The sequence below is a fragment of the Nostoc sp. FACHB-892 genome (assembly GCF_014698795.1).
GTDB lineage: Bacteria > Cyanobacteriota > Cyanobacteriia > Cyanobacteriales > Nostocaceae > Nostoc.
Genome location: NZ_JACJTR010000034.1, coordinates 1 through 57671 on the forward strand (window position 1 = coordinate 1; position 57671 = coordinate 57671).

The 57671-nt window shown below is 39.8% G+C and carries 41 protein-coding genes and 4 pseudogenes (1 of these 45 running past the window's edge); 38 read left to right on the forward strand and 7 right to left on the reverse strand.

What is annotated here, in order from left to right; all coding sequences use genetic code 11:
- Nucleotides 1-394 precede the first annotated feature (394 nt).
- Nucleotides 395-1609, reverse strand: a complete 1215-nt coding sequence (locus H6G96_RS29700; RefSeq protein WP_190916277.1) for a GAF domain-containing protein — start codon at nt 1607-1609, stop codon at nt 395-397.
- Between the two features lie 632 nt (nt 1610-2241).
- Here H6G96_RS29700 and H6G96_RS29705 point away from each other — a divergent pair.
- From H6G96_RS29705 to H6G96_RS29760, 12 genes are all read left to right on the forward strand, one after another.
- On the forward strand, nt 2242-3456 hold the full coding sequence (locus tag H6G96_RS29705) for a glycosyltransferase (RefSeq protein ID WP_190916279.1): 1215 nt from the start codon (nt 2242-2244) through the stop codon (nt 3454-3456).
- A 140-nt stretch (nt 3457-3596) separates the two neighbouring features.
- Nucleotides 3597-4784: a glycosyltransferase family 4 protein gene (locus tag H6G96_RS29710; RefSeq protein ID WP_190916376.1), complete on the forward strand. Its 1188-nt coding sequence runs from the start codon at nt 3597-3599 to the stop codon at nt 4782-4784.
- A 320-nt stretch (nt 4785-5104) separates the two neighbouring features.
- On the forward strand, nt 5105-6577 hold the full coding sequence (locus tag H6G96_RS29715; protein ID WP_190916281.1) for a hypothetical protein: 1473 nt from the start codon (nt 5105-5107) through the stop codon (nt 6575-6577).
- A 73-nt stretch (nt 6578-6650) separates the two neighbouring features.
- Nucleotides 6651-7898, forward strand: coding sequence for an O-antigen ligase family protein (locus H6G96_RS29720; protein WP_190916284.1), 1248 nt, complete (start codon nt 6651-6653; stop codon nt 7896-7898).
- A 190-nt stretch (nt 7899-8088) separates the two neighbouring features.
- Nucleotides 8089-9258, forward strand: coding sequence for an acyltransferase (locus tag H6G96_RS29725; RefSeq protein WP_190916286.1), 1170 nt, complete (start codon nt 8089-8091; stop codon nt 9256-9258).
- A 48-nt stretch (nt 9259-9306) separates the two neighbouring features.
- Nucleotides 9307-10278 carry a glycosyltransferase family 2 protein gene (locus tag H6G96_RS29730; protein WP_190916288.1) on the forward strand — a complete coding sequence of 324 codons (972 nt, stop codon included), beginning with the start codon at nt 9307-9309 and terminating at the stop codon, nt 10276-10278.
- Between the two features lie 42 nt (nt 10279-10320).
- Nucleotides 10321-11292: a glycosyltransferase family A protein gene (locus H6G96_RS29735; protein ID WP_190916290.1), complete on the forward strand. Its 972-nt coding sequence runs from the start codon at nt 10321-10323 to the stop codon at nt 11290-11292.
- A 48-nt stretch (nt 11293-11340) separates the two neighbouring features.
- The gene (locus tag H6G96_RS29740) at nt 11341-12315 is read left to right on the forward strand and encodes a glycosyltransferase family 2 protein (protein ID WP_190916292.1); all 975 of its coding nucleotides are present in this window, start codon (nt 11341-11343) and stop codon (nt 12313-12315) included.
- A gap of 43 nt (nt 12316-12358) precedes the next feature.
- Nucleotides 12359-13624 carry a lipopolysaccharide biosynthesis protein gene (locus H6G96_RS29745; protein ID WP_347242293.1) on the forward strand — a complete coding sequence of 422 codons (1266 nt, stop codon included), beginning with the start codon at nt 12359-12361 and terminating at the stop codon, nt 13622-13624.
- A gap of 51 nt (nt 13625-13675) precedes the next feature.
- Nucleotides 13676-14848, forward strand: coding sequence for a glycosyltransferase (locus H6G96_RS29750; RefSeq protein ID WP_190916294.1), 1173 nt, complete (start codon nt 13676-13678; stop codon nt 14846-14848).
- A 296-nt stretch (nt 14849-15144) separates the two neighbouring features.
- Nucleotides 15145-15930 (forward strand): hypothetical protein, encoded by a 786-nt coding sequence (locus H6G96_RS29755; RefSeq protein ID WP_190916296.1) that lies wholly within the window; start codon nt 15145-15147, stop codon nt 15928-15930.
- A 576-nt stretch (nt 15931-16506) separates the two neighbouring features.
- Nucleotides 16507-17160: a hypothetical protein gene (locus H6G96_RS29760; RefSeq protein WP_190916298.1), complete on the forward strand. Its 654-nt coding sequence runs from the start codon at nt 16507-16509 to the stop codon at nt 17158-17160.
- Between the two features lie 80 nt (nt 17161-17240).
- Here the strand turns inward: H6G96_RS29760 and H6G96_RS41645 are convergent.
- Nucleotides 17241-17417, reverse strand: a pseudogene (locus H6G96_RS41645) (acireductone dioxygenase); the annotation flags it as partial.
- Between H6G96_RS41645 and H6G96_RS29765 the strand changes: the two are divergent.
- The 14 genes from H6G96_RS29765 (at nt 17342) to H6G96_RS29820 (ending at nt 35616) form a co-directional block, all read left to right on the forward strand.
- Nucleotides 17342-17599, forward strand: coding sequence for a hypothetical protein (locus H6G96_RS29765; RefSeq protein ID WP_190916300.1), 258 nt, complete (start codon nt 17342-17344; stop codon nt 17597-17599). The pseudogene H6G96_RS41645 and the gene H6G96_RS29765 sit on opposite strands and share 76 nt — an antisense overlap.
- Nucleotides 17600-18135: 536 nt before the next feature.
- A complete protein-coding gene (locus H6G96_RS29770) occupies nt 18136-18555 on the forward strand; it encodes a hypothetical protein (protein WP_190916302.1) in 420 nt (139 codons plus the stop codon).
- Nucleotides 18556-18669: 114 nt separating this feature from the next.
- Entirely contained in the window at nt 18670-18816 is a 147-nt protein-coding gene (locus tag H6G96_RS41650; protein WP_242063440.1) for a hypothetical protein, read from the forward strand.
- A gap of 92 nt (nt 18817-18908) precedes the next feature.
- Nucleotides 18909-19079, forward strand: a complete 171-nt coding sequence (locus H6G96_RS41655) for a hypothetical protein (protein WP_242063441.1) — start codon at nt 18909-18911, stop codon at nt 19077-19079.
- A gap of 115 nt (nt 19080-19194) precedes the next feature.
- Nucleotides 19195-19704 carry a helix-turn-helix domain-containing protein gene (locus tag H6G96_RS29780; RefSeq protein ID WP_190916304.1) on the forward strand — a complete coding sequence of 170 codons (510 nt, stop codon included), beginning with the start codon at nt 19195-19197 and terminating at the stop codon, nt 19702-19704.
- A 229-nt stretch (nt 19705-19933) separates the two neighbouring features.
- Nucleotides 19934-20254 carry a transposase gene (locus H6G96_RS29785; RefSeq protein ID WP_206757680.1) on the forward strand — a complete coding sequence of 107 codons (321 nt, stop codon included), beginning with the start codon at nt 19934-19936 and terminating at the stop codon, nt 20252-20254.
- Nucleotides 20255-20304: 50 nt separating this feature from the next.
- Complete coding sequence (locus H6G96_RS29790; RefSeq protein ID WP_190916308.1) at nt 20305-21024, forward strand: hypothetical protein; 720 nt, start codon at nt 20305-20307, stop codon at nt 21022-21024.
- A gap of 78 nt (nt 21025-21102) precedes the next feature.
- The gene (locus tag H6G96_RS42505; RefSeq protein ID WP_277932971.1) at nt 21103-21231 is read left to right on the forward strand and encodes a hypothetical protein; all 129 of its coding nucleotides are present in this window, start codon (nt 21103-21105) and stop codon (nt 21229-21231) included.
- Between the two features lie 299 nt (nt 21232-21530).
- A complete protein-coding gene (locus H6G96_RS29795; RefSeq protein ID WP_190916310.1) occupies nt 21531-22085 on the forward strand; it encodes a RidA family protein in 555 nt (184 codons plus the stop codon).
- Between the two features lie 513 nt (nt 22086-22598).
- Entirely contained in the window at nt 22599-28004 is a 5406-nt protein-coding gene (locus tag H6G96_RS29800) for an AAA family ATPase (protein ID WP_190916312.1), read from the forward strand.
- 744 nt (nt 28005-28748) lie between these two features.
- Complete coding sequence (locus tag H6G96_RS29805) at nt 28749-29219, forward strand: N-glycosidase (protein WP_190916314.1); 471 nt, start codon at nt 28749-28751, stop codon at nt 29217-29219.
- Nucleotides 29220-29923: 704 nt separating this feature from the next.
- Nucleotides 29924-32662 (forward strand): GAF domain-containing protein, encoded by a 2739-nt coding sequence (locus tag H6G96_RS29810; RefSeq protein ID WP_190916316.1) that lies wholly within the window; start codon nt 29924-29926, stop codon nt 32660-32662.
- Nucleotides 32663-33120: 458 nt separating this feature from the next.
- A complete protein-coding gene (locus tag H6G96_RS29815; protein ID WP_190916318.1) occupies nt 33121-34221 on the forward strand; it encodes a hypothetical protein in 1101 nt (366 codons plus the stop codon).
- Nucleotides 34222-34845: 624 nt separating this feature from the next.
- Nucleotides 34846-35616, forward strand: coding sequence for a hypothetical protein (locus H6G96_RS29820; RefSeq protein ID WP_190916320.1), 771 nt, complete (start codon nt 34846-34848; stop codon nt 35614-35616).
- A 17-nt stretch (nt 35617-35633) separates the two neighbouring features.
- On the opposite strand, the gene H6G96_RS29825 is transcribed toward H6G96_RS29820, so the two are convergent.
- Nucleotides 35634-36488 carry a PhnD/SsuA/transferrin family substrate-binding protein gene (locus H6G96_RS29825; RefSeq protein WP_190916380.1) on the reverse strand — a complete coding sequence of 285 codons (855 nt, stop codon included), beginning with the start codon at nt 36486-36488 and terminating at the stop codon, nt 35634-35636.
- Between the two features lie 184 nt (nt 36489-36672).
- On the opposite strand from H6G96_RS29825, the gene H6G96_RS29830 reads away from it, so the two are divergent.
- Both H6G96_RS29830 and H6G96_RS29835 read left to right on the forward strand, forming a co-directional pair.
- A complete protein-coding gene (locus H6G96_RS29830) occupies nt 36673-37587 on the forward strand; it encodes a DUF3365 domain-containing protein (RefSeq protein WP_190916322.1) in 915 nt (304 codons plus the stop codon).
- 39 nt (nt 37588-37626) lie between these two features.
- Nucleotides 37627-37936, forward strand: a pseudogene (locus H6G96_RS29835) (NAD(P)-dependent oxidoreductase); the annotation flags it as partial.
- Nucleotides 37937-37944: 8 nt separating this feature from the next.
- On the opposite strand, the gene H6G96_RS29840 reads toward H6G96_RS29835, so the two are convergent.
- Entirely contained in the window at nt 37945-39579 is a 1635-nt protein-coding gene (locus H6G96_RS29840; RefSeq protein ID WP_190916324.1) for a mechanosensitive ion channel domain-containing protein, read from the reverse strand.
- A gap of 555 nt (nt 39580-40134) precedes the next feature.
- Between H6G96_RS29840 and H6G96_RS29845 the strand changes: the two genes are divergently transcribed.
- Together H6G96_RS29845 and H6G96_RS29850 are read left to right on the forward strand one after the other, a co-directional pair.
- On the forward strand, nt 40135-40344 hold the full coding sequence (locus H6G96_RS29845) for a hypothetical protein (protein ID WP_190916326.1): 210 nt from the start codon (nt 40135-40137) through the stop codon (nt 40342-40344).
- 210 nt (nt 40345-40554) lie between these two features.
- Nucleotides 40555-40770: pseudogene (locus H6G96_RS29850) on the forward strand (KGG domain-containing protein); the annotation flags it as partial.
- Between the two features lie 589 nt (nt 40771-41359).
- Here the strand turns inward: H6G96_RS29850 and H6G96_RS29855 are convergent.
- Nucleotides 41360-42322: a sugar-binding transcriptional regulator gene (locus H6G96_RS29855; protein WP_190916330.1), complete on the reverse strand. Its 963-nt coding sequence runs from the start codon at nt 42320-42322 to the stop codon at nt 41360-41362.
- Between the two features lie 93 nt (nt 42323-42415).
- Entirely contained in the window at nt 42416-43219 is an 804-nt protein-coding gene (locus H6G96_RS29860) for an SDR family NAD(P)-dependent oxidoreductase (RefSeq protein WP_190916332.1), read from the reverse strand.
- 148 nt (nt 43220-43367) lie between these two features.
- Between H6G96_RS29860 and H6G96_RS29865 the strand changes: the two genes are divergently transcribed.
- The 8 genes and pseudogenes from H6G96_RS29865 to H6G96_RS29900 form a co-directional block, all read left to right on the forward strand.
- On the forward strand, nt 43368-44714 hold the full coding sequence (locus tag H6G96_RS29865) for a sugar ABC transporter substrate-binding protein (RefSeq protein ID WP_190916334.1): 1347 nt from the start codon (nt 43368-43370) through the stop codon (nt 44712-44714).
- A 105-nt stretch (nt 44715-44819) separates the two neighbouring features.
- Nucleotides 44820-45743, forward strand: coding sequence for a sugar ABC transporter permease (locus H6G96_RS29870; protein ID WP_190916336.1), 924 nt, complete (start codon nt 44820-44822; stop codon nt 45741-45743).
- Nucleotide 45744: 1 nt separating this feature from the next.
- Complete coding sequence (locus H6G96_RS29875; RefSeq protein ID WP_190916338.1) at nt 45745-46566, forward strand: carbohydrate ABC transporter permease; 822 nt, start codon at nt 45745-45747, stop codon at nt 46564-46566.
- 179 nt (nt 46567-46745) lie between these two features.
- Nucleotides 46746-47906, forward strand: coding sequence for a sn-glycerol-3-phosphate ABC transporter ATP-binding protein UgpC (ugpC, locus tag H6G96_RS29880; protein WP_190916340.1), 1161 nt, complete (start codon nt 46746-46748; stop codon nt 47904-47906).
- The gene (locus H6G96_RS29885) at nt 47860-49350 is read left to right on the forward strand and encodes a mannitol dehydrogenase family protein (protein WP_190916343.1); all 1491 of its coding nucleotides are present in this window, start codon (nt 47860-47862) and stop codon (nt 49348-49350) included. Before ugpC ends, H6G96_RS29885 begins: the two co-directional genes overlap by 47 nt.
- 20 nt (nt 49351-49370) lie before the next feature.
- Complete coding sequence (locus H6G96_RS29890; protein ID WP_242063442.1) at nt 49371-49871, forward strand: GNAT family N-acetyltransferase; 501 nt, start codon at nt 49371-49373, stop codon at nt 49869-49871.
- 27 nt (nt 49872-49898) lie between these two features.
- A complete protein-coding gene (xylB, locus tag H6G96_RS29895; RefSeq protein WP_190916345.1) occupies nt 49899-51365 on the forward strand; it encodes a xylulokinase in 1467 nt (488 codons plus the stop codon).
- Between the two features lie 221 nt (nt 51366-51586).
- Nucleotides 51587-52051: pseudogene (locus tag H6G96_RS29900) on the forward strand (NAD(P)H-dependent oxidoreductase); the annotation flags it as partial.
- A gap of 31 nt (nt 52052-52082) precedes the next feature.
- Here the strand turns inward: H6G96_RS29900 and H6G96_RS29905 are convergent.
- Nucleotides 52083-57671, reverse strand: the 3' portion of a protein-coding gene (locus H6G96_RS29905) for an AAA family ATPase (RefSeq protein WP_190916347.1). 414 nt of this gene lie beyond the right edge of the window; 5589 of the gene's 6003 nt are visible here — the last part of the coding sequence; the start codon falls outside the window, past its right edge; it ends in the stop codon at nt 52083-52085.

Genomic DNA, 57671 nt, shown 5'->3' on the forward strand with positions numbered 1-57671 from the left:
CCAGACCAATTAACCGCTTTGCTTTTTTAGGATTTTGTTCAATATGATTCAGTATGTCGCTCATGTTTCTGTGTCAAAAAAGCTATTTGATGTTCTTTTACCACAGAATGTTACTATTTTGGAGATGGCTAAAGTAAATTTACATCTTTACATAAAAAATCACAAAAAGAAATGATATATTTAAATCACTCAGTATTGAAGCCAAATTCTTATATTTAGTGATAAGAGCTAAAAAAAATAATGTAGCTTTATTGCTTAAACTTTTAGGAGGTACAGATTAATACGGAGAATTGCAATATATGACTACAATTCTCAAAATTAAATATTGGCGAATGTGTGCTATACGTCAAAGCTGTTTAAACTCATTTTCTACATCTCCTCTCGCTTTAGGTATCTAGCTTTTTAATGAGGCAACAGGTAGGGTAAACCAAAATGTAGTACCCTCATCGGCGGTACTTTCCACATTGATAGTGCCTTTATGAGCCTCCACAATTTGAAGGCATAAGTAGAGACCTAGTTTATCTATGTTATTTCGACCACGTCCTTGAATAAAGCTATTAAAAAGGCTTTCCTTGTCTAAAGGAGCAATCCCCAAGCTATTGTATCGCACTGATATTTTTACTTTCTCAACTCCAAAAACTGCTACCTCAAGGGTAATTTCCTGGTCTGAATTATTTATTTTTAGAGCATGTTCAAGTAATGTTTGCACAACTCGTTGAATTTCAAGAGCATCACCATGTACAATCGGCAGCGAAGAAGCAATTTTGTATCTAATTGCAGACTTTTGTTTCTGAGTACCATTGCTGCGGATAATAGTTTCGAGAAAAATGTTTTTCCAACTAATAATTTCGTACTTCAAGCTTTTAGAAACTTCGGTTTTGTAGCGAGATACATTTAACAAAACTTCGACAAACTTCAATAGGTCTTCGTTAGCTTGGCGGCAATCTTCTAGCACATCTCTCCAAGTGTTGCTCACAGAACCAAAAGCTCCGCCTAACATAGCATATAGAGTACCACGAGTGGCTAGCAGAGGAGTACGTAAATCGTGGGAAAGTGCAGAAATTAGGTATTTAATCTGTTTATGTTCATCACTAGTTATACGTTGTAGCTTGTATAAATTACGCTTTAATTCCATTTGAGTCATGACTTGACGGCTCAACGTTTGCAACGCTTCGAGTTGTTCTAAGTTCAGTTGTCGTGGTACATAGTCTATTACACAGAGTGTTCCTAAAGCATATCCTTCCGGTGTTATCAACGGCGCACCAGCATAAAACCGAATATAGGGGTCAGAAGTTACTAATGGGTTGCTAGCAAAACGCGGATCAAGTAGTGTATCTGGAATAATCAAAGTTTCATGGGGCTGCAAAATTGCCTGGGCACAGAATGCCAGATCACGGGAGGTTGATTCAGTGTCTAATCCGACTTTCGATTTGAACCACTGACGAGACTCATCAATTAAGCTAATTAAAGCTATGGGAGTACCACAAATTTGTGCTGCTAAACGAGTGAGATCATCGAAGTCAGCTTCAGAAATAGTGTCTAAAATTTGATATTGGCGCAGGGCTTGGAGCCTAAGATTTTCATTGTTAGTTAATATAATTTCATTCATTAGAAAAATGTGAAGCATGATGATCTGCTTATATAAAGATAAATCCTAAGATTTCTTTTGTCATCTTTCTATCGCCATAAATCTGCTATTTTCATTATATTGGTAAGTAGCGATTCTGTACGGGGTAGATATTATAAATCAGGATGATAAATTAGCTACAGCTAAGTGGATAGCTGAGTGGATAATTTTATTTAACTCTAGAGGATGCTGTCTACATCAATACAATCTTGACCATTAGACAGTTTTGTGATTGCTGTTTAAGAAGGAAACTTTATTTAGTTCGTTCTTAGACAGATATATGCCTCAGTATTATCTCTTAGTTTTTTCAGAAATCAAATATGTAGGATTCCTATAGTAAAAATATTTACTCTTAAAAAATAAGTATTATTGATATATGCAAGTATAATATCCAAGCGGATAACTTGGTGGATAACTATATATTTGCCGAGAACGGTATCTATAGATAGTATTACTCTTTGAGCTTTCAGAGGATGCTATAGGAGTAAAGATACTTAACTACTTAGTAAAGCGCTCAGTATGTTGGACGTGAAAATACAAGCTTAATTAGCAAAAATTTTTACATAGGAAAAGCTACAAGAACATTGGCGAGGTATACTGAGATTATATAAGTCATGCATAAACCTGTTTTAACTATTTTTTACCAGTTTAACCCTTGGCACTCCACCATTGGAGGAATACAAACACTTATCAATACATTTATTAAATACGCTCCCAGTGAATTTGAGGTGCGACTAGTAGGGACAGGAAGCGATCGCACTCAAAGAGTCGGGAAGTGGCAAGAAGCAGAATTAGCAGGTAGAGAAATTAGTTTTTTCCCGCTATTTACCTTGGAAAATGATAACTTTAGAAGTTTGATCCCGACAACCCTCAAGTATGCGGCTGCACTTGCCGGTCGTAGCTTTGCCTCGGACTTTATGCACTTTCATCGACTGGAACCAAGTTTAGCAGCCCTGAATTGGCAGGGAGAAAAAACCTTGTTTATTCATAACGATATTCAAACGCAGATTAAGGCTGCTGGTGATAAAAATGCGATTTTGTGGCGCAGATTTCCCGCAGCATATTTTGCTCTAGAAAGCTTGCTAGTTCGCCAATTTAGCCAGGTTTTCTCATGTAATACAGATTCGGCACAATTGTATAGACAGCGTTATCCCAGCATGGGAGATCGTGTTAAATACATCAAAAATTCATTTGATAACGAGATTTTCTACCCCTTAAGTCAAGCGGAACGGGAAGCACAAAGGCATGAACTAGCAAAAAGGCTGGGTTTGAGCGAGGAAACACGTTTTATCCTCTTCGCTGGTCGGTTACATCCCCAAAAAGATCCGATTTTGTTATTACGTGCGATCGCGGCTTTAAATGAACCGCATATTCACCTACTGATAGCCGGTGATGGAGAATTGGCAGCAGATATACGTACAGAAATCGCTCAGTTAGGATTGTCTAATCGGGTAACAATGCTGGGAGCAGTTCCAATACAGGAACTAGCGCGGTTGCATCGTATCAGTAATGTCTTTGTCCTTAGCAGTGCCTACGAAGGTCTACCTTTAGTAGTTCTAGAGGCACTCGCCAGTGGAACACCAGTAGTTACCACTAGGTGTGGTGAAACTCCAAAGTTACTAGCGCCTGACAATGGAGTTGTTTGTGAGGTGCGATCGCCAGAGTGTTTAGCAGATTCTTTGCGGCAAATAATTCTACATCCAGAAAATTACCCAAGTACGTCCTGTGTGCGAGCAGCACAGCCTTATGCTGCTCGTACTGTTATGAGGGATGTTTACAGTGACATGTTTACTCGCTGGGAGAAGCGAACTTTATCAATTGCTAGCTAATTATCAACTTGCGGTTAAATCCGCTACGAGGATGCTGTTGTTGAAGAGAACCAATAATAGGTAATTTAGCTCTACAAAACAAGCACCCGTACATCTTCATCATTGCTTTTTACAACTTTTTTTGAGCATAACTTTTGACTATGAAAATTGCTGTGATTGGTGCAAAAGGTCTACCTCCCAAGCAGGGTGGAATTGAGCATTATTGTGCGGAAGTTTATCCCCGTATGGTTGCACAAGGCCACTCTGTAGATTTATTCGCTCGCTCTTCCTACACTCGTATTTCATGGCTTGAAAGTTATGAATTTCAGGGCGTTCGAGTTATATCTGTGCCCAGCCTGGATTTTAGAGGGATAGATGCTTTTGTCACCTCAGCACTGGCAGCGATCGCTGCCAGTGGCAAAAGCTATGATATTGTTCATTTCCATGCTCTGGGACCATCTCTATTTACTTGTTTACCAAGAATTAGCAATGCAAAAATTGTAGTTACCTGTCAGGGATTAGACTGGCAACGTGCAAAGTGGGGCAATTTTTCTACTCGCTTAATTCTCACAGGGGAGAAGGCGGCAGTACGTTTTGCCCACGGAATGATTGTGGTATCAGAAGCACTACAGAAGTACTTTTGGCAGACTTATGGTAAAGAGACAGTTTACATCCCCAATGCCCCCGCCAGCTACGGTGAATCAGACCCAAACTTTACCTACGGTAAGCAACTAGGTCTTCAGCAAGGGCGCTATGTTGTGTATTTAGGTAGATTGGTACCGGAAAAGCGTCCCGACTTGCTCGTTGATGCCTTTTCAGCCCTGAAACCAGCTGGATGGAAACTTGTTCTGGCTGGAGGTGTTAGTGATACTAAATCTTTTACCTCAAACCTATTAGAAAAGGTTGCAAATAATCGAGATATTGTATTTGCCGGTGAACTCCGAGGAACTCGTCTTTGGGAGATTGTTCGAGGAGCGGGGTTATTTGTCCTTCCTTCTGATTTAGAAGGGCTACCTCTAGCGATGTTAGAGGCAATGCAGGAAGGTATACCAGTTTTAGCAAGCGACATTCCACCCCACCAGCAATTGATTAATGGGGGACGGGGAATGCTTTTTGAATGTGGAAATTTAGACTCTTGTATTAATTCCTTAGACTGGGCAATTCATCACCCCCAACAATTAGCAGCAATGGCTAAAAATGCACAAAAGTATGTGCAGATAAATTACAATTGGGATCGAATTACTGCTGACAACTTAAAACTATATGCAACACTTATGAACTCGTCTGAGCCAGTAAGTATATCCGAGGCTACAAAGTCCAGGTTTGCTGGAATTGTCAGTAAAAAGTAGATACTGTTTTTCAATTTTATTTAAATGCAAAAATTTTAAACTGCTAGGAAGTAGCTCCAATTTCCACGTACTTATAAAAAATGTGGTTTTTAGCAGTATATGATTCTGGTTAGTAAATATTTTTGCATTTAATTTTCAAACTTTATATATGTTAAACCAAAAAAGATGTATAATTTGTAAATACGAATGATGTAAGTTAAAAATACCTCTTGTATTATAAATATTCCAAGGCTTAATTCGCACTAAACCTAAAATACATTCAATCTTTGGACGAAAGCATCCTACTTAATTTTGCCATATATAATTATAGGAATTAACAAATGCCAGAGTTGACAGAAAGCTCTAATTATTCTGCTAAATCAATTAGTGCTACAAAGGGCGGGAAACTGTATTTAGGGCTATGGATATTAAGTAATCTATTCATCTGGAGTACTGCTTTATTTTATTTGGCAGTAAGGCCTACCACTTACGCCAGTGAGTGGTCAATCAACCTACCTGCTTTATTGCCTGGGACAAATGTCATCTTACCCAACATTGCTCAAGCTTCTTCAGCAATTGATTCTCCTTATAGGAGTTTTGCAGATCCTAGAGAAAACTACAAATTCTTAGCTCTAAGTGACGAGGTTATCAAAGCAGCGGCTAATCAAGTTAAGTTACCGATAAATAAGTTTGGTAAGCCTACAATTAAGATTTTAGATAATACCACCTTGATGAAGTTTGAGATTAAAGGCAATACCCCTCAAGAAACTCAAGCAAAAGCGTTTGCCTTTCACAGAGCTTTGACAGCACAATTAGAACAACTCAGAAAGCAAGAAACTGCTCAACAAGACAGTAACTTAGAAGCGGCTCTAAGAGCGGATAAGCGAAAATTACAAATAGCTAAACAACGTCTTAATGAATACAAAGCTCGTTCGTTATTAAATTCCAGCGAACAACTACGGGATATCAGCGTTAATATTGAAAACTTGCGCCAGCAAAGAGCTCAAACCTTAGCCCAACATAAGGAAATAACTGCAACACTAAAGCAACTTTCCGTTAACTTAGGTTTATCTCCACAAGAAGCTGCTGATGTTTTAGTTCTGCAATCAGATCCACTATTTCAGCAGTACTTATCTAATTACAGCCAAGCTAGCGCTGATTTAGTGAATTTGAGCGCTAAATTTACGCCGGATAACCCCATAATCATTACCAAAACTCAGGCAAGGGATGCAGCTCAAACATCACTTTTTCAATATGCTCGAGACCTTATTGGAAGAGCCGTATCTGTCTCTACCCTAAAACAACTGATCACAAATGGAGGAGTTTTATCCAACACATCTTCACAAAGAGCTAGCCTATTTGAAAAGTTGATTTCATTTAATACACAAGAGCAAGGTATTAAAGCTCAGGCACAAGAGCTAGGCCAACAAATTACGCAACTAGAATCCAGGCTGAAAATTTTGTCACAGCAGGAAACAAGGCTAGGAAATCTGGAACGTGATGCCAACATTGCAGAAGCTATTTTTTCATCAAATGTAACCAAACTTAGCCTTAATAAACCTAATTTTTCGGTTTCTTATCCACAAATTTCTATAGTAACGAATCCTAGCTTACCAACAGAACCAAGTGGGCCTAAGAAGCTATTTGTGCTAGCAGGCACGACTATATCTTCTTTGTTCTTAACGACAGGTATAGCATCTTTGTGGCTTCGGGAGCGTAAACTTCGACAAGCAAAAGAAACTACCTGGAGAGCATCTGCTAACTCTCGCTCTCCCTCTATAGAAAGTCTTAATTCCTTTTCACCTAAAAAATAATATCCAACTTATGTACATACATCTCTCTTTATGAATTTTTATTTATTTAAGATTTAGTACTTAAAAACTTAGTATGAGCGGTATTTACCTTAAGCCACAGAATCTTCCAGAAAAGCTGATTTGGTATTACATTATTGGTACTTACCCAATTTACTTTTTAGGAGCGCAATTTGTTGTAGCACCCTTATTAGGGTCTTTCTTGATATTCTACTTGCTACTTAAATGGTGGAATCAAACTGAAGAGACTTCTATCTCTGAAAAAATTACCATCTCCCTATCAGTTTGGGTGTGGGTTATTGCAGTTTTAGTAATAGAGTTTGCTCTTATTGTCGCTCATATAAATTTTAATTTAGGTACATTTACGCTTATAAAATCCTCATTGCTCTGGTACAGAACATGGGGACTCTTTGCACTTTTTCCTCTAGTTGGTCATCTCAATATTCGACCGCAATTAATATATCGAGCAGTTTGTATTCTTTGCTTACAAAGTTTAATTGTTGTTTTAATTGGTACTATAGCTGAGTTTATAGGCATTCCCAACATAGTTTATATTTCTCCTCTCAAAGCTTCAGGCGGAATGCCCATACAATATGAAACACAAATTTTTCATGGCATACAGAGCAGATTAAAATTATTCGCAGTTTGGCCGACTTTCCTAGCCTTATTAGGCAATATATATTTTTGCATGGCTATGCGGGAAAAAGACAAGAAATGGCAATTTGTTGGAATGTTTAGCTCTGTTTTTATGATTGTTGTTTCGCAATCTAGAACGGCTACAGTAGGCTTGCCAATTGTTCTTGTAGCCGTATGGTTCCTGACAAATTGTTGGCGTCCTAAAGTACAATTAGCTACAGGGTTATTAGCTTTTCCAATGGGATTATTTGCCCAAGAATTGATTAATCTTATAGAGAGTTTTAGAGAGCAATTTGATAAATTTCGTGCTGGTTCTTCAAAAATAAGAGCTATCATCTATCGTATGACTTTAGAACGTTGGTGGTATGACGCTCCAATATGGGGATTTGGTCTCAGAGATGAGGCACCAGCCATTGTAGTAAACCTACCCCTCGGTACTCACAATACCTGGTTCGGTGCTTTGTATTCTCACGGATTAGTTGGCTGTGTGGTTTTAGCGATCGCTTTTCTCTGGAGTTTTATCCATTTATTAATAAAAGCTCAAACTTCTGATGTCGCTAAAGTTGGATTAAGCATTATTTTGTTTCTCTTTTTAGGTTCATTGGCTGATAATCTAGAAGTTTTTGCTTATTTGCTATGGCCAGGATTAATACTTTTAGGAATTGCATTTAAAGAGAATCCAACTTAATACAAAAAATATATTATTTTAAGCTTAAAGAAAGTTTAACTACAACAATTTGTTAGCTACTAAACCCTAAATTCTAGAATATAAAAATCAAATATTTTATTATGTTTTTTATTTGTAAAGTAATGAATACTGCATTAAAAAATAAACGCTATAAAAAACCAGATTGAGAAATAATAAAAAAGATAAAGATATGAATAAAACCATAAAAATAATCACTAAACCGAGGCTGATTGGTATTGAATTATGTAGAGGTCTTGCAGCTTATGCTGTTGTAGTAATTCACGCTAGTGCGTTAATGGGATATTCTGATATCTCTACAGATAGCTTGACAGTAGCAATTACTGCAATTAGTAGATTTGCTGTGCCGTTTTTCTTAACGGTATCCTTCTATTTTATGACAAGTAAGATATATGCTAATGTCAACAATTTTTATACGAGTTTCAACCTAAAATCAAAATGGCAAAGGTTACTTATTCCCTATCTATGCTGGAGTGGAATTTATCTCTGTTTCCGATTAATCAAAGCTTTAAGTAAACCTGATGGATTAGCTACACTCTTCCAAGACCCAGTTGCGATATTTTTCTTAGGAGGTGCATCGATCCATCTTTATTTTGTACCGCTTTTGTTTATAGGAAGTTTTCTGATTACAATTCCAAAATATTTAATAGGTAGGAAGGTTAACATAAAAACACTTGTTTTTCTTTTCGTTTCTAGTATGATTGTTTATGAACTAATGATAGTGTCTGGTAATGGTTTCCAATTTGGTTCTAATTGCTTAGACAATCCTAGTTCTTGTTATGTTTCTTTTCAGGCTTTATTAGAATCAGCATTACCAAATGCAAAGGCTAATCAAATACTTAGATTAGTATTGGTTGCATTCTCATGGCTTATACAGTGCTTCCCCTACGTTTTGTTGGCAGTATGTTTAAACCACTCAGTTATTCAAAAGAAGATTAATCTTTTTAATAAAAATCACGTAGTATATTTTTTGCTTTTTAGTATTTTTCTTTCTATTGGGTGGATATTTGATACTTGGAATTTAATCTATTTTCCTCGTTCCTTGTATGAGGTTGGTACAGCATTATGCCTGTTAATTATTAGTATTACTCTTTCCAAAAGCATAAAAGAGAACCGGATAATAGAAAATTTGGGTTCATGCTCTTTTGGTATTTATCTCATGCACTACTTAATTTTAGTGATTTATACAACCGTTATGGATAAGTTAGCGCCTGAATTCCTAAAAATATCATCTACCTTTACAATGGTAACACTTGCTACGCTTACCTTTTCAACAAGCTGGATAATAACATCTCTAATTCTACGACAAAAATTGGTATCAAAGCTTTTGTTGGGTAATTGATTTAGCTGTCAAATATTCGTTTTTTTTGCAATTTGGAAATTCAAGATTATGCCAAAAGTTTCTGTAGTTATCCCCGCATACAATGCCATGAGTTATCTTCCCGAAACTATGGCAAATTTACTGAGTCAAACCTTTAATGACTTTGAAGCAATAGTCGTTAATGATGGCAGTTCAGATGAAATAGAACAGTGGATGTCTCAGATAACAGATCCACGAATTAAACTGATTTCACAAGAGAACAAAGGTTTAGCGGGAGCACGAAATATGGGAATCGCTTATGCTCAAGGTGAGTATTTAGCATTTCTGGATGCTGATGACCTTTGGGAACCAACCAAGCTAGAAAAACAAGTGCGTATTCTGGATGAGAATTCAGAAGTTGGTCTTGTATACACTTGGGTTGCTTACATCACTGAGCAGGGTGAATACACAGGTAGAGTCGTTAAATATTATGCAGAGGGCGATGTTTGGCAGGAACTTACTCAAAAAAATATTGTTGAGTGTGGTAGTGTAGCTATGGTTCGTCGCTCCTGCTTTGAGACTGTCGGATTATTTGATTGGAATTTAAGCAGTTTTAATGTTAACGAAGATTGGGATATGTGGCTTCGTATTGCCGTCCGCTATCCTTTCAAACTGCTTAAGGAACCACTAGTTTACTATCGACAACGTTCATCTAGTGCTTCCAAAAATTGGAAAGCAATAGAACAGAGTTTTCGTATAGTTATTGAAAAAACATTTGATTCTGCTCCCCCCGAATTCCTCAATCTGAAACAACGAAGTTATGGCTTGGCTAATTTCTGTTTTGCCTGGAAAGCTCTGCAAAGTGGCGACAAAGATGTCAAAAAAGCAATACACTTTCGTCAGCAAGCTCTTGCATATTATCCTAGGCTACGCTTTTCCAAAGAATATATTCGCCTCAGCGTAGCAATTACTTTGATGCAATGGTTTGGTCTTGAGTCTTATGAAAAATTCTTAGCCATGTTTCACACTTGGCGTCGGCGGTTAGTACCTATTAGACGGTAAAGCTTATCACATCAAAAATTAAAAAATTTAACAGGTGAATTTATGCCTAAGATTTCTGTTGTTATTCCAGCATACAATGCAGAACCAACTATTAAGAAAACAATTGAATCAGTTCAAAAACAAAGTTTTTCAGATTTTGAAGTGATCATTATCAATGATGGTTCTATAGATAGAACTCTAGAGATAATTCATAGTATTGATGACTCGCGATTAAGGATTTTTTCTTATCAAAATGGTGGGCTTTCTGTAGCACGTAATCGGGGAATCTCTCATGCGACTGGAGAGTTTATTGCATTTTTGGATGCTGACGATCTCTGGACATCAGATAAGCTGGAATTACAACTTGCAGTTTTAGAGCAACATCCAGAAGTAGGGATAGCCTATAGCTGGACTTATTTCATGAATGAAAAAGAAAATTGTTTGTTCCCTGGTAGTCCTTTATTTTATGAAGGTAATGTTTATAGAGATTTATTAATTAAGAACTTTCTATCTCACGGTTCAAACCCTTTAATTCGTAAAGAAGTAATTGAGTCAGTCGGAGAATTTGATACCCAATTATCACATTTTGCTGACTGGGATTATTGGTTAAGAATTGCATCTAAGTGGTCTTTCGCGGTTGTACCTAAGTACCAAATCTATTACTTTCAATCTTCTAGAACAATGTCATCTAAAGCGGATGGAATCAAAGAAGCTGGCTACTTCATGATTGAAAAGGCATTTCGCTCGGCTCCTAAGGAATTACAATCTCTTAAAAAGATTAGTTATAGTAAACTACTTTTGTACTGTACTGACCTGTATTTTCAGCACAGCACCGATATTAATGGTATACGCCAAGGTAGGGATAACCTTTTGAATGCAATTCGTTTACATCCACAGTCGTTACTTAGTAAAGATACTCAAAAGTTAGTAGTTAGATTTATATTTATACGGCTATTCCCTACTCAGATTGCTAGTTATCTGCTTCAGGTTTTCAGAAAATTCCGTAAAATACCTCAATATCAGGTTCAACGATAAGAGCGAATTTTTCTTATCCATAAAGCTATCAATGATATAACCTAAATCATGCCTAAAATTTCAGTTATTATTCCAGCTTATAATGCTGAAAAAACTATTAAGGAAACAATTGAGTCAGTTCAACAGCAAACATTCACAGATTTTGAGTTGATAGTTATTAATGATGGTTCCCAGGATAAAACGTTAGAAATACTACATACTATTAAAGATGAGCGCTTACAAATTTTTTCATATGAAAATGGTGGACTTCCCGAAGCTCGAAATCGTGGTATTAAGCGAGCAAGTGGCGAATTTGTTTCATTTCTAGATGCTGATGATTTATGGACACCCGATAAATTAGAACTACAATTAGTAGCTTTGCAACAAAATCCAGATGCTGGTGTTGCTTATAGCTGGAACTTGTGTATGTTTGAAAAAGAAGGAACCCTATCTTTTGTTAACGCGGCTTCTCCTCCTTTTGAAGGCAATGTTTACCCGAATTTATTACTGGAAAATTTCGTAGGTAATGGCTCAAATATTTTACTTCGTAGGCAAGTAATCGAGTCAGTTGGAAATTTTGACAGAACACTCAAATCATTTGAAGACTGGGAGTTTTATTTACGAGTAGCCTCCGTCTGGAATTTTGTTCTAATTCCGCAGCGCCAAATCATCTATCGTAAAGTTTCTAGTTCAATGACTTCCAAAGTTAAGGTTATGGAAGAGCAAGGTTTGCGTTTGATTGAAAAAGTTTATCGCTCAGTTCCGCCAGAACTTCAATATCTTAAAAATCAGACGCTTGCCAACTTTTATAGTTTTTGTGCAGACTTGAATTTAAATGTAATATATAATACAAACGATAATAGAGGTTTCCAAGCTCAAAGAAAGTTGTATTTAGCTATTCAACTTTATCCAAAAATTTTACTTAGGAAAAATATTCAAGGATTAATAGTTAAATCAATAATTCGACAAGTAATACCAGCAAGAATTACCACTTATCTTATGCAGTCAATTATAAAAATTGGCTCTAACACTGTTAGTAGGTAAAAGGAGTGAATACGTAATTATTGGAAAAAGTATATTTTTTATAATGATGTCTATTAATAATGTCAAGCAATTATTATCTGGTAAATTTGTACGGAATGCTAGTTGGTTAGGCGGAGCCGAGTTAATTAATCGTATCTTTCGTTTGGGAACAACAGTTACTCTAGCTCGCTTGTTTAGTACTCACGATTATGGCTTAGTAGCAATTATTTATACTGTCTTTGACTTTGCCAGTGTTTTCACTCTCCGAGGTGGTATTGGAGCTAAAATTATCCAAGCGGATGAAGAGGATGTCACCATTATATGTAATACATCTTATTGGCTGAACTGGATTTTATGTGGAGCTATTTTTCTTTTACAGTGTATTGCTGCCTTTCCTATTGCTAATTTCTATAAAGATGATCAGCTTATTTTACCTTTATGTACTGTTGCCTTAGTCTACTTAATGTTTCCCTTTTTTATTGTAAATTCTTCTCTAATTGAAAGAGCTAACCAATTAAAAATAACGGCAATTTGTAATGCGACACAGTCATTAATCAGTAATACAGTAACTGTGGTTTTAGCTTTTTTAGGTATGGGTGTGTGGGCTATAGTCTGGGCTATTATACTATCAACTCCAGTTTGGATAATAATTACTTGGATGCATAATTCTTGGCGACCACCTAAATCATTACATCTAACGCAATGGCGTGAGGTTACTAATTTTGGACAAAATCTACTTGGTGTAGAGTTATTAAATAAGTTAAGGTTTAACCTAGATTACTTAATAGTAGGTAAATTTTTAAGTATTAATGAATTAGGAATATATTATTTTGCCTTTAATGCTGGATTTGGTATTACTTCAAATACAATTTATGCTTTGATATCAGCTTTATTTCCTTATCTTTGTGAAGCTCGTAAAAATCGCCAAGAATTGAAAAATCGGTATTTCAGCAAATTAAAATATATAGGAATAGTTGTAATTAGTACTGTAAGTCTACAATCAGCTTTCGCTCCCTTTTATGTACCCATTATTTTTGGAGAGAAATGGGTACAGGGAATTCCGATATTGATAAATATTTGTTTATCAGTTATTCCGCTTACCTTTAGGTGGACCTGTTCAACTCTTCTTAAATCAATAGGCAAAACCCAATTTATGCTAAAATTTGATATCTGCTATACTGTTGTTTTTGCTCTAGCTTTAATAATATCAGTGCGATGGGGTATTTTTGGAGTTTCCGCCACAGTACTTCTTGTTCACTTATTAATGTCTATCATATTTAATATTTGGGCTTTGAAATCTATATTTAACAAAAATGATGCTTATATTTAACTTGAACCTAGCAAAATTATTAGGTTTAAATTTAGTCCATCAAAAATTTATATGAGTAAAAAAAATAACCAAATATATCCAAAAGGACGATCAAATGCAAACTTTCTAGGTGATAGGCCCCATATTTCTTTTTACATATATCAGCTATGTGGTGGTGGAGCAGAACGAGTTCTTGTGAACTTAATGCAAGATTTTGTTCATCGAGGAATTAAGGTTGATCTAGTACTGAATAGGGTAGCAGGTCCCTATTTATCTGAAGTTCCACCAGAAGTCCGGATTGTGAATCTAGAGGCACTTTTACCATTCCGAGATACTATCCCTAAACTGGTAAGTTACTTGCGAGAGGAACGACCTTTAGTAATGCTCGCTACTGTGCATCCATATGTCGAGGTTGCGTTGTTGGCTAAAGCTTTGGCATTTACCTCAACGCGAGTTTTTGCACGCGAGGACAATACTCTTTCTTTAAATGCGCCCATAGGAACCGATAAATCTCGTTGGTCGCCTTATTTTACCAAGCTATTATATCCTTTTATTGCTGATGGAATTATAGCTATATCACAAGGTGTCGCTAAAGATTTAATGCAAATAACTGGGTTATCCAAGAAACGTATAGAAGTTATCTATAATCCTTCTATAACTCATAATATGTTGCAAAAATCCCAAGCATCTTTAGATCACCCTTGGTTTCAGCCAGGAGAACCTCCAGTAATACTAGGAGTAGGTAGATTAGAGTTACAAAAAGATTTTCCTACCCTGATTAAAGCTTTTGCTTTGGTACGAAAAGCACGCTTATGTCGTTTGGTTATTTTAGGGCAAGGTAATGAGGAAGATAACCTCAGAAATTTGGTTACCGAGTTAGGTCTAGAAAATGATGTAGCGATGCTTGGCTTTGTGGAAAATCCCTATAATTATATGGCTAAAGCATCTGTGTTTGCCTTGTCTTCAGCTTGGGAGGGTTTTGGCAACGTAGTTGCTGAAGCTTTGGCTTTGGGAACACCTATAGTCTCTACTAACTGTCAAAGTGGTCCGGCTGAGATTCTCGATAATGGCAAGTACGGATGGCTAGTACCAGTAGGTGATAGTCAAGCAATGGCGACGGCGATTTTAAGTATTTTTTCTGGTAATTCTAAGCCTGTTAATACAGAATGGTTAGAGCAGTTTATTTTAGAAAATGTTGCTCAAAAATATCTCGATGTTTTAGCTATTTATCATAAGGAAAGATAGTGAGAATAAATAATTTAGAGGGCAATATCTAGGCTAATTTATTCTGTGGAAAACGATATGTCTGAATCTGCAAATTTTATTAGAAGGTTATGCTCAGAGTTTGATTAGGTGGTTTATTAAGACGTGGATAATACTGCTAAAACCAGGAAAGATTGTAAAAAATAATACTCTTTTTTTAAACTCTGGCTACACACAGACTTCCTTAATATAGCATCTTTGCGCCAGATATTCTCATATGTTGCTCTTTAAAAACAATTGGTATATAAAATAACTATTAGCTAGCAAAGATTAGTGATATGCCAGCAAAAAAATTTACCTTCCTGCTCTGCCTCTTTGCCATAGTACTTGGCTGCTGTTTTGCCTACAGAGTAGATCCACAGACTCCAAAACCAATTAATTCAATCGCAACTATCATTGATGATATGCAACCACCTCATGAGGATATGCCACGTGGTGTCCCCAAATCTTACGATTGGGCAACTAAACCTCGTGTAGGTAGCGACAACTGGCAAAAATTCAAAGCAATGACCGCCTGGGGGCAACTATATGAAGCAGCTCAAGGTAATCCTGCAACTAATACCCGCGTTCAAATAAAAAATATCAAGGCTTATTATCTCAGTAAGTCGGACAGTAAATGGTATCTTCTCCAAAGTTCAACAAAAGTTGAAGGGGCTGCTTATAAAGAAGATTTTGCTGGTGATATCAATAAACCCGCAGATATTCGTTATGAATCAGATGGTAGTATTTCGGTCAAAGCTGGTAATGGCTACAACTACCATTTTTGGCCTTCCACCGGCAGAGCCGCAATTAATCCCAATGATGTGCGTGGTATGTTTACTACAGTTCAAGCACGGCTTATAGTTGACAATCCTAAAAAACGTGACGATCGCTCTCAGGCTCGCTATTTGCTTAGTATGGGTGGTGATTACTGGTTAAACTTAACTGCAAAGTGGGACAATTGGACTACAAACGAAGATTTTGGTATTAGTAAATTTAAGTACGTTACAAGGAACTGGCAGGCTTTTAATATGATTACTCTGTCACCAGACCAAATTCGTCGTAACCCACCGCCAATTAAGTAGAAGCAAGTTTAAAAGCTAAATTTGCAGGATAAGTTTCAGTCTATTCTCAGTGAGATGCTACGCGTAGCTTGCTTAAGCAAAAGGGTACGAGGAATTCGCTCATTTAAAATTGAAGACCCCACAGATGAATCTAACGGCTTGAATAATGTTGGCTTGCATTTTTTATTCTCCATAAATAAATTAAGTCGCGGCTCAATACTTTTTTTGGTCATATTTTTCTCTCCCCAAAGTCACAAAAGCGATCGCCCATGAATGGCTAACTTGAAAGCACTGAGTACCAAGCCATTTAATAGTACAAAGGTATTGTAAATTTTATCACATCTGCCATTTGCATAATTACTATTTTAAATTGCTATTTAAAAAGTAGTGTGTTATAAAAATGACTGCAAACTGACAGCATTTAGGCACTATATCTTGATAAATACCGTGTTAATACTTGGATATAATCTTAGGAAAATTAAGTTTTTATTAATTATAGTATGTATATTTACTGCAATAATTACTAGCAGCTTTTCCTACAGAGTAGATTCACAGACACCCAAACCAATCAACTCTATTGAAACCATTATTTATGATATGCAACCACCTCATGAGGGGATACCACATGGAGTTCCTTTATCTTATAATTGGGCTACCGGACCACGTGTAGGTAGTGATGATCCAGGTACTTTTACAGCAATGACAGCATGGGGGCAATTATATGAAACGTCTGAAGGTAATTCTGCAACTAACACTCGTGTGCAGATAAAAAATATTAAGGCTTACTATCTGAGTAAGACAGATAAAAAGTGGCATATTCTGCAAAGTTCTGTGAGAGTTGAAGGTGCTGCCTATAGGGAAGATTACGTAGGGGATATTAATCGACCAGCTAATGTTAGATATGAGTCTGACGGAAGTATCTCTGTCAAAGCAGGTAATGGTTACAACTTCCACTTTTGGCCACCCGGTCGGGCATCTATTAATCCCATTGATGTAATGGGGATGTTTACCACAGTTCAAGCTCGACTTGTAGTAGATAATTTTAACAAACCTGACGATCGCTCTAAAGCTCGCTATGTTCTTAGTGAAGGAGGAGATTACTGGTTCAATTTAACTGCAAAGTGGGATAACTGGACTACTAATCAAGACTTTGGTATTGGTAAATTTAAGTATGTTACAACCAAGTGGCAGGCTTTCAATTTGATTACTTTGCCAGAAGACCAAATTCGTCTCAACCCACCGCCAATGTGACTTTTCACGAGATAATGGACATTGAGTTTAGGGCTATATAAAGTGATAACAATCACACAGGACTACAAGCTCAATGAGCTTTAACGCGGCTTTTGGAGCGAATCACTCACTTGAGTACCTGTATAATTTGGAATCCAACCTTCTGCGATCGCAAAATAGCGTATCCCTTTAAATTTCAACAATGCAGTTGGACTGCACCAATGCTCAACGCCGGCGGGGATATAAAGATAGTCTTGTGCCTGAACTAAAAGCGGGAGCAACGCGAAAAAGTAAGATCATCGTCTTCGAGACAATAGCCCTTTTGAGTGATTCAGTGGCTAATCGAGTCTATTCTCACTCACACTACAGTCTCCCCTTGATGCGGTTGCAAGCCTTGGCATCTGTTCAAAATCGCGGATGCCGTCTACTTAACTACTGGTTGCCAACTGAACGTAAGTAATTTATCTTTCTTCTGTAATTCTTGGTATCTCTGCACCTGAAAATATACCCTCCCAAATTACCGAATTTCTTGCTGCCAGGGATTCTATATCCTAATTTTTATCCTCTGAGATAATTCCGTTGTGTAATCGAGAACGGTGAGTAATTAATTAACGCCGACGCTTCACAAGCATGATGTGGGCGATCGCACTCATACCTAAAAGCCATCCCCCTGATGCTTCAGGTACGCTAGCTTCCAAGGGATTAATGGGTTTAGAAAAATTTTCCAAAACATTCCCAACTTTCCCGTCAAAGCGATCGCTCTTTGAGGAAAAACTTTTTGGTTTACCGTTTTTTAGTTAATGTGTCAGTTTATTTATTGTCTACTCAGTAAATACAACAAGCTTTGGGCTAAAATTACGTTATTAGTATGTGCAATTATCCAAATATCCTTATTTTAGATAATATGGCTATTGTCTAAAATCAGAAATACAAGGATTAGCGAGCGCACCGAAATTTGGTTGTTCACCAATCGTAAGATTTTTAGAGGGTACTACCATGCAAAATATGCTAAAACGCGCATTCCTACCTGGCTTGATGGCTGCTACTTTAGCTGGTACTAGCTTAATCCCGGTTCAACCTGCTTCTGCCGATGACCGAGTTCTTAATAATGCAGCCATTGGAGCCGGGGCAGGTGTATTAAGTGGGGTTTTAACAAATTGTGGTTCGGTATTAGACAATGCTTTTAAAGGTGCTGCTGCTGGTGCTGCTGTTAATGCTGCCAATGGTGCAAGACGCACCGCAGCCAGAAGAAGAAAAGTACGTTTACCTGTTCAAGATATCGCTGTAGGTGCTGGTGCTGGTGTATTGGCAGGTGCAATTTCTGGTGGTTGTAGAACTACGTGGAAAAATGGTGTCAATGGTGCTGCTGCTGGTGCTGCGGTTAATTTATTAGATAGCAGACGCAGAAAAAGATAATCTGTCATTGATCTGACTTTTCACGGGAAGTCCTCAAGCCTCGAAAAAGCGTGGCTTTTAGAAATTGGATAATTTATTTTTTGGAGTTCCCTAAGAAAAAGTTAGGAGCGCCCGATGAAAATTAATCCTTATCTCATGTTCAACGGCAACTGTGAAACAGCATTCAAGTTTTATGAGCAATGTCTGGGCGGCAAAATTGTCATGATGCTCACTCACTCTGATGCACCTTCAGCAGAAATATGTGCCTGCTGGATGGCATGACAAAATCATGCACATCTGCCTCACTTTTGGTGATCGCCTCTTAATAGGGTCTGATAGCCCTGGGGTATTTTGAAACACTCCAGGGCTTCTACGTGGAAATCAGCGTTGACGAACCAGCAAAGGCAGAACGTGTGTTTCATGCCCTGGCAGAAAACGGAAAAGTGAAGATGCCGCTCGAATCAACTTTCTGGTCTGTCCGCTTTGGTATGTTGGTCGATCAATTCGGTATTCCGTGGATGGTCAACTGCGAACAGACGGCTTGATCTGTCATTACCGGAGGTGTTTAGTGCGTAGGTTCTAGTATTATTTTGAGTAATACCAATTTAATATGAAGCTACATATAATGGATGGAAGCAAACTTAATAAATTTGAATACCCATGAGCCGTCCTTTTGAGATTGAAATCGCAGAGAGCGAAGAAGAACTAAAAAAACGTCTGCAAACAGCCAACTTGGGAAACCAGAAAGAAAAACTTATTATGTTGTGGTGGATCAAAAGCGGACAAGTAAAGGAACAGCAAGAAATCGGAAAACGCTTGGCACGAGATACTTCAACAGTCACGAGATGGTTGCAGAAGTACAGAACTGATGGGCTGTCAGGCTTATTAGAAATCAAGAAAGCACCAGGGGCAAAGCGGAAGATCGATGATGCTGCGATCGCAGCACTCCAGGAGGAGTTAAAAACAGGGAAAGGGGTTGCCAGCTATGGTGCAATAGTTGAATGGTTGAAACAAGAACATGGACAAGATATTGAATATGCAACGGTTTATGCGTTGGTTCGATATCGATTAGGGGCAAAATTAAAAGTACCACGTCCTCAAAGCTATAAGCAGGATGAAAAGTTGGTATCTGAGTTTAAAAAAAACTCGGCATTATTCTCAACTGTCTAGAAGAAAATCTAGCACCCGGCAAGTGTGTTCGCTACCTGTGTCAGGATGAAACAAGGGTTGGACTAAAAACTCTCACAGGCAAAGTAATTACAGCTTCAGGTGTTAAACCCACGGTTGAGGTGAAATGGCCGAGGGACAATTTTTGGATTTATGGTGCAATTGAACCATTAACTGGAGACCACAACATTACGAGTATCCGAAATTGAATGGCGAGTGTTTTCAACAGTTTTTGGACTGGCTATCTCAACAATTAGGTGGGGATTACGCGATTTTACAGGTTGACCAAGCACCTGCTCATACAAGTTCAGCGATTTGTTGGCCAGAAAATATTATTCCTCTGTTTCAACCACCTTCAGCCCCAGAACTCAATCCGATTGAAAGACTTTGGCATCTCCTCAAAAAACCACTCAAAAATCAACTTTTCTCTTCTTTACAAGCTTTACGTGATCGCATCCAAGAAATATTCGACCAACTTACATTTGAGGAGGTAATTTCTGTCTCTTCTTATAACTTTATCCTGGAAGCTCTATTCTATGCAGCTTCATATTAAATTGGTATAAGACACTAATTGTGTTTTAACTTAAAAAACAAAGGACTATCATGCTCTGTCAAAAAGTCACATGGTTCATTCCCGTAGCCTTAACTTTGTTTAGTTTTGGAGCGAATGTACAAGAAGTAACCGCACAGAGTACGGAAAATATTTATAACTTTAGTATTACTTACGACGCACTAGCTATCTTTGGTCCAGTTTTTAATGAGGAAAAAAACATTCTAGATGTAGCCGTTTTAGGTGAAAGTATTGGTGATGCCCCTTTCGGATTAACTAACTTTGACAGCAGAACTTATGGGCGTTTTGAGGAACGCGGAACCCAAATATTCAGCACATTTGATGCAGATCCATCTGTATTTGGCGTAGAAGGCAACCTTCGTGGCGATCGCTATTTTGGTGGTTCTAATGAGTTATTTGGAAGAGCAAGCGATAGCGCTGTTATCGATCTGGTTCAACAAACTATTGTCGGTGGTGGCATCATAAATGTTACTGATGGAACTGGTATATTCGAGAATGCTACAGGCTTAATAACTTTTACCCAAGAAGACAGGCTGACTCCAGGTTCAACTGATGGACCCTTAACCTCTAGGGGTATAGCTGTACTAAATTTCTCTATACGGACTCCTCAAAGAGTTCCAGAACCAGCAGCTACAACGATGTTACTTGGCTTGGGTTTTACTGGAGCAGCTTTGTTGCTACATCAATATCGTCATCGGGTTAATAATTTTGAAAGTGAGTTCGACGGGTTGAAAAAAGTGCAAAAAAGCTGAGGCTAAGTAATTAACGAATAAAAACTCGTCCGTGCCGAGATCGCATCTTCTCACGCAAACACTTTGGATATCTGCGGTTTGAGCCAACCTGAATGGCTTCCCAAACAGCATGAACATACCGTACCACCTTCGATGAGGATAAACCTCCGCCCTGCTACCTTGGCTGATTTGGATCTGCTGCAACTTTTTAGAATCGCCAAGATTTAAGCCTTACCTATTCCCTTTAAGAGATTTCCAAATAAAAAAATATACCATCCCTGCGGGAGCTTGCTTCCCCAAAGGGGTACGCTATAGAGGCAGGGAGCAAGGGGAGGGAAAGTCGTAGTGAAGTCCAGAAATGGATAATTTATTTTTTGGAGTTCCCTAAACCAACTAACCCGAATTGAGGTGTTGTAATTGCGTGACCACACTTAAATAATTTTATTTACTAGTGCTTTTTTACTCAAGTTAATAGATAATAAGAGTAAGTATTAGCAAAATAGAGAACTCATATTTAAGGAGCTTTAATGACTAGACGTATTACCAGTGCTGTTAACTCACTAGTGACAAACTTCTCACGACGAAATGCACTTTTGTGGCTTGGAGGTAGCGGAGTAACTACCGCCTTGATGGTGGGAACACAAAAGGAAGTGAGCGCTAAAGACAACAAAGAGTTGAAATTGGTGAACCCACCAACGTTATATGATGCAACCCAAAATGGCTATAGTCATATAGCTGTTGCACCATCAAGGGCGAGAACCGTCTATATTTCTGGTCAATTTGGGTCGGATTTACAAGGGAATCTTGTCTCCGATGACTTTGAACAGCAATTAATACAAGCTTTTAAAAACCTCCGTTTCGCCTTAGCAGCCGTTGGTGCACAACCACAAGATGTAGCAAAAACTACTATTCTTATAGTGGATTACAACCAAAATAAATTGCTCCCGTTAGGACGTGAAATTAGAAATTTTTGGGGATATAAACCACCAGCAAACACTCTTATTCCCGTTCCAAGGCTTGCACTTGACGGTATGTTATTTGAAATTGATGCTTATGCAGTAATTCCAGAAAAACGTGATTGAGGGCTGGTTCAAACATAACCCTCCCCAATGACAGCCGACAAAGTAACAAATTCCTGCTGCCCATCAATAATAAAATAGTCTCTCCAATTTAAGCAGCTAATTGCCTCTAGTTAGACTACGAAACTTAACTAAAAATCCCAGCAGGTATTAGTAGTTCACTCTGATGAACTTGGCTCTTTAAAGGTTAAAGTGGAAAAAGGAAAGCGATTCAAAACCTTTCCCTTTTCCTAATCCTTAGCGCATTTTTGTTACTAGCTTACGCTTTGCAGCTTCTTACTGAGTACCTCAAAGCTTTTGTATGGGGTATTCTATATCTGCATTTGATGACTTAAAAGTTTGTCCCCACTACTGGACTTTAGAAACAAAGTCTGGATAAATTTGGTTGTCACCGAGTTTTATCAAGAACCTGGGAATTCTAAATTTAAAGTTAGCTCATAATATTTAGTGATTAACATTAAATTGCCGTTGCTAATTTGGGAATAATAAGTTTAGAAATAACTCGGATTTAGCAGTATGTTCAGCACTCATATTAGTATTTATGGATATCAGATCATCGAAGAAATCTATAATGGTTCGAGAACTATAGTTTATCGAGGGTATCGAGAAACTGACTTATTACCTGTAGTGATCAAACTGCTGAAAAATCCATATCCCTCCTTCAATGAACTGGTGCAGTTTCGTAATCAGTACACGATTGCCAAAAATCTAAACTCATTGCCGATCATCCAAACCTATAGCCTGGAGGCATATCAAAATAGCTATGCGTTGGTGATGGAAGATTTTGGCGGCATTTCTCTCAAAGATTATTTTGCTTGTAACGATACACGAGATATCAGGTTTTTACAAGAGTTTTTACAAATAGCGATCGCGTTGTGTAATACCTTAGAGATACTCTATAGTCAGCACATCATTCATAAAGACATCAAACCGAGCAATATTTTAATTAATCCTAAAACAAAACAAGTTAAATTAATTGACTTTAGTATTGCATCGCTATTACCAAGGGAAACGCAAACGCTAATCAGTTTCAATGTTTTAGAAGGGACATTAGCTTATATTTCCCCAGAACAAACAGGGAGAATGAATCGGGGGATTGACTACCGGACTGATTTCTATTCAGTTGGGGTAACTTTCTACGAGTTACTCACAGGAGAATTACCTTTTCAATCAAATGACCCAATGGAATTGGTGCATTGTCATATTGCTAAAGCAGCTCCTTTAGTACATGAAATTAACCCACAAATCCCGTCTACGATTTCGGAGATAGTCAGCAAATTGATGGCAAAAAATGCTGAAGATCGCTATCAGAGTGTATTAGGGTTAAAGCATGATTTAGAAGTTTGTTATGCTCAACTGAAGGCAACAGCCAAAATTGAAAATTTTCCAATTGCACAAAGGGATGTGTGCGACAGATTTATTATCCCTGATAAACTTTATGGACGAGAAGCAGAAGTAAAAACCCTACTACAAGCATTTGAAAAAGTTAGCTTGGGTGCAGTTGAAATAACCCTGGTAGCTGGTTTTTCGGGTATCGGTAAAACTGCTGTTGTTAACGAAATCCATAAACCTATTGTTCGTCAACGCGGTTATTTTATCAAAGGCAAATTTGACCAATTTAATCGGAATATTCCTTTTTCTGCATTTGTCCAGGCTTTCCGTAATTTCATGGAGCAATTACTAGCAGAAAGTGATGTACAAATACAAAAATGGAAAAATAAAATTCTTCATGCATTAGGTGAAGATGGACAAGTAATTATTGAAGTCATTCCCGAATTAGAAAGAATTATTGGCAAACAGCTACCTGCACCAGAATTATCAGGTAGCGCAGCACAAAATCGATTTAATTTATTATTTCATAAATTTCTTCAAGTATTTACAACTAAAGACCATCCCTTAGTAATATTCTTAGATGACTTGCAGTGGGTAGATTCGGCTTCATTGAAGCTCATGCAATTATTAATGAATGAAACTAACCAGGGATATTTATTATTAATTGGTGCGTATCGGGACAATGAGGTATTTCCAGCACATCCGTTGATGGTGATGTTGGATGAAATTCGCAAAATAGGTGTAACGGTGAATAGCCTTACCCTGAAACCGCTCAACCAATTACAATTGAATCAACTTGTAGCTGATACGTTAAATTGTACAGAAAATGTGGCTTTATCTCTTTCACAATTGATTTATCGTAAAGCTCAAGGGAATCCATTTTTTGCAACTCAGCTTCTCAAAGCATTACATCAAGATAAACTAATTCAATTCAATTTTTTAGAGGGATGCTGGCAATGTGACATTTCCCAAATAAATCAGCAAACTCTAGCAGACGATGTTGTTGAGTTTATGCTTTTCCAATTACGAAGATTACCAGAATCAACTCAACAACAATTGAAGCTAGCTGCTTGTATTGGGAATCAGTTCGATTTAAAAACATTAGCGATTGTTTCCAAACAATCGGAGTTAGAAACCGCAGATTGTTTGTGGAAGGCTTTGCAAGAAGGGTTGATTTTGCCACAAAGTGAGGTTTATAAGTTTTTTGTTGGTTCAGAAAATCAAACAGCTACTCAAGAACATTCTGAGATGGTTGTATATAAATTTTTACACGATCGCGTCCAGCAAGCTGCCTATTCACTTATTCCAGAAGCACAAAAACAGTCAACACATCTGCAAATTGGTCGATTGTTGTTCCAGAATACACCTCCAGACCAACAAGAGTCAGGAATTTTTGCGATCGTTAACCAATTTAACTACGGACTGAGTTTATTAGAGGAACCTGCCGAACGAGAACATCTATCCCGATTAAATCTGATAGCTGGTTGTAAAGCCAAGAACTCGACTGCTTATGCAACAGCAGTGGAGTATTTAAAAGTTGCGATGCTTCTATTACCGATAAATGCTTGGCAAAACAGCTACGAGTTGACCCTTGCTGTTTACGAATCTGCGGCTGAAGCAGAATATCTCAATACAAACTTTGAGTCATCAAAATCATTAGTAGAGATTATTCTCAAAAACGCTAAATCTCCATTGGAAAAAGTTCGTACCTATGAAATTCAAATCCAATCTTATACGGCGCAAAATAAATTTATTGAAGCAATAGCCACGGGTAGAGAAGCACTTCAATTACTAGATTTGACCTTACCTGAAGACGGTAACACTCAAATGATTTTTGATGAACATGACCAGTTGCAACAAATATTGGTTCATCAGTCAATTCCAGCATTGGCAGATTTGCCAGAAATAACTGATCCCCAAAAATTAGTTGCACTCCGCATTTTATCGGGTTTGTTTGCCCCGGTTTATATAGCTAAACCGATGTTATTGCCGCTCAAGATTTTTACAATGATCAGAATTTGTATCCAGTATGGCAACTCACCACAGGCGGCTGTTGCTTACAGTCTCTATGGATTATTTTTGTGCAGTATTGGTGCAATTGAAGATGGATATAATTTTGGAAAGCTAGCAGTACAACTTTTAGAAAAATTTCAAGCTAAAGAACTTAAAAGTAGAGTTTATCTAACATTTAGTCTTTTTATTAAACACTGGAAAGATTCAATAAAATCCACATTGAATTTATTTTTGGATGGACTGGAAAGTGGATTAGAAACTGGTAATTTAGAATATGTAGGCTATTGTGCCAATTGCTATTGTCAATTTCTTTTTTGGAGCGGAGAAAACCTAGAGAATGCTGTGGTGGAAGCAGATAAATATTGCGACCTCATGCAGCAAATTAAACAAGAGGTATCTCTAGTTTGGGGAAATATCTGGCGGCAGACAGTTCTAAATTTACAAGGAGAAGCGATCAATCCCTGCTGTTTAATTGGTAAGCATTTTCACGAAGTCGAGATGTTACCAACTTTGATTGAAACAAACAATATCAATGGTATTTGTTATGTCTATCTAGCAAAAACGCTATTGGCTTATCTTTTTGGTGAATACGAATCTGCTTGGGAACATTCCCAGAAATTTGAGCAGTATGAGCAGGGAGCAGCAGGCTTATTAATTGTTCCTTTGCGGAATTTCTATCAATCTCTAAATTTGTTAGCTCTTTGTTCTCAGGTAAATGAAGCACAGCAACAGCTTTATCTCCAGAAAGTAGCCGAAAACCAATCAAAAATGCAAGAATGGGCGGCTCATGCACCAGTCAATTATCAGCATAAGTACAATTTAATTTTGGCTGAACAAGCTCGTGTAACTGGCGATCGCCTACAAGCCGCAGATTATTATGAAATCGCTATCCAAGAAGCGATCGCCAATGACTATATTCAGGAAGCAGCGATCGCTAACGAACTTGCTGCCAAATTTTACCTAGAATGGAGTAAAGAAAAAGCCGCAGAAGGATATCTGCAACAAGCATATTACTGCTATGCCCGTTGGGGAGCCAAAGCCAAAACTGATGACTTGGAAAAACGCTATCCCAAATTACTCAAACCAATTTTGCAACAGCAAGAATTCAACTTCAATCCCTTAGAAACCATAGCCAGCATCGCCCGTACATCTACTTATACCACCAGCAGTACTAATATTTCTGATGCTCTAGATTTGACCTGCATTCTCAAAGCTGCTCAAACCATCTCCAGTTGTATAGAATTAGACGCACTCATCAGCAGCCTCACCCGCATTATTTTAGAAAATTCTGGTGCAAAAACATCTGTATTAATTCTTCCTCAAGAAGACATTTGGCAAGTGCGGGCAATTACCTTTATCGATCAACAGTCGAATTCCCAGGCTGACGTCAAAACCATTCTTGAATCACAACTACTAGATACTTGTCAAGATATCCCTAGAAAACTGATCAATTACGTTAAGAATACTCAAGAAACCGTCATTATAGACAACTGCCAAACAAATATTCCTGGTGTAATTGGTGAATATATGCTCCAACATCAACCTCAGAGTGTATTATGTACACCTATTATTAAACAAGGTCATTTGTTAGGAATTCTTTACCTAGAAAATCAACTGAATCAAGGGGTATTTACTAGTAACCGTTTACAGGTGATTAACCTACTGTCCTCCCAAGCAGCAATTGCTTTAGAAAATGCGCGGCTTTATCAACAAGCCGGGCAAGCTTTACAAGATTTGCAACAAGCTCAACTACAAATAGTGCAAAGTGAAAAGATGTCTGCATTGGGTAACTTAGTTGCTGGGGTAGCTCATGAAATGAATAATCCTCTCGGTTTTATTGCTGCCAGTCTCAAACAAGTTAAACCAAGCTTTATTGATGTTATTGAACACTTGAAACTATATGAACAAAAGTTTCCAACTCCGGGAAATGAAATTCTCACTCATGCCGAAGAAATCGACTTGGAATATACCTTAGAAGATTTTCCCAAGATCATTGATTCGATGACTATAGCGTGTGACAGGCTCAAAAATATCAGTACCAGTCTTCGCACTTTCTCTCGTGCCGATAGAGATTACAAAGTACCGTTTAACATTCATGAAGGCATTGATAGTACAATTCTAATTTTAAAACATCGTCTCAAAGCCAATGACAGCCGTCCGGCAATTGAAATAGTGACGGAGTACAGTAACTTGCCCCAAATTGAATGCTTTCCAGGACAATTAAATCAAGTATTTATGAATATCTTAGCGAATGCTATTGATGCCTTGGATGAATCAAATATAGGTCGGAGTTTTGAAGAGATTAAAGCCGATCCTAATTTGATTACAATTACCACCTCATTGAAAGAGAAACAGGTTGAGGTAAAGATTGCTGACAATGGTCAAGGTATGAGTGAATCAGTCAAACAAAAAGTATTTGACCACTTGTTTACTACGAAAGGTGTTGGTAAAGGAACAGGATTAGGATTAGCGATCGCTCAGTCTATTGTTGTAGAAAAACATGGCGGAACTTTGGATGTGAATTCTACTCCAGGCGTTGGAGCAGAATTTATGATTACCTTACCGATTCTGGTTTAGACTCAAAATTAACTTGGCCCTTGTTGCGACGTGTTGACTTCTTAGCAATCCTCCGATAGATGTGAAACCATTGTCCACAACACCCATCCATTTTTCTCGGCTATCGATTATGGCTTGTTGATTGTGTTGCTGGCTACTTACCCCGCTATATCAGTGGATTAGTATCTGGCTTACCGGGAGCAGGCAAATCATTGTTAACCAGGACTTAGGCAACTGGCACAGGCGATCGCTAAATTTTGGTACATGGGTATTAGCATAACTGACGCAACTGGTACAGGGCGATCGCTATCTAGTAGTACACTAGTATTCCAAGAAAGATTTAGCTTATAACACTGGTTAAACCATCTATCAAATTATTTAGTTCAACAACTCAAACGTCCGACTGTTCCCATGTTTATCGCATAATTGTTTGGTGTGCGGCGCGGTTACACCAAACAATTGCTTGTGCCAGTTGCGTAAGTACTGAGCAAAACCTGTCCCTCTCCTTACTAAGGATGTCTGATAGGACAGGGTGAGGTTTGGAGGTAATTCGATGACTTGTGTGTATACCGTAGGTTTGCTAAGGAGAAGAGGTGGGGCTGAGGTTTAGGCTGTATTGCAGCGAAGTAAGAATCTTTATAAGTCGTTGGGAAGAATCCCTAGTGATATAAACCGAGAGAAAATCTGTTTGATAAACTCGATTTTGGGTTGCGAGTGCGATCTTTCAGCTACCCTGAAATTGATATATAAAAGAGCAATTTTCAAATGACCATTTACTTTTATAAGGTTTGGCAGCCTTATGGCTGTTTTTCTAACTTTTCTCCCCACGGAATCCACATCCAGGGTACTTACTGGCCAACAGTTGAGCATTATTATCAAGCGCAAAAGTTTGTAGGCAGCACAGATGCGGCAATTATACCCCTCATCCATGCTGCCGCTACCCCAGAAGAAGCTGCCGCTTTGGGAAGATGTAGCACTCGCCAACTCCGTCGAGACTGGAATTTAGTCAAAACTCAAATTATGCGAGAAGCTGTACTCAAAAAGTTTCTCACTCATACTGATATTAGAGAAGTTCTCCTAAAAACAGGCGATGAGATTTTGGTTGAAAATTCCCCAACCGATTCTTTTTGGGGCTGTGGTGCTAATAAAGCCGGCCAAAACCATCTCGGTAAAACCCTCATGAGTGTTCGTGAAGAAATTCGTAAATTACTATCTTTAACAGTAATTTACGAATAATTTAATCAAAATATAGGACTCATATTTGATTTTTTAACAAAACTCAGCACACCTTTATTCCTTCTTCTCAGTCCCTAACCCCCAGTCCCTTACCTCTACGAGTGATTCAGAAATCAAAGACGCTCGATGACTCGCTACCGCTTCGCTATCGGATTGCTATAGTTACATTCAACATAAATTCAGTAATTAGAGGGGGAATAGTAAAATTCCCCAGCCAAAAATATTTAAAAAAGTTGTCAGTAATTTAGTTTTTTTTGAAAAAATTTTAATTAATTGGATTAATGGGCAAAAATTGGAAAAAATATTTTTAATTTAAAGCAATTATTAAGACTTAGTTTATAAGTAATTTTACTCAAATATTTTACTGATTAAGAATATAAAATTAATAGGTGTCAATGATTAAAATTTTCTTAACTTAAAATTTGAAAGGATCTTTGGGAAGTCTTTAATGATATACCAAGCGGTTTGATATTTCCTTAAATCAACTTTAAAAGGGCTATGGGGATCAAGCAGAATATCTGCTCCTTTTCAAATATGCTCTGATCCAGTTCCAAAAATATTTGCAACAGATGTACGGCTTTAGCAACGCATTTGTAGCAGGAATCTCTGGAAATGGAATAAAACTCAAAGCATTGTTAAGTTGAAAACTCTGATTAGTGACAATTATAAAAATAATTATACTTCAGTCGTGGTGTATATAGACAATGGCATTTACCGATGAACCAAAAGGGTTGCAGCAAAGCTTAGACCAAGAAAGTTTACTGCACCGGATGATAAAACAGATCAGGCGATCGCTCGACCTCCAAGAGATATTAACGACTACCGTTAGCCAAGTACGTTTATATTTGGGTGCAGATCGGGTAAAGGTGTATCGTTTTGATGCTGATGGTAGTGGTGAAGTAATTGCTGAATCTATCCATGACCAGCGTCTGCCATCCTTATTAGGGTTACGCTTCCCAGTTCATGATATTCCACAAGAAGCCAGAGAGATGTTTCTCTTAGCACAGCAACGTTCGATTGTTGATGTGGCAAACGGGAAGATCGGGCTATCGCCTCTACAATCCAAAGAAACTGGCAAACGTCTACAAACTAATATTTACTATCGGCAGGTAAACCCGTGCCATATTCAATACTTAAAAGCAATGGGTGTGCAGTCTTCGTTGGTAGTGCCAATTTTAGATTGCGATCCACAAGAACAATTGGCAAAGCCTAAATTGTGGGGATTGTTGGTATCTCACCAAAGTGAACCGCGAAAGATTTTGAAGCGGGAACTAAAAGTATTGCAGCAAGTAGCTGACCAAGTTGCGATCGCGATCGCTCAAAGTAATCTACTCACCGTAGCCCGCGCTAAACAAGAGCGAGAAGCTACTATTAACCGAGTTACCACACTATTGCATAAACTGCCGACAATCCAATTGCAAAGGGCGCTAGAAGAAGTTATTACTGCCTTCGATGGAGTAGGTGGCAGGCTTTATATTGAACAGAGTGGGGAACTATACACTTCAGGCAACCAACCGACACTTGCCTACGAGTTAGATAACAGTATTATCGAACAGCATCCCATCTGGCAAAACTGGATGGCTGAGTGTAAAGAAGGCAATATTTGGGCAATAGCTGACCTCTATAAAGAACCACGTTTGCGAGTTTTGGCTTTAGCATTCCGTTCTACTCCAATTCGCGGACTTATGGTAATTCCCCTACATTACCGAGAAAAATTTATTGGTGTATTAAGCATTTTTCGCTCTGAATTTGAAACGGAAATCTTATGGGCGGGACGATGTGAAAAAAATCGGCGACAACTGTTACCTCAGCTTTCCTTTGAGGTTTGGCGAGAGCAAAGAAAGGGGCAAGCGCCTGAGTGGAAGCCGGAAGACATTTCATTAGCGCAAGCTTTGTACGACCATTTCTCAATGGCAATTCAGCAGCAGCAAATGTATAAACAGGTACAATCCCTGAATACTAACCTAGAATTGCGGGTGCAAGAGCAGACTTCTGAACTCGAAAAATCATTACTGTTTACCAAGGTACTCAAGCAAGTTACAGAGCATATTCGCCGCACATTAGACTTGCAGACAACTCTGCAATCGATCGTTCGGGAAGTTCGTCCTCTGCTAAACTCAGACCGAGTGCTGATTTTCCAGGTGAAGACTAAATCGGTGATTGTAGAAGAGATTAATGGCAATTGGCAGTCAGTTTTGGGGGTGAATGCAGCACCGGAATGCTTTCCTGATGAGTGTGCCCATCTATATTTTCAGGGCAGGGTACGGGTAGTTAACAACGTTTCCACAGCTTCTTTAAGTAAATGTCATCGAGAGTTTTTGCAGAGTCTGCAAGTGCAAGCAAACTTAATAGTTCCGATTAATATAGGTATAGAACTATGGGGCTTATTAATAGCCCATGAGTGTGAGGCTCCTAGAGATTGGCAAGATGCAGAAATTGATTTATTGCAACAGCTAGGAGATCAGGCTGCGATCGCTATTCAACAAGCGCAACTCTACGAACAAACTTGTGATGCCGAAACTGAAGCTAGAACTCAAGCTGCACAGTTAGAGCATACCCTACATGAACTCCAAGAAACACAGGCAAGATTGATTCACACCGAAAAAATGTCCGGTTTAGGACAGTTGGTGGCGGGTGTCGCCCACGAAATCAACAACCCCGTTAACTTCATCTACGGTAACCTCTGTCACGCCACTGACTACACCGAACAACTGCTAGAAATTTTACGCCTCTACCAGTTCCACTATCCTTACCCTCATAGTGAAATTAGCGCCGCAATCAAAGCGATTGATTTTGAATTTTTGCTAGAAGACCTCCCAAAAATTATGGCCTCAATGCAAGTAGGAACCGATCGCATCCGTTCAATAGTGCTGTCGTTACGCAATTTTTCTCGCTTGGATGAGGCTGAAAACAAGCGTGTTGACCTGCATGAAGGTATTGAGAACACTTTATTAATTTTGCAACATCGGCTGAAAGCAAATTCTGAATTTCCAGGCATTCAGGTAATCAAAGATTATGGCGACATACCAAGGGTAGAATGCTATGCCGGTCAAATGAATCAGGTATTCATGAATATTCTCAGCAATGCCATAGATGCCCTGGTAATGGGGAGTGGGGAGACGAGGAAACAAGTGGACAAGGCAGATAACCCATGCCAAATGCCCACTATCCACATTTCCACTCAAATCTCAGCAGACAACTCTCGTCTGTTGATTCGTATTTGTGACAATGGGCCCGGAATGACTGAAGAGGTGAAAAAGCGGATTTTTGACCCGTTTTACACTACCAAACCTGTGGGCAAGGGTACAGGGCTGGGGCTGGCAATCAGCTATCAAATCATTGTCGAAAAACATGGTGGAATAATGGAGTGCATTTCAGAACCTGGCAAAGGTACAGAGTTTTGGATTGAAATTCCCGTGAAGCCTCCAGTCAAAATTAACTAAAGTAAAGGATTGACCTTTATAGGCAGTTCTTGCAGGGGAAAAGATATTAAAGCTTTTTATTTACTTTTCTTATTCTCCCATAAGAATGGTTGTTTTATTTCTGCTGTGTTGTATCAGAGCGATCGCTTGAGAATTTTTCAGATCAAACAGTGAACGATCATCTGTCGTTTGGCATAATATCATCCTGTACTGTTCGCTTCCAAACCATGTGACATCATAATAACTTTCTATTAAGAAATAAACATTTAAACCCTTAATGAGCAAGGTTTTCAAGAATTTCATCGAAATATATTTATTTGATATTTTCCTAGTACAACTACAAGCAAGTTGGAACCTCATATCTTGAAACTACACTTAGGTTCAACATTAATGAGTAGATATATACTCCTTGCGCTAGGGATAATTATTAAGATTAATAGTTAGCTTAATAATGAAGCTAATTTAACGGATAAAGTATTATGAATGACAACAAGCAACCTTTGAATCAAACTGATGCCAATCGTCTCGTCCGTGAGGAAAAGATTGTTAAAAGTGAGAGTGATAAAAAATTGTCTTCAAATCAAGCTGAAGAAAATTTTGAATCCCAGCCAGAAGAAACCTCAGACTCTTCATCAGATTCAGGCATTAGTGCTAGGGTAGCTGGCGCTGCAATTGGTGGCGTACTAGGCGCTCGCTCTGGAGGCATTATCGGTGCTGTCGCAGGTTCAGTTGCTGGTGCCATAATTGGTAAGGGAACTGCTGATACGGTTAACCGGGCTGTTGATAATTTAGGAGATGCAGCTAACTCTGTAGCAGAGGGTGTTAAGCATTCTATAGAAGACATAGGCACAGCAACCAAGGAAACGATTGAAGAAGTCAAGCCATCTATCAAAGGGACAGCAGAAGCCGTCAAGCAAACAGTTGAAGAGTCTAAGCCTTCTATTAAAGGTATAGCTGAATCAGTTAATGAGACAGTTAAAGAGGCTAAACCTTCTGTAGTAGATGCAGTTAAGAATGTATCCGAAGAAGTCAAACCTACGATTAGAGGGGTAAAAGAGTCAGTTCAGCATACAATTGAAGGTGTTCAGCCTTCTGTAGAAAACGCTGCTAACTCTATTAAAAGCGCTGCCGATGAAATTAAGCCTTCTGCCAAAGCTGTGGCTAAGGAAATTGAAGGTGCTACTAAAGATGTTCGCTCAACTGTCAAAGGAACAGCGAAGGCAGTCGAACCCTCTGTAAAAAGTGCTGCTGAATCCCTTAAATCATCGGCTCAGAATGCGACTGAATCGTTGAAATCATCGGCTCAGAATGTTACTGAATCTGTCAAAGGTTCAGCCCACGATATTAAGTTATCTGCTCAAAATACGGCAGAATCTGCCAAGAAAGAAATTAAGGATTCAGCTCAGAATGTTACTGAATCTGTCAAAGGTTCAACCCATGATGTTAAGTTATCTGCCCAAAATACGGCAGAATCTCCCAAGAAGGAAATTCAGGATATCAATACCCGTGTTTCCAGCAGCCCAATGCCTGAAGTGATTATCATCAAGGAACAGGCAATTATTGAAGATAAGAGAGACTAGATCAAGAATAAAGACTAGCCTCTAGCTTTGTCAAATGCATCTAAGCTAAAGTTTCAAGCAGGTGAACCTAATAAAAGGTTCGCCTTACGTCTAGAAGAAGTAAATTAGCGCTCTTGCATGACTCTTATGAAAAAATAAGGGACATCCAAAAATTAAATTACTCAATTCCTGCGTCCAATACGACTGTCCGATTTCTTCCCCCCTGCTCCTCAGTAAAGTTTAGTTGCAAACATAATCCTTCCTATCCAGAAGTGATAATCTAATAATTGAAGTTAATAAATAAGCTTCCCTGGCAGATAGAAGAGTTGCATCTGGAATGTAGTAAGAGGTAAAAGACGCTGTTTAACTTACATCTGTCTCGTCAAAACACAGCAACACCCAACGCGAAAACTGCTATTTCCTCAAATATGGAAGATTAGGGGGCGCTGTAACTGGTTTTCATAACTTGTTTACACAAGCTATGGAAGTTAGTACATCCCTGGTTAGGATAAAGAAGGAGAGGAGATAGTTCAGCGAGTACAGGTTTGGGTGTTGTTGTGTTTAAAGAGAAGTCTGAGATAGGGACTGCTCTTAGTGTAAGATTATACGAAGTTGAATAGTGAAAAACAGTTTAAATAGCGCCTTATGTCAATTATTGCGCTCAGAGCGTGGTATCTACAGGATTACGAGCCGATTCCAGAACTGGAAAAACGTCCGCCAGACATTCGCTTAAGCAAAAAAAGCCTGTTGAGATCAGCATTACGAGCAGACTTTTTGGAAGAAAGCGACGAGGTTAAGAAATCAACTTGGTTTGGACGCTATCTGGAAGGGGAAAATATTGAATTTTATATTGAAGGTAGTGGTGGCTATTGCGTCGCCAACATTGACTTAATTAGTCATGAAATTTATTTCACCAAGCAGGCGCTATTGGCTCAGTTAGAACCAACGATTTTTTTATCCTATCAAACTGAGTATGCCGCAGCGACTAATATTCTCAGAGAAGAACTGCGAAAAAGTTTGGACAGTTTAAACTTGCGATCGCGCTTTCCTCTAACATTAGTAGAATCCTCTCGCCCTATCGGTGCTTCTGTACGGATTAACCGCACGATCATGCGAAAAATCCGTAGGAGTTTATTATTTATCGCTGACACCACACCCATTGCTAGTATTGACGGTAAAGAAACTCCTCAAGTAATTCCTAGCCCGAATGTCTGTATTGAGATTGGCTATGCCATCCAAAGTAAGCGGTCTGAACAGATTTTACTAGCGCATATGCAACGTCCAGACTTTGAAGGGCAATTTCCCTTCGATTTACCGACACAGCAAATTTTGCAATTCCAAGACATCGCAGAACTAAATAGCATCCTCACAGGAACGATTCAAAACCAACTAGCACGATTCAAATTGTTTTTTTGAGCAATCTGTGATGTCAACTAAAATAAACGGACAGGCTTTTTTTGCAGTCCAGAAGTAATGGAACTGACTCGATCAACTACAGAAATCATGTATTTGTAATCTGGTACTTGTCCGTTGGGTACATACCCTACTTCTTGAGCTAAACTAGAAGGCGCATCGCTCATTACTTTGCGGATGAACTCTTGACGGTTACGTTCTACATTAGGCCCAATCAAGACTACGCCTAATGGTACATAGTGAGGGTCTTTAAATAGGATGCGGAATTGGGTTGACCCCAACTGAGAACCGTAGAGGCTCAATTCAGCCTCCGAGACAGCACAGGCGATCGCTTTTTCTTCAGCAACTAATTCCAGCGCGGCTTTGGGCGTGGGTGCAAAGAGGATGTCAGCCAGTGTTGTACCAAAAAGATTGTAAAGTGGAAAATAATATCCTGTGGCTGAACCTAACTGACCTAAAGCCACTGTTTTACCTTGTAGCTGTTTCAAGTCGGTTATCGGATTATCATTGCGAACAACGAAGATTGAACGCAGATTACTAATACCTATTAAAGGAAACAGGGGAACATATTGGTGACGTGCGATCGCAACAGCTGCTAAACCCGGTGGAGCAAATACTAACGACCAAGCACGAGCCTGAAGGCGCTCAACCGCTTTGTTTTCATTAAAAGCAGGCTCTAGCTGAATATATGAGTTTGTTTTTTCACCCAAGTAGCTATTAAATTTAGCATATTGGCTAATTATCTTATCGCTTCCACCATAGTTGATAACACCAAGAGTTAATGTGCCCTCAAACTGCCGTTGTGATTGGCAGGCGGCAAATGTCAAACCTAGCAGATTAAATAGAAATAAACGACGGGGAAATCGCAAAAACATCATTAATAATTATGGTTAAGGAAATAACTTCGCTTTCAAGACTAATTTAGATGAGTTTGACTACTGCCTAAATAGTTTAAATTTCAGCAAAAAATTAATATTTATTTAAATATCGCTGACATGGTTTCTAACAGGTATAAATAAATATTAGACAAACTCAGATACTACCTTCGTTGGTTAGCTTATGTTAAACAACATTACGTTAAAAAACCTAAAAATAGGTGCTAAATTTAACTTACTTTTAATATTAATTTTCATAGTCAGTATTTTAGGTAGTGGCGTTGCCTTATCTAGTGTACTTCAGCGAAGGGCACAAAATGAAGTGGCTTCCCAAGCGCAGATTCTTATCCAAATGGTGAATGCAGTTAGAAACTATACACAAAATCGTATAGTTCCCCTATTGGAACCTAGTCTAGATACTAACCCAACGTTCATGCCTGAAATAGTACCAAGTTTTTCCTCTAAAGAGGTTTTTGATAATTTTCGTAAAAAGCCAGAATATAGAAATTTTTTTCATAAAGACGCAACACTTAATCCAACTAATTTAGCAGATAAAGCCGATAGTTTTGAAACTAAACTTGTAGAGCGTTTTCGCAACGAACCCAATACTCTAGAAATTACTGGCTTTCGCAACTTGGCAGAAGGCGAAGTATTTTACATTGCACGACCACTCAAGATTACACAGCAGCAATGTCTGCAATGTCATACTACACCAGATCAGGCTCCTAAGAGTCAGTTGTTAACCTATGGCTCGGAAAATGGTTTTGGCTGGCAACTCAATCAAATTGTTTCTGCCCAAATAGTCTCTGTTCCTTCCGAAGATATTTTTGCCAATGCTAAACGGACTTGGATATTAATTATGGGACTTTTAATTGCGATCTTTGCGCTCATAGTTTTCTTAATTAACTTCTTAATCAAAAAATATGTGATTCAACGCATCAGAAGAATAGAGAAAATAGCTCAAAAAGTTAGTATTGGTGATATGAGCGCTGATTTTGAAGAAAGCTCTAATGATGAAATTGGCGGGTTGGCGGAAGCATTTAATCGGATGAAAGCTAGCTTAAAAATAGCTATGGAGATGCTGAATAACCAAAGCTAATACATTGATCAGGCGAAGCCTTCGGCGGGCTACGCCAACGCATCTCGCGCTAAAGCCTTTGGAGTTAGAGTTTGGGGTAGTCGCCGCCATCCCGAACCGCTACCAAATTTTGATAACCACATTAAATGAAGGATGGATTGCGGGTGCTGGATTAGATACAGTGGCTACAGAACCTCTACCACCGGAAAGCCCCTTGTGGTCGTTGCCGAACGCCTTTATCACACCCCATTGTTCAGCCCTGTCACCACGACTGAGAGAGCGTATAGCACAACTGTTTATCGACAATCTCAAACGCTACCAAACTGGTCAACCCTTATGGAATGTCGTAGACAAACAAGCGGGATACTGATTCCGAATTTACTTTTGATTTTGACTTGGATTGATTGGATCTATGCGTTTTTCATGATTTGACAATCGTTCAAACATTTGCATTAAGCCTAACTGCATTTCTGGCGTAAATTCCAACGTGCCAGAACGCATATGTAAATCTAATTGAGGGAAGGGGATTTCAATTTGTCTTTGCTGTAATATTTCGTAGATATTGTAGTATAAATCACTTTTGAGCAAGAATTGTTTATTAGGTTCCGCAGTCCATACTAATAACTCAAAATTTAAGCTGTTGTTACCAAACTCTTTAAACAGTACTAGAGGAGAAGGAGCCTGTAATACATTGGGATGCTTAGAGGCTGCTTCTAACAAAGCAGCTTGTACAACTTTGGGATCTGAACTATAAGCAACGCCAACAGGGAGATGAATCCGGGAAATCGGGTTGCGGTGGCTCCAATTGATTACTTCTTTTTCCAAGAAGCGAGAGTTGGGTACAATAATTGAAACGTGGTCAAGAGTCCGAATCTCGGTACTTCTGCCACCTATTCGCTCGACAGTACCTGTATATTCCCCAACTTCCACAAAATCTCCAACCTGAATTGGACGCTCAAATACTAGTACTAAACCACTACCAAAATTCTTTGCAATATCCTGTAAACCAAAGCCAATTCCAACGCTTAAAGCACTTGCTAAGATTGTCAAAGAGCTAATGTCAAGCCCCCAAATTTGTAGCAGTACTAGTGTGCCAATAAAAATTAAACCATATTTGAAAAGTATTACTATCGCTTCTTGAGCGCCACGATTGATTCCAGTAAAAGATAGAATGCGAGAACGTAAAAAATTGGTTAAAGTTCCAGCAAAGATAACTAAGCCAAACAACAAACCAATTAAAATTATTAACTCAGTAAGAGAGTAAGGATTCTTGCCTAATGTCAGAATAGGTGAGGTGAAACTGGTGATTAGGATATTTGAAATTTGGTAGCTCCATTGACGAGTGAAAGGAAAGAGATTAGTGATATAAAGAATCGCACTTATCCAAAGTGCAACACGCATACTCGCCAACACTAATTTGAAAAATAACTCCAATAATTTTAGTAGTTCCGAATTTGGTATCTCATTGTTAGGAGTAGTTAAACGTTTTGATGCTACTCGGAAAAAGTGATGCTTAATCCATCCTAATAGCCAAGTGAATCCGGCAGTTATGAGTAAAATTGCTACTGCTACAAAAGTTGTTTGTTGGAGATAGGTTCTAGTTCGCTCTAAGCGAGCTTGCTGTAACGCTTGTTCAATTTGCTGCCCCCAAATTCTTGCCTGCTCATCAACTGTGCTACCTGGAACAGTATCTTGTTCTGTAACTGTTAACAAATAGCGGTCATTTAGCAAAATAGTAGGTAGCTGGTTACGTTTTTCAATTTTAACTTGAACAGATTCAGAAGTTTGAATCGCATTTTCTAGTTGTGAATTGATTAAATTTGTTCGTTCTTTAGCGCTATACTGTCCAGAATCGCTGATCTGAAAAAGCTGTTGCCCATCCAAGATAACTGGAGCTTTGGTTAATGCTTGAGCAACGACAGGAGTGAACCAGAGAAAGAAAACAAAAGCTAGTACTGCGATGAGAATATTGAAATATTTTAATTGCAGTTGCAAACGACGAAAATAAAGCATTCGGATTCTAACAAGATAATTTGAGCCAAGCTAATTAATATTAACTAGATTTTGTCACAACCAATTGTTTACCATAAAATAAAATCAATAGAGATAATTTAATTTAGAGTTACATAACTGTTAACGAACGACAAACCAAAGAAGCATTTATGCATTGTTCAGTGCTACAGACAACCGATGCTTTTGATGCAGAGTTTGTAATTGTTGCGATCGCTTCACTTTTGTAGCAAGCCGAGTGACATCGCCCAAAATCTAGACTCCGGTTCCTTAGCGATACCTGTGACGAGCTGCGCCTATGCCTTTCCCCCGTAGTATAGCGAGTCTTATCTGCGACACGCTACGCGCAGCGTCTTTGCAAGAGAAGGGGTTGACTTTCCCTCTGCTGGGGTTTGAGAGACAATCAATATAGAAGTATAATTACTCATACATCTTCCGAGAGAAGCCAGCTAACTAAAATATTTGTAATAATTCTCAGTAATTGTTGTTACATACTTTTATTCATGAAATTTTAATGCCCTAACTGATTATGACAACTTGATTAAAGGAAAGTTTTTTATGTCAGCCCACGACTTGGAAGGATTTTTTCACACACAATTAGTCAAACACGGTGTGAACTACGACTTGGCTGCAAAAGCAGCTAAAATATTGGCTTCTGGCAAACCTGATGAGCTATTAACAGCAGAAGAGAAACATTTGGCTACAGAAGTTTGTCAGCAATGGTCGAAACAGCGTCAATGTATAGAGCGACTCAATTCTCTTTTATAAAAGCGAATAAGAATATTTAGTAAAAATTGTTACTTTAGTTATATATCTCAAGGATAAATTAGCCTTGAATGTTTATCTCTAAAGAATCATGAATTTAGTAGATTTGCAGAGCTAACTTAAAGCATATAAGACAACTCAAATGAAAAGTATTTTGAGGTTTCCACTACCTCAAAAACTACAACGCTTTAATTAGTTGCAAGGAGTTCTTTTATGTCAGATACTAGTAATCGTGGCTTTGCTTCTATGGATGAAGACAAGCAACGTGAAATTGCCAGCAAAGGCGGACAAGCAGCCCATGAGAAAGGCACTGCTCATGAGTTCACTTCTGAAGAAGCTCGTGAAGCTGGGCAAAAGGGTGGCGAAGCTGTAAGCCAAGATAGAGAACATATGTCCGAGATTGGTCGTGAAGGTGGCAAGAATTCTCACAGTGGTGATTGAGCTTTGGCTCAGTGCCGTAAAGTCCTTTGGGCATAGCTGCGCTTACCGCCTTCTTTAGCAGAAGGCGATCGCAATTAAGATAATCATGCCACTTAATTAAGTGGACAAGATAGGTAAAGAAAAGTTTTTTGACAGGATTTGAAATTACGCATTGTACAATCAGCAGTGTCTGATTGTACAATGCTGTTTGTGAGTTCAAGCATAAGTTTGTCAAAACTATGATTAAAAGACTGATTATTGCGTAAGGCGATCACACATAAAATTCTATTTTTTAAAGCATAACTTTGCCATAATTATATTTTTCAAGTTTCAGCTTGCCGTAATTAATTAAGATCATCTAAGAGTTTTCTATAGTAGTTTTTTGACTAATATATCTTCTTTAACTTTCTATTAAATCCCTTTGAAAACTGCAAATTGGGAACTTGTATTGAGCGCAGCCGAAATATTATTAATTGCGAATTGGTTGAATGCTTCATGCCGATTGAGTCATTGTCTGAAAATCGAATCACGCTCATCATGAGGGGCAACAATTGCGTAGGCGTAGCCCGCCATAGGCATCGCTTGCATTGGAGTATAACTAAATTTTACTAAGAATCGCTTGGACAGCTGCTTCATCGGTAATCAATCCCGTAATTAACTGGCCACGTAAAGCAGCCAGAATCGCTTCTGTCTTTTTCACGCCGCCTGCCACACCAATGATCAGCCGACAAGCTGGTTGTTCAAGTGGTACACTAGCAACCCGGTTGTTCGTTCCTTCTTGCACCAATACTCCGTAACGATCGTAAGCCCAACCCGCAATTTCCCCTACTGCCCCCAGTTCAATCAATTCAGCCACCTCATCGTCATTGATGAAGCCATTTTGATGCAATGGAGCATTCCAGGCGATGTCGCTAATGCCGACAAATGTTGCTTTAGCTTGCTCTGCAAGAGTTTTAACGGCGATAAACGATCGCTGAGTCTGCAACAATTCCCGTTCTTCAATGCTAGTTGCTACAACCGGAGTCGGCACTGGATAAGCTTGGGAACCGACGCGATCGGACAAATGCATTACGACTTCGTGATGACCTGCACGCCCACAGTGTGACATATTCCCAATAATCGAAACAATTTTATGCTGGGGTTGGTTCATTGAGGGGATTTGCTCCACCATTGCTCGTAATGTACGACCTGAGGAAAACGCCAGTATGGTTGGGGTTTTTGCAATCAGATAAGCCTCTAAGTGGGTGGCAGCAGATACAGCAATTCCATTGAATGTATCACCACTACCTGCGTCAGTTGGTACTACTTCACAAAGCGACAGCCCAAACTTATTGCGTAACGACTCAGCCAGAGCAATGCATTCACTCAGGGGATGATCGAGTCGAAATTTAATCAATTTTTCACTGACTGCAAGTGCCACTAGGCGCTGTGCAGCTTGCCGGGACACATTGAGCTTTGCGGCAATTTCTTCTTGCGTATTACCAGCGATGTAATAGAGCCAAGCAGCATGAGCAGCCAAATCTAATTTGCGATCGCGCCGTTCCAAAAAAGGTTGTCCCATATACTACCTGCAAAAAGTATGTATCTACTAAAAGAATGATTACATTTTTGAATATATGTCTAAAGAAATACTTTTTGCTCAAACTTTACATTTTTATTCCCCCCCAGTAACCTCTAAGTTAAACCCAGTAATGTAGCTTGCCTCTTCGCTCATCAGGAACGCTACTCCATTCGCTACCTCCTCCAAACTTCCCAAACGCCGCATTGGCACTGAATTGATCATCTGTTGCTCAACTACCTTGGGATTGGCATCAAAGTATTGTGACCCCACTGCTGCCTGCAATTCTGTTTGCCGCGTCCACATAAAACCAGGGCCGATGAGCGCAGGTGAGAGCGCATTCACCCGAATGCCGTAAGGAGCCAAATCTTTTGCTGCTGTCTGAGTCATTCCAATCACCGCAAACTTGGAAGCACCATAAGCTAGCATATTTGGCGGCCCAACTACCCCTGCATAACTCGCCATATTAACGATCGCACCTCCACCTGCATCGCGCAAGTGCTGTGCAGCCGCCTTGAGAACGTGAAAAACGCCAACAACGTTAATGTTGATGACCTTTTGAAAGTCTTCCTCAGGATATTCGTCTGTTTTGGCAAATGCTCCTTGATAACCCGCGTTATTAAAAACATAGTCGATCCCCCCAAGCTGCTCTACCGCACTAGTAAAGGCTTTGACAACATCATCAGCAGATGTAACATCACAGCGAAATGTGCCAACTGGAACGTTGTAGCTTTTTAATTCCTCAGCCACATCTGTCATCTTCGGTTCATTCAAATCTAGCAGCACTATACCTGCTCCATTAGCAGCAAAACGGTGTGCAGTTGCTTTGCCAATATCTCCTGCACCACCTGTAATCAGGATAGTCTTACCTGCAAACTGATAAGTTGCTGTTGCTGTCATAGTTTCAACCTCATTATTGAAGATTTGTTGCAAATGTTCGTCATTGAAGTGGGGTTGGTATGATTCTATTATTGAGCTTTTACTCAAAATTAGAGCATAAAATCAAAAAATTATTTCGTTAGGTTTTTTACTTTAAAGGAGTCATGCGATGCGTATCCCCCGCTTCGCTAAAGTGCTGGTTGCATTTCTCGCTGGAGTGATGCTGGTGCAACTTCTACACGCTTGTTCACCACGTTCACAAGCCGCAGAGAAAACTAGACTGACGATCGCCACCGTTAATAATGGCGACATGGTGGTGATGCAAGGGCTTTCTCGCAAATTTGAGTCAGCTAATCCCGATATTCAACTCAGGTGGGTTGTGCTAGAAGAAAATGTGTTGCGCCAACGCACAACTACAGATGTTGCTAGCCTTGGTGGGCAGTTTGATGTCATGACCATCGGTTCTTATGAAACACCAATCTGGGCTAGGCGGGATTGGTTAAGACCCTTGGATCTAGGCGCAAACTATGACGTAAATGATCTGCTCAAACCCATACGAGAAGGACTTTCCAACGATGGCAAACTTTATGCCGTGCCCTTCTATGGGGAAAGTTCCATGCTGTACTACCGAAAAGATTTGTTTGAGAAAGCCGGGATTACGGTTCCTCAACAGCCAACCTATCCCCAAATGAGAGAATGGGCAAGCAAAATCCATAATCCAGCAAATGGGGTTTATGGAGTTTGCTTGCGCGGAAAACCCGGTTGGGGTGAAAATATGGCATTTGTTTCCACATTGGTAAATACCTATGGTGGGCGGTGGTTTGACATGAAGTGGCAGCCAACGATTAACACTCCAGCCTGGAAAGAAGCGATCGCCTTTTATGTTGATTTGCTTAATAAATATGGGCCGCCGGGAGCTAGTTCCAATGGATTTAACGAGAATCTGGCGTTATTCTCCACAGGCAAATGCGGGATGTGGGTAGATGCAACCGTTGCTGCGGGGTTGTTATCTAATCCGAAAGAATCCCAAGTTTATGATAAAGTTGGCTTCGCCCGTGCGCCAATTGAAAGATATCCCAACGGCTCAAATTGGCTTTGGGCTTGGGCGCTAGCAGTTCCGAAAACATCAAAATCACCCGAAGCCGCACAAAAGTTCGTTGCTTGGGCAACCTCTAAAGAATACATCCAACTGGTTGCCAAGGAAAATGGCTGGATTGCTGTACCACCAGGAACTCGAACTTCCACTTATGAAAATCCCAACTATCAAAAAGCTGCACCTTTTGCTGAAATCGTGCTGGGAGCAATCCAATCTGCTGATGTTACCCGTCCATCCGCAGAACCAACTCCTTATAAGGGAGTTCAATACGTTGATATTCCAGAATTTCAAGCGATCGGTTCTTCCGTCGGGCAAACCTTGGCAGCAGCGTTAACCAATCGGATTTCGGTAGATCAAGCTTTGCAGCAATCGCAGAGATCGACTGAACGCTTCATGAAACACACGGGTTATATCGAGTGAAATCTTTATTTTTCTCTCTGTGTCTCTGTGGTAAAAAATTAATTTATTTAACCGCAGAGGCGCAGAGAACACAGAGTAGTTACCCACAAAACTTTCACATAGATTATGTCTTCTTCATTAGCGGTAAAACCTCAACACGAAACGCCACCACCCACGAAGCAACGGACTACGCGGCAAGTATCAACCTTACCTCTGGTTGCACCTTCGGTTGTTCTCCTACTGCTGTGGATGATTGTGCCTCTGGTGATGACTATATGGTTTTCCTTTCAGCGGTATAACTTGCTGAATCCAGATGCACGCAAATTCATCGGGATTGAAAATTTCACGTTCATCCTGAGTGACTCAGCTTTATGGACATCGATCGCCATCACAATAGTTTTGGTTGTTTCTGTCCTGGCAATCACAATTGGTCTGGGTACATTACTAGCAGTGTTATTTGACCAAGACTTTTATGGTCGTGGAGTGGCGCGAGTACTGGCAATCTCGCCGTTTTTTGTGATGCCCACGGTTAGCGCCCTCATCTGGAAAAATATGCTGATGCACCCAGTAAATGGGTTGTTCGCGCAAATTACCAGAGGCTTGGGTTTAGGCGCAATTGATTGGTTTGCTAGCGTCCCTCTGCTGGCAATCATCATGATTGTCTCCTGGGAATGGCTTCCCTTTGCTTTGCTGATTTTATTGACTGCCATTCAGTCACTCGATCGCGATCAGTTAGAAGCAGCACGAATGGATGGGGCAAATGCGATCGCTCTATTTCGGTTCGTCATGCTACCGCATCTGAGCCGCGCCATTTCTGTGGTTGCTATGATCGAGACAATTTTCTTCCTAACCATCTTTGCGGAAATCTTTGTCACCACAGGCGGCGGGCCAGGGCTTGCAACTACTAACCTTGCCTACTACATCTTCTTAAAAGCCTTGCTGGAATTTGATGTCGGCGGTGCTTCAGCAGGTGGATTAATTGCCGTAATTCTTGCCAACATCGTGGCAATCTTTTTGATGCGTAGTGTTGCTCGTAATTTGGATACCTAACATGGCACGTAAAACCTCAAAGCTTTGGCTATGGACATTGCTTGGCTGGCTTGCCGCTTGCATCTTGTTTTTCCCGATTTTTTGGATGTTTATCACCAGTTTCAAAACGGAAGTAGCGGCAGTTTCAACTCCCCCGCAGTTATTTTTCCGCCCGACATTGGAGAACTATGTTGCCATCCAAGACCGGGCAAATTATTTCAATTATGCGTTTAACAGCGTAACAATTTCCCTGGGAGCGACTATACTCGCGCTGCTGCTTGCTGTACCTGCCGCCTACGCAATGGCGTTCTTCCCAACGAAACGTACCAAGGGCACTTTACTGTGGATGCTGTCCACCAAAATGCTGCCACCTGTGGGTGTGCTAGTGCCAATCTACATTTTGTGCCGCAACGCCGGGTTGCTGGATACTCGCATCGGTTTGATTATTATTTATACCCTGATTAATTTGCCAATCGTCGTCTGGATGATTTACAGTTTCTTCAAGGAAGTTCCTAAAGAAATTCTCGAAGCCGATCGCATGGATGGAGCAACCACTCAGCAAGAACTTGTGCATGTGTTGTTGCCATTGGCAGTGCCCGGAATTGCATCCACTGCCTTGCTTTCGATTATTTTGTCCTGGAACGAAGCATTTTGGAGCTTGAACTTAACAACAGCAGATGCAGCGCCACTTACAGCCTTTATTGCTTCATTTTCCAGCCCTCAAGGATTATTCTGGGCAAAACTTTCAGCAGCATCAACACTCGCGATCGCACCAATCCTCATTTTCGGTTGGTTAAGTCAACGGCAATTAGTTCGGGGTCTGACTTTTGGTGCGGTGAAATGAGTGAAGGCAGACATTCTTACAGCTTTGCGTAAAATCGTGGCGAATTGAGGGTTGAGATTTAAACGCAAAGGGGCGCAGAGGTAAGCGCAAAGGTACGCAGAGAATTTGCTACGAATTAATTAAATGTTGCACTCTTCTCTGTGTGACAAAAAACTTAAACCCATTAATGGAAACAACTTATGTCAACAGTTGCTTTAAGAAATATCCATAAAACCTACGCCGACACAGAGATCATCAAAGGCATCGATCTCGACGTTAGCGATCGCGAGTTTGTCGTCTTCGTCGGCCCCTCCGGTTGCGGAAAATCAACCTTACTCCGCATGATTGCTGGACTTGAGGAAATTTCCTCCGGCGATTTATTCATTGATGGGCAGAAAGTCAATGATATACCTCCTGATAAACGCGGTTTGGCAATGGTGTTTCAAACCTATGCCTTATATCCTCACATGACCGTAGCGGAGAATATGGCGTTTAGCCTCCGGCTTGCGGGTATGCAGAAAGCCCAGCGTTATGAAAGGGCGCGTGAAGTTGCTCGTATCCTGCAACTAGAGCTGCTTTTAAATCGGAAGCCCAAAGAATTATCGGGAGGACAACGCCAACGGGTAGCGATCGGTCGTGCTTTGGTGCGTAATCCCAAAGTATTTTTGTTTGATGAGCCGTTGTCTAATCTTGACGCTGCTTTGCGGGTGCAAATGCGGATTGAGCTTGCCGGCTTACACGACAGCTTGCAAGCTACGATGATTTATGTTACCCACGACCAAGTTGAAGCAATGACCTTGGCTGACAAAATTGTGGTGTTGCAAGGCGGCATTATCGAACAAGTCGGTTCTCCTCTAGAACTGTACCACCATCCCCGTAATCTATTCGTCGCCGGATTTATTGGTTCACCGAAAATGAACTTTATTTCGGTGACAGTTTCAGCCGTTAGTGACTCTGGAACAACAGTTAGACTTCCTGGTGACGCAACTGTAATGATTCCAGTGAAACCTAAAACCCTGTCGGTTGGCGATCGCGCAACATTAGGAATTCGTCCCGAACATCTGCTGCTTGATCGCAATAACCCAAGCTTGAATGGCGAAGTATTAGTCGTAGAACGATTAGGCGGAGAAACCTATCTCTACGTCAAGATTGCGGGTGGTGAAACCATAGTTATGCAAACAGACGGAGATAATCCTGCCCAATTGCACGATTTCGTTCCTATCTATATTAATGGTGAACTTTGTCATTTGTTCGATCAAAGCGGTCAAACCATTCCCAAAGCTCATCGTCACCATCTAACTCTGAATGAATCCCATGAACAGCAATATCATCAGCACAGGATCAGCAATCAAGCTGAATGAAGCTTCTCTGTTTAATTTAGGAAATAACGTTCGCGTACCCAATTACGAGCGCCATCAAATCACTAATGGTATTGTCCATATTGGTGTGGGTGGGTTCCATCGGGCACATCAGGCGTTATACCTGGATAATTACTTTCATCAAAATCCCGGTAGTGAATGGGGAATCTGTGGAGTTGGGCTACTAGAATTCGACAAACGGATGCGGGATGCACTGAATTCGCAAGATTGTTTGTATACCTTAGTTGAAAGATCCACAGAAGGCGATCGCGCTCGTGTGATTGGGGCAATTACAAAATATCTGTTTGCCCCAGATAACCGCCAAGCAGTAATCGACACCTTAGCAGATCCCAAATGTCGCATCGTCACCCTAACTATTACTGAAGGAGGCTACTACTATATTGAAGGTAGCGGTGAATTTGATACCAATCACCCAACAATTCAGTACGATTTGCAGCATCCTAATGAACCAATTGGAGTATATGGTTTTTTGACAGCAGCCCTTGATCGCCGCCGTCAACAGGGAATAGCACCATTTACAGTATTGTCCTGTGACAACTTGCAAGGTAACGGTAACATTGCCCGCAAAATGTTGACCGCATTTGCCCAAATGCAGAACCCGGAATTGGGACGTTGGGTTGCTGAACAGGTGGCCTTTCCCAACTGTATGGTCGATCGCATTACCCCCGCCACCACCCCAGCAGATATCAAAATGGTGGCGGAACAATTCAACATTGATGATGCCTTTCCAGTTGTTGCCGAACCGTTTCTTCAGTGGGTAATCGAAGACAATTTCAGTGCAGGTAGACCCGATTGGGAATCCGTTGGCGTTCAGATGACTAGCGATGTTCATCCCTATGAGATGATGAAAATCCGGCTACTCAACGCCAGTCACTTGTTAATAGGTTATCTCGGCTCCTTGGCAGGTTATACATACGTTCATGAAGTCATGGCAGATCCATTGATTCGCCAAGCCGTTGATAATTTGATGGCAGAAGTTACACCCACACTCCAACCTGTACCGGGGATTGATTTAGATAATTACAAAAAAACTTTAATTGAACGCTTTGCCAATCCTAAGATTCGAGATCAACTGCCGCGTCTTTGCTTGAATAGCTCCGCCAAAATGCCAAAATTTGTTTTAGGCTCAGTCCGTGACGCGCTGCATCAAGGAGGGACAATTGATTACATGAGCTTAACTGTTGCTGCTTGGTTCCGTTACCTCAATGGGCTGGATGACCAAGGTAACGCCATTGCCATTGATGATCCAATAGGAGGTACTCTGACTCAACTAGCTCATACCAGTGATTCCGATGCCAAACCATTGCTCAACCTCACTGAGATTTTTGGCGATTTATCGCAGTCGTCGCCTTTTGTTGAGTCAGTTACGAATCATTTACGCCGATTGTATGAGTTTGGAGCTAAAGAAACACTAGCCCGATTCTGAGAGAAAACCGATTTTCGATTATGAGTGGAGTCTATACCGAAATGCGAATTGAACCATACGAAGATAGTCATCTTGATGCCATCAAGAGCCTTTCGATTCGGGCATGGACTCCAGTTTTTGATTCGCTTGAGAAAGTGATGGATCTTGACGTGTACCGTTCATTCTATCCCGATTGGCGTGTCAGCCAAATTCATGCTGTCGAGGGAGTCTGTACTGCTGCGGACACAAAGGTGTGGGTTGCGATCGACTCCGGTTCAATCCTGGGCTTTGTAGCTGTGAAACTCCACCACGAGAGCAGCATGGGAGAAATCTATATGGTTGCCGTCGATCCAGACTATCAACGTCAAGGTATTGGCACCGCTTTGATGGAATTCGCTCTTGATTGGATGCAAGTTGCTGGGATGTCCGTTGCTATGGTTGAAACCGGAGGCGATCCAGGTCATGCACCGGCACGTTGTACCTATGAAAAGCTAGGTTTTAGGCTGTTCCCAGTCGCCAGGTACTTCAAGAAGTTGGGTTAGTTAACGATAAAGGATTCGGAGGGGCTATTGAGCGACATTGTAGTTGGCTTAGACTTGGGTACAGGAGGAGTACGAGCGATCGCAGTTGACCTGCAAGGGCAAATTATCGCTCAGGCAACCAAAAGCTATCCCCTGTTAACTCCACAACCTGGTTGGACGGAACAAAATTCATCGGATTGGGTCGAAGCAAGTTTGGATGCTCTTTTGGATGTTACTCAACAACTAAACGGACATCAGCCGATTGCCCTCGGTTTGTCTGGACAAATGCATGGGATGGTTCCTCTCGATGTAGAGGGGAAAGCAATTAGAGCAGCAATTTTGTGGAACGACCAGCGCACGGGTAAAGCTGTTGCCGAGATTGAAGCCACCATTCCCCGTCAGGAATTAATTCAGCGCACTGGAAATCCGGCAATTACTGGCTTTCAACTGCCGAAGCTCATCTGGTTGCGGACTGAAGAACCAGAAGCATACACTCGGTTGTGGCAGATTCTTTTGCCAAAAGATTATCTAGGATATGTGCTAACCGGCGAACCAGTTACAGAACCATCTGATGCGTCTGGTGTCGGGTGTCTGAATCTAGCAAATCGGCAATGGGATACAGATATTCTCCATGCTCTCAATATCAATCCAGCGTTGTTTCCCCCAGTGAGCGAATCTACTGCGATCGCCGGACGGCTAAAATCAGAAATAGCCGCCCGTGTGGGATTACCCGTCGGATTACCTGTGGTTGCAGGCGGAGGTGACAATGCCGCAGCAGCAATCGGTTTGGGCATCTCATCAAGCAACTTGAACCGGGGTAGTTTGAGTATTGGCACATCGGGAGTTATTTTTGCACCGTGCGATCGCCCAATTCCCGATCCAGAAGGTCGGGTACATTTGTTCTGTCATGTGGATGGTGGCTATCATCTCTTGGGAGTGACGCTAGCAGCAGGTGGTTCTCTGCGTTGGTATCGAGATACATTTGCACCGCATATATCCTACACCGAGTTGATGGATATGGCAGAGCGATCGCAGCCTGGTGCGCGTGGTGTTCTATTTCTACCCCACCTTTCAGGAGAACGCAGTCCTCACCTCGATCCAGATACTCGCGGTGCTTTAGTGAATTTGTCATTGGCTCATACGCCAGCAGATATAATTCGTGCTGTTCTCGAAGGAGTTGCATTCAGCTTGCGTTCAGCCTTGGAAGTTATTAGCGCGATCGCTCCTGTGAATCAACTTTTGGCAACGGGTGGAGGGGCACGCTCTAATATTTGGTTACGCATTTTAGCAGATGTTTTGCAAACAGAACTTATTGCTCCCAAAGCCCAAGAAGGAGCCGCTTACGGAGCAGCTCTTTTAGCAATGGTAGGGGTTGGTGCATATCCAAACTTAGAAACTGCACTCAATATCTTCGCGCAAGATAGTATTGTGGTACAGCCGCAGGCAAATCTTTTGTATGAAGTAGGGTTTAAGCGCTACAAGCTACTTTACGATACCTTGAAAGCTGTTCGTTAACAGAACTTAGAGCAAGTTTATAAAGAAAATCTAAAGGTAGTAAATAGCGATCGCCTGAAAACAGGATAATGCAGCTGAACTGTCAAATCCTTCCCATTCAACCTAAAATTATGGCATCTACACCTAAAATTCTCGCCTTTGCCGGCAGCACCCGGATTGATTTTTACAACAAAAAATTGGTAAAAATCGCGGCTGCCTGAGCGCCAGCAGCCGCAGAAGTAACTTATATAGACCTCCGCGATTTGCCCCTACCTCTTTATGATGAAGATTTAGAAGCTCAAGAAGGACTACCAGCCAACGCTTGGACTTTTAAGGACTTAATGATTTCTCATCAAGGATTGCTGATTGCTTCGCCTAAATATAACAGTTCACTCACAGCAGTTTTGAAGAATGCGATTGACTGGGCATCCCGTCCAGCCCCAAATGAAGCACCTTTGGCTGCTTTTGCAGGTAAGGTTGCTACTATTATGAGCGCTTCTCCAGGCGCTCTTGGTGGTTTGCGCAGGTTGGTTCACCTGCGGTCTATTTTGGGAAACATCAAAGTTTTGGTACTTCCCGATCAAATAGCAGTATCCAAAGCTTACGAAGCCTTTAATCCTGATGGCACGTTAGTAGATCCTAAACAGCAAGAATCTATTGAAAAGCTAGGCGATGGCTTAACAAAAATATTGCTGAAGCTTAATTAAATTATTCAATTTGACAGTTTTTTGGAGTTCCCTAACTTTGAGCCTGAGCCAGAATCGGTAAGGTAATCACAAATTCTGTTCCAACGTCCGGAGTAGAATTCACATCCAAAGTTCCACAATGTTTTTCTACAATAATAGACTGAGCGATCGCTAATCCTAATCCCGTTCCTTTACCAACACCTTTCGTAGTAAACAAGTGGTCAAATACTTTTTGTTTAACTGATTCACTCATGCCTTGACCATTATCAGCAATCTTCACCTCAATTTGTTTGTTTTGTAATAATGTGGTGGTAATGATAATCCGATTAGGATTGGCTTTAATCTCCCCAAAACTCCGGTCTGTATTTGATTCATCCAAGGCATCAATAGCATTCGCCAGGATGTTCATAAATACCTGATTTAATTGACCAGGAAAACATTCTACTTGAGGTAAATTACCATAGTTTGTGATAACTTCAATGGCGGGACGTTGTTCATTTGCTTTCAGACGATGTTTGAGAATGAGAATGGTACTATCAATGCCTTGATGGATATTAAAAGGTACTTTGTAGTCTTGATCGGCACGGGAAAAAGTGCGGAGACTGGTACTGATATTTTTCAACCTATCACACGCTATCGTCATCGAATCAATCATCTTGGGCAAATCTTCTAAGCTATATTCCAAATCAATTTCTTCGGCATGCTCAATAATTTCCTCATTTGGATTTAGCAGACTTTCTTGGTATAGTTTCAGATGTTTAAGGATATCTGCAAATACAGGTTTACTTTGTTCAAGGCTAGCAGAAATAAAACCAAGAGGATTATTCATTTCATGAGCTACCCCCGCAACAAGATTTCCCAACGCAGACATTTTTTCATTTTGTACTAGTTGAAGTTGAGTTTCTTTGAGATTTTGGAGTGTTTCTTCTAATTGGGTTGCTTGTTGGCGAGTTTCCAGCAGTAGATCGGTTTGTTGGAGTGCAACTCCCATTTGTGCAGCAATTTGTTGGGCAAATTCAATCTCAGAAGGTTGCCAGTGACGCGGGCGATCGCATTGGTGAATGCAGAGTAAGCCCCAAAGTTCGTGATCTTGCATAATTGGTATAACCAATGATGCTTTAACATTAAACTGTTGCAAAATTGCCCGATGACAATCTAAAACTTCTGCGGTTTCAATATCCGATATTGCACAAAAGCGTCCCTGTTTGTACAGGGTTGCATAGTTCTCTCCAAAACAATGGTCTTGAATTTTTACAGCTAAACCAGAAGGGAATTGAGGTAGGACATCTTCGGCAATAAATTCGCCATATTCGTAATTTACCCCAAGATGAAATTGATAAATTCCGACGCGCGAGACATTAAGGATTGAACGAATATTTTGAGTTACTGCACGAAAAATTGCACCTAAATCTAAAGACTCCCGGATCTGATTCACAACATTAAATAAGGTTTTTTGCTGCTGGAGAGTTTGTTGGATATGTTGAGATTTTTCTTGAGATTCTTTATAAAGACGAGCATTTTCTAGAGAGATGGCAGCTTGCACAGATAACATTTGGATAACTTTGATGCGATCGCTAGTAAATACCCCTGCTACTAATTTATTTTCTAAATAGAGAATACCTACTAAATGTCCTTGATTAATAATCGGCGTACAAAGTACACTCTGGGGTTTAAATTCGAGCAGATATTCTTCAAATAACCCAGCTACATCTGTTTGGCAGTTATCTATAACAACTGTCTTTTGAGTATTTTTGACATAATTGATAATTTTTCTAGGAATATCTTCACAAGTATCTAGTGATTGTGATTTAAAAATAGTTTTGATGGGATTTGAAAAATTATCTTGGTGATTAATAAAGGTAATTGCCTTGACTTTTAAGTTTCCATTTTCAGAAAGAATTAAAGCAAATTTTTTTGCCCCAGAGTTTTCGAGAATAATTTTCGTCAGGCTAGCAATAATTTCATCGAATTCAATACTACTAGAAATAGCTTGAGCCGCTTTCAGAATAGACATAAAGTCTAAAGTGTTGGAAATGTTGGTTCTACTAATAATGGAAGTTTGACTGGATAAAGATATCGAACTGTGAGCAATAGGAGCGATGGTTTCTAAGGAATTAAAGCTGAGTTTTTGTTGATGTAGAATGGGTTGGAGTAATTCAGGATAGCGTTTTTCTAAGTCATCGATTTTAGCTTTTGCTCCCCACCGAGCATAACAGTAGTATGCTTCTTGCATATATCCTTGGGCTGCTTTTTCTTTATCCAGTTCCAGGTAAAATTTGGCAGTGAGTTCGTTGGCGATCGCTTCTTCTTGCAGATAACCGTTGGCTTTAGCTTCGGCAATGGCGCAATCGTAAAGTTTCATGGCTTCCAGGTATTTTTCAGCAATTCGCGATCGCTCTGCTTCGACCAGCAAATACTTATGCAAGAAGTTTTCTGAACAGCTTTCTGACCAGATTTTGAGTTGGGCTTGATTGGTTTCAATCTGCTGCAAGACATCGCTACGCTCTGCTTCTGTCAAACTTGAATAGCCGTTGCACAAAATGATAGAGCTGTAGTAATAGTAACCAGCAGAGGTGGTAAATCCTGCACAACCATTCAGAAATTTACCCGCCTCCGTAACATAGTGAATGTCTGGCTTGAACCCCTGAATTAGGCAAGCTCGATGCATTTGTAAAATGTAATACGTACCAAGTGCTGTGTGAGACTGTAATGCTTCAGAACGCTCAACCCAAGCCTGCTCTAATGTTGCGATTTGTTCTTGCTCATCTAGAGATTGCGAGAGTTGGTTGACAAAGAAACGGCAGGCTGAAAGGATACTTAGCAAAAAATCATGCTTTAGTTTCTCTCCAATTAGCCAATATTTATCAATGTCGAGCGCAATATCTGCTAGATTTTCACCTTGAAACAGTCGATTACAAATATTACTGTAGAGGTTGTATCCGGCATGGGGGATTTCTCCAGACTCCACTCCCGCAAGAAACCCTTCATAATTAATCTCAGCTGCCCCCTGTATCGGCTTCGCCCACACCTGAATACAGCAACCTAACATAAAGCTAGCCCCTGATTGCTGAAATTTACTATTGAGCTTATAGCTCAGTTGTAGGGAAAGGTCAGCGAATTCAAGTCCTTGCTGGTACTGACTATGCATCAGTCCAATTAGAAAACCGTAGGTAGCATAAGCTTTGATTGATTCAGCAGTATTACCCTGCTCAATCGATAAACGGACTGCTCTGAAGGTAGCAAAACTGTACAGGTCGAAATCAGAGACAATATAGGCTGGTGGTTGCAGAATAATCAATAATTCGATCGCGGCTCGAACTTCTGGATTAGTTGCAGCAGGCAAATTCAGTAAAGTGGCGATCGGGCGATTTTTCATGCGTTCTTGAACAACAGCAAACTCTTCTTGAGCTAATTGTTTCAAGCTATATCGATCAACAGTGATACCAAGACTTTGTAAACCTTCCAAACCCGCCTGGATTGATTCGGAAAATTGCCCTTGCAAGGAATACTGAGTAACCTTTAAAACATAAATTTTTGCTCTATCGATATTTGAGTTGGCAAATTCGAGTAAGATTAATACCGTTTCTTCTAATAACTGAAAATCTCCACTCATCAATGCGGCTTCTGCTAAATTGAAATGGAGATCAAATACCAGACGATACCCAGAAATTTCAGCATCTTTTGTCAGCAATATCCCGACTTGTAAATAAGTCTTTGCCGCTTCATAGGCTGTGGAAGCTTTCGCTTTTTGACCCGCACTTAAATTGAGTTCCGCAAGCTGTTTTTTCTCGCTTTCATCTTGAAGTAAAAATTTACCAATGTTGATTTGGTTAACTACATCAAAAATTCTGTCCTCTAGTTCTGCGGTTGATAGATTTCCTAGCAGTAGTTTGCCGATCTGGTAGTGAGTTGCTTGCTTTTGGCTTTCAGGAATCAAAGAATAGGCTGCTTGTTGAATGCGATCATGCAAAAATTTATATACAATAATTTCAGAATTGTGTTGAGTAACAGCTTGATTTTCTGACCCAACAAAAAACTTATAAACCTCACTTTGGGGTAAAATTAAACCATCCTGTAAGGCACTCCATAAACAGGCTGCTGTTTCTATTTTTGATTGTTGAGAAACAATTGCTAAGGTTTCTAAATCAAACTGATTACCTATGCACGCAGCTAATTTTAAAACATTTTGAGTTGATTCTGGCAATTTTTGTAATTGTAATGCCATGAATTCAACTACATCACTGACGAGCGATCGCTGACTAATTTCTGCTATGTCACATTGCCAATGACCTTGCTCATAATTAAAATAAATTAACCCATCTTGATGTAACGCTTTGATAAATTGTATAGCAAAAAATGGATTACCTTGAGTTTTTTTATAAAGTAATTTTGACAGTGGCAAAGCTAGATTTTCTGTACAATCTAAACTGTCAGCCACTAACTGATTTAATTTGGATTCATTTAGCGGCTTGAGAGTAATAGTATTAATTTCCGCGCCATTTTTTTGGATGTCATCCAATGTCAACATTAAAGGATGGGTTGCAGAAACTTCATTATCTCGATAAGCACCAATGAGTAGTAAAGAGGCGTAATTTACCTCACTCATTAAAGATTGCAATAGTTTCAATGAAGCAGAATCAATCCATTGTAAATCATCTAAAAATATTACCAGTGGATGTTCTTTATCAGTAAATAATTCAATAAATTTTTGCAATAGTAAATTAAATCGATTTTGTGCTGCAATGCCTGATACTTCTGGCACAGGAGATTGTTTGCCAATAACTAGTTGTAACTCCGGAATCACTTCAATAATTACCTGGGCGTTATCGCCTAATGCTCCAGTAATTTTATTTTGCCATTGTTTGATTTGTTGATCGCTTTCAGTAAGTAATTGCCCTATTAAATCACGGAAAGCTTGCACAAACGCCGAAAAGGGAATATTTCGGTTAAATTGGTCAAATTTGCCCTTAATAAAATAACCGCGTTGTTTGACAATCGGTTTATGAACTTCATTAACTACCGCAGTTTTACCAATACCGGAAAACCCTGCAACTAAGATCATTTCACTGTTGCCGGCGGCTACTCTCTCAAACGCTTTTAGTAGTTTCTCGACTTCCGTTTCTCGACCATATAATTTTTCTGGAATAATAAATCTGTCACAAATATCTCTTTTGGCAATTTCAAAATATGTAATTGTTCCGGTTTCTTGGATTTGATATAAACATTCTTCTAAATCATGCTTTAATCCTAAAGCACTCTGATATCTATTCTCAGCATTTTTTGCCATTAATTTCATGACGATATCAGAGAATACCTGGGGAATATCTTCTCTGTTACCTAATATGAGCGGCATTTTCGCAATGTGACAATGCACCAACTCCATTGGATCATCTGATTGAAAGGGTAATTCTCCAGTCAGCAATTCGTAAAAACTCACACCCAAAGAATAAAAATCACTGCGATAATCTACCCCTCGGTTCATCCGCCCAGTTTGTTCGGGAGATAAATAAGCTAGAGTTCCTTCTAATAAATTAGGATTAATTATTGTTTGAGTTTCTCTGGGAAGAAGAGAAGCAATACTAAAGTCGATTAATTTTACTTGTCTTGTTTCGGGATGAATTAAAATATTTGCAAGTTTAAT

Bases quoted from the DNA above. Each gene is read 5' to 3' on its own strand.
- H6G96_RS29735 (WP_190916290.1), top strand. From the start codon at position 10,321: ATGCCTAAGATTTCTGTTGTTATTCCAGCATACAATGCAGAACCAACT.
- H6G96_RS29805 (WP_190916314.1), top strand. From the start codon at position 28,749: ATGACCATTTACTTTTATAAGGTTTGGCAGCCTTATGGCTGTTTTTCT.
- H6G96_RS29860 (WP_190916332.1), bottom strand. From the start codon at position 43,219: ATGACAGCAACAGCAACTTATCAGTTTGCAGGTAAGACTATCCTGATT.
- H6G96_RS29715 (WP_190916281.1), top strand. From the start codon at position 5,105: ATGCCAGAGTTGACAGAAAGCTCTAATTATTCTGCTAAATCAATTAGT.
- H6G96_RS29845 (WP_190916326.1), top strand. From the start codon at position 40,135: ATGTCAGCCCACGACTTGGAAGGATTTTTTCACACACAATTAGTCAAA.
- H6G96_RS29780 (WP_190916304.1), top strand. From the start codon at position 19,195: ATGAGCCGTCCTTTTGAGATTGAAATCGCAGAGAGCGAAGAAGAACTA.
- H6G96_RS29730 (WP_190916288.1), top strand. From the start codon at position 9,307: ATGCCAAAAGTTTCTGTAGTTATCCCCGCATACAATGCCATGAGTTAT.
- H6G96_RS29840 (WP_190916324.1), bottom strand. From the start codon at position 39,579: ATGCTTTATTTTCGTCGTTTGCAACTGCAATTAAAATATTTCAATATT.
- H6G96_RS29700 (WP_190916277.1), bottom strand. From the start codon at position 1,609: ATGAATGAAATTATATTAACTAACAATGAAAATCTTAGGCTCCAAGCC.
- H6G96_RS29795 (WP_190916310.1), top strand. From the start codon at position 21,531: ATGACTAGACGTATTACCAGTGCTGTTAACTCACTAGTGACAAACTTC.
- H6G96_RS29750 (WP_190916294.1), top strand. From the start codon at position 13,676: ATGAGTAAAAAAAATAACCAAATATATCCAAAAGGACGATCAAATGCA.
- H6G96_RS29760 (WP_190916298.1), top strand. From the start codon at position 16,507: ATGCAACCACCTCATGAGGGGATACCACATGGAGTTCCTTTATCTTAT.
- H6G96_RS29745 (WP_347242293.1), top strand. From the start codon at position 12,359: ATGATGTCTATTAATAATGTCAAGCAATTATTATCTGGTAAATTTGTA.
- H6G96_RS29800 (WP_190916312.1), top strand. From the start codon at position 22,599: ATGTTCAGCACTCATATTAGTATTTATGGATATCAGATCATCGAAGAA.
- H6G96_RS29705 (WP_190916279.1), top strand. From the start codon at position 2,242: ATGCATAAACCTGTTTTAACTATTTTTTACCAGTTTAACCCTTGGCAC.
- H6G96_RS29865 (WP_190916334.1), top strand. From the start codon at position 43,368: ATGCGTATCCCCCGCTTCGCTAAAGTGCTGGTTGCATTTCTCGCTGGA.
- H6G96_RS29765 (WP_190916300.1), top strand. From the start codon at position 17,342: ATGCAGTTGGACTGCACCAATGCTCAACGCCGGCGGGGATATAAAGAT.
- H6G96_RS29890 (WP_242063442.1), top strand. From the start codon at position 49,371: ATGAGTGGAGTCTATACCGAAATGCGAATTGAACCATACGAAGATAGT.
- H6G96_RS41650 (WP_242063440.1), top strand. From the start codon at position 18,670: ATGAAAATTAATCCTTATCTCATGTTCAACGGCAACTGTGAAACAGCA.
- H6G96_RS29740 (WP_190916292.1), top strand. From the start codon at position 11,341: ATGCCTAAAATTTCAGTTATTATTCCAGCTTATAATGCTGAAAAAACT.
- H6G96_RS29725 (WP_190916286.1), top strand. From the start codon at position 8,089: ATGAATAAAACCATAAAAATAATCACTAAACCGAGGCTGATTGGTATT.
- H6G96_RS29870 (WP_190916336.1), top strand. From the start codon at position 44,820: ATGTCTTCTTCATTAGCGGTAAAACCTCAACACGAAACGCCACCACCC.
- H6G96_RS29855 (WP_190916330.1), bottom strand. From the start codon at position 42,322: ATGGGACAACCTTTTTTGGAACGGCGCGATCGCAAATTAGATTTGGCT.
- H6G96_RS29790 (WP_190916308.1), top strand. From the start codon at position 20,305: ATGCTCTGTCAAAAAGTCACATGGTTCATTCCCGTAGCCTTAACTTTG.
- H6G96_RS29770 (WP_190916302.1), top strand. From the start codon at position 18,136: ATGCAAAATATGCTAAAACGCGCATTCCTACCTGGCTTGATGGCTGCT.
- H6G96_RS29825 (WP_190916380.1), bottom strand. From the start codon at position 36,488: ATGTTTTTGCGATTTCCCCGTCGTTTATTTCTATTTAATCTGCTAGGT.
- H6G96_RS29885 (WP_190916343.1), top strand. From the start codon at position 47,860: ATGAACAGCAATATCATCAGCACAGGATCAGCAATCAAGCTGAATGAA.
- H6G96_RS29810 (WP_190916316.1), top strand. From the start codon at position 29,924: ATGGCATTTACCGATGAACCAAAAGGGTTGCAGCAAAGCTTAGACCAA.
- H6G96_RS29720 (WP_190916284.1), top strand. From the start codon at position 6,651: ATGAGCGGTATTTACCTTAAGCCACAGAATCTTCCAGAAAAGCTGATT.
- ugpC (WP_190916340.1), top strand. From the start codon at position 46,746: ATGTCAACAGTTGCTTTAAGAAATATCCATAAAACCTACGCCGACACA.
- H6G96_RS29710 (WP_190916376.1), top strand. From the start codon at position 3,597: ATGAAAATTGCTGTGATTGGTGCAAAAGGTCTACCTCCCAAGCAGGGT.
- H6G96_RS29875 (WP_190916338.1), top strand. From the start codon at position 45,745: ATGGCACGTAAAACCTCAAAGCTTTGGCTATGGACATTGCTTGGCTGG.
- H6G96_RS29830 (WP_190916322.1), top strand. From the start codon at position 36,673: ATGTTAAACAACATTACGTTAAAAAACCTAAAAATAGGTGCTAAATTT.
- H6G96_RS29755 (WP_190916296.1), top strand. From the start codon at position 15,145: ATGCCAGCAAAAAAATTTACCTTCCTGCTCTGCCTCTTTGCCATAGTA.
- H6G96_RS29815 (WP_190916318.1), top strand. From the start codon at position 33,121: ATGAATGACAACAAGCAACCTTTGAATCAAACTGATGCCAATCGTCTC.
- H6G96_RS29820 (WP_190916320.1), top strand. From the start codon at position 34,846: ATGTCAATTATTGCGCTCAGAGCGTGGTATCTACAGGATTACGAGCCG.